Raw genomic sequence first — 56277 nt, 5'->3', positions numbered from 1 at the left:
GAGTGCGGCGGCACTGGCGAAGGGTTCTGGGCGGGCATCGTTTCTCCTGCTCGTCGTTACAGACGGTTCGATTTAGGCATGACGGCCATAACCGACCTCATCGGAGGCAGGCGACCGACGCACGTTGCAGACCTGGGCGATAAGAGCAGCGTAGAGGCCCGCAGTGGCGCTCGGAGATGCGAGGCGATCCGACTGCGGCTGCCGCGCGGCCATGAGAACGCGAGGTGACAACGTCAGCTGCCGGGAGCCACGGCCCAGGCATCCTTTCCCCCGCTGCCTCGTGACTGCAGGCCACTCAGCGATCAAGAGTCGACCGGCGGTCCGCGGTGTGCCGGCCGCGCAGTCCGTCAGCAGCGAGACAACACCGTGAGGGGCTTGAGCGTTAAGTTAGTCAGTGAGTCGAGTTGGCGATGTGTCGCGCCAACTCCTCGCCACCGATCGCGACGAGTTCGATTCCCATCTCGCCGTGGATGCGGCGCAATTCAGCGAGCACCTCACTCACCGGACGCCCGGCGTGCGACTGGCGTACCTCGTTGATCCGTTCTTCCAGTACGGCCATCGCGCCGATCTGCCGACCGAAATCACCATGGAACTGAGGATCGGGCGTGGACGGCACGGCTACCTCTCTACGTTCGTCGGTTGTGGCGGCGGATGCAGCCAACTAGTCAGACAGAACCGAACGTCGTCGCTGGATGGGCAGCGCCGGCTCACCAGGCAGTAGCCGCGATGCAACCTTTGGATGCTCCGCTGCCGTCGCCGCGCTTCTGGGGAGTCGGGCGATCACGTTCCTCGCGGCTGGTGGAGGGCTGCCTGCAACTGACCGCGGAAACGTTCTGTGACGGCTGAGGGCAGTTCCGTCATCGGTCTCGGGTCGCTCCAGGGAGGGCGGGTCGGGAGCGGCTCGCTCGCCGGGTTGCGGGGGATGACGTGGACATGAAGGTGCTGGTTGGCGTTACCGAGCACGCCGTAGTTGATGCGGGCGGCTCCGACGAGTGGACGCAGGATGCGCCCGACTGACGCGACGTCGGACCAGAGGTTCTGGAGGTCGGGGGCGTCGAGATCCTCAAGGTGTTCGGCGTGCCGGTTGAAGACCAGAATCGCGCGCCCAGGAAAGCGGGCGTCGCTGTAGAGCCCGAGCCTGGTGGCGCGGAGCGAGGGTGCGTCCACCGGCAAGTAGAGCCGAAAGCCGCAAGTGGGGCAGGACCAGTCGTCGGGCACAGGCTTTCCTCACGGCAGGCGTTGCGCTAGAAGGTCAGGTACTTCCGGGTCAGGGCCTGCAGTGTCACTTTGGACGGCCCGAGCGGCTCGGTGGACATGAACAGCTCCTCCAACGCGTTCTGCAGGTCCATCGTCCGGTCGCGGGCGGCGATGAACTCGTCCGGTAGATCAGCAGCGCCGGGGTTGTCGACGCCCTTGATCGCGCTGCGCCACGCCTTGTTCTCCTGCCAGCCTTGAAACTGGTCCGCGATCGCGAGGACGTCGCGGAGCGCGTCGGCGGTGGCGCCTTTGGGATTGACGTACTGGTGCAGTTGGGCGAGCCGCGCCAGGGGAGGCATCGCGAACTGCTTCATCAGGTACGCGCGGGTGGTGTTCTTCTGCTCGATGACCGGCATGAAAAGGGACATAATCGACCCGGCGAATGTCCACTTTCGGGACGTGCGCACTTTGACGTACCGCAGGCCCCACTTCTGGCCTTCGATCTCCTGCCAGCGCTTGGCCTGGTAATCCACGGCAATGGTGCGCCAGAACCGCACCATGTCGTTGAACAGGAAGCGGGGAACCCGGGGCTCATCGGCGCCGGCGTAGTCGTACAGGTAGCGGCTGAGGATGGAGGAGACGAGCGCTTCGTACCGGCTGTGCTTGTTCAGCCACTCGCTCTCCTGGAGCACCAGGATGCGCCGGGAGAGCGACTTGTTGGTGTCTTCGTCGAGTCCGATCTGGTTGACCATGTCTGGAGCGCCCACGACCACCCCGAACAGGTTGGAGGCGCCCGGCTCGGCCGCCGCGATCGTGTTCAACGCCGACCGTGCCGCCTTGCGGAAGGTCTGGATGATGCTCGGGTTGGGAACAATCTCGTTGGCCACCACGAGGTAGTCGAAGTCGCTACCGGGAGCCATCTCGTCGCGGGCCATCGACCCGAAGGCGACGATGTCCAGCCCCTGGCTCGTGGTGAAGCCTCCCAACTCCTCGTCGAGGTACCGGTCCACTTCGGCTCGTGCGTCCGCCAGAGTCTGTTGGGTCCTGGCGGCCGCGGATGCGAGGTTGGCCAGGTCCACGTCCAGACGCGTTTGGGCCTCGACGAGGACCGGGTGCATGTGGTCAGGCCACGTCGGACGTCAGGATTTCGGCGGCGTTGTCGTGTAGTGCTCCGAGGGCTTCGGCGACGCGCAGGGCCCGCTCGATCGACCAGTGGTCTTGCCACAGGAGAGCCTCGACCCCGGAGGGGGCAAGCCCCAACTTCTCGGCGATTTCTCTCCGGTCCCGCTGCTGGATGATTTCCTTGGCGCGCTTTTCCAGGCGCTCGGCGAGGTCACGCTCGATGTGGCCAGGCTCGGTGAGGAAAGCGGTCATCGTCTTCTCCTGGGGTAGCGGACGGGGCCTGTCTGCACTATCGGCGTGTCGTCTGCCGGTCATGACTGATCAGCAAGCTGGCGATCTCGTCCTTGATGGCTTCCCGCTGATCAGGCAGTAGGGGAGTGGCCGGCTGGGCGGTCTGCCACGGCGACAGCCCCGGCGCTGGGTCGAGGGTCCACCGCCGTGGGATGAGGTGGAAGTGCACGTGTGAGATCACGTTGCCCAGCACTGCGTAGTTGATCCGATCCGCTGCCACGGCGTCCTTGATGGCCAGTGCGGCCCGGCGTGCATCCGCGAGCGCGGCATTCGCCAATTCTTCGGGCATCGTGGCCAGGTCGTCGAAGTGCTCGTGCACGACCAGCAGGCAGCGCCCGGGGTACCTGGCGTCGTCGTAGAGGCCCAGCGTGGACACCTCTAGGTCAGCCACCGGATGCCACAGGGACATGCCGCACCGGCTGCAGGTGTAGGAGGGGCGCGGGGTCATGGGCTCATCAGACAGCCCAGGTACGACAGGTCCTGCGTGACGGGCCGCCTGGTGTCGCGATCGAGACAGACGCAACCTTGTGAGGCATCCGAGAAACCGCTACCTGGCTGTCGCTGCAGTCGGCACCCGCCCTGCGGACGGCGGAGTGTCGTGACCTCGCCAACGCCACTAGTGCACGAGGACCAGTCAGCGCCTGCGGCAGCTGTTTGATCACGGACGTTGCGGTCCGCGCACCTTATGAGGGAAGTGTCTGGGCCGCCCCTCGCGGCGGCCACCGGTCCGCACCAACCCCCGCCTCTCACCTGCGCCGTTGTAGCAGGTCCTAGCCAGCGAGGGGCAACCTGCCCCTTCGCTTGCCGCATTTCTCCTGGGAACCGACCGCGTCCAGTGCCGAACGTCACCGCAACCAGGGTGGGGCTGAGGTGCTCGACAAGAGACTCGCCTAGCCGAGGTTCACCAGCAGTGATGGCGCTGCGGAGCCGCCTGACCCGGTTCCCGGGCACCGGATTCGCGGTGATGATCGCCTCGGAGAAGGGGGCTGGTTGTCTCCAGCCCAGCCGTCGAAGTTCTTTCGCAGGGCGGTGGCGCTGGCCCGAGGCCAAGAGAAGCCCACCGCGCAGATCCCTTGGGACCCGACCTGGCAGAGAGACGCGCAGCGAGCCGCGGTCCTGCTCGACCAAGCCCGATGGTTGCTGCACCCCGGGTACCACGGCTGGCATCGAACTGCGATCAACGGCGCTATCGCGTCCCGCCGGCTCGGTGACAGCGCTGGAGCCGGCGGTCTGCTCCACGACGCGATCACCTAGTGCGAGGACACCTTCGGTCATTGTTCCTGCTCGACCTACGGCGTAGGCGTCGCTCTCCTCGGCACCTACGGGGACACCAGCGATCCGCATGACCACCTCCGCGGCCAATCCCATGACATCGCCGAGCAACTCGCCGCAGCCGGACAAGACTAGCCACCTCGCCCAGAACGGACGGAAGAATTTGTCGGGTCCGGCAAGGGACGTGAATATGGCACGGCGTCCACCCCCATTAGGCGCCTCACTTCTCCGGAGTCACTCTGGCGTCCTGCAGCAGCCTAGAGATGCGTTGGCGTGTGAGCCCGAAAAGAGCCCCGATTTCCTCTAGTGTCATTCCCTCGCCGCGCAGCGCGGCCGCCTTAGCTTGCCGGAAGCGAGTGCCGGAAGCCTCGAATCGAGCGGTTGCGTCTGTGAGGATCTGGACAATAAGGGGGCGACTCTCGCGGGTCACGATGTCCCGATAGGTCAGTCCTTGCGCGCGACATCCCCGAATGTCGGCGGCCTGTTCGCGAATCAGGGCCATCACTTCAACCATCTGCTCGGCGACGGCGACCAGGTCGGCGAGTGCTCGCAGTGGCGGGTCTTCCGGGAGGCCGACCGCCGGCACGTCTTGGCGTTGCGCGGATCCGTCGTCGGGTTCCACAGCCGCCCCTCTCTGCGTTGGGTCGTCGGCCGCTCGACTTCCCTAGTAGAGTCGACACGGGACCGCAACGATCGTTGACAGCTGGGTTCGTCCACGCAACGATCCGGTTCCGGCCGGTAGTGGAAGCAGCCCTCCCGGCGCCGACCTAACTGCAGTGTGCCGCGCGGCCTCCAGCCGCGCGGCACTGGGGCGTGTCCGCACGGAGGGGAGTGGCTTGACCATGCCGGAATCCCCGTCATCCGAAGGCTCATGGGTCCCACCGCAAATCGCCTTGCCTGCTGATTCCGGCGTCGAGGAAGCCATGACACTCGCCGCGGCGGACGATCGCGAGCAGCTGCTGCGCCGGGTGACCGAGGCGCTGGTAACGACCCTGGAGCCCGAGGAGGCCGCGGCTCGGTTGTGCGACCTGGTGGTCCCGACTCTGGCCGATTGGGCTGTGGTCACGCTGATGGACGAGGCGCCAAGGCCGGGCCAGCGCCGTCGGCTCTGGCACGCCGTCAGCCGCCATCGCGATCCCGCCCGGCAAGCCCTCGCGGCCGACTACGCCCGCACCCGGCTGGACGCCCTCACCGACGACGCCCTGCTGGTCAGGGTGATACGCACTGGTCGCCCGGAGTTGCTGCGCGGCAACGCGACGGACAAGCTGCAGGGGATGCTGCGGCCAGGGCTGGCGCACGACCTGCTGGCCGCCCTCGCTCCCGAGCACGTGCTGTGCTGCCGCTGCTCGGCCGAGACGGCGCAACCGGCCTGCTCAGCCTCTTCAACGGCGCCAAACGAGGCCCCTTCCCGGCCGGCGATCTCGCCGCAGCTGTCGACATCGCAGCTCGGGCGGGACTCGTCCTCGACAACGCCCGCCTCTACGACGCGCAGCGATCATTGGCCGAGGCACTGCAGCGATCCATGCTCACCGAGCCACCGACCATCGAGGGCCTAGAAATCGTGGTGCGCTACACGCCGGCGGCGCGGACGGCCGAGATCGGCGGCGACTGGTACGACTGCTTCATCCAGCACCGCGGGGTCAACTTCGTCATCGGCGACGTCGCCGGTCACGACATCAGTGCTGCTGCGGTCATGGGCCAAGTCCGCACTCTCCTGCGCGGCATCGCCATCGCGACCCAAGCCAGTCCCGGGCCGCTTCTCGACGCCGTCGATACCACCATGGCAGAGCTACAGCTGGGCACGCTCGTTACTGGCGTCGTCGCCCACCTCAGTTCAGTTGAGGGCCGCGCACAATCAGGGTGGCAGCTGCGCTGGGCCAATGCCGGCCACCCGCCGCCGCTGCTGGCCCACCCGGACGGTGAGGTCACCGTCCTCAATACTACGCCCGCCTTGCTCCTCGGCGCCGCGACCGGCGTCGTACGCAGCGAGGCCACGACACTGCTCAAGCCAGGCGACATCCTGCTGCTGTACACCGACGGGCTCATCGAGACCCGCGGCCGCTCCATCGACGACGGCATCGATCTGCTTCGTCGCACACTGTCCGAGCTCGTCGCTCCAGACGGCGCGCAATCGACACCCGTCAACCTCCAGGACCTCTGCGACGCACTCCTCGACCGCGTCCTGTCTTCCGATCCCGAGGACGATGTTGCGCTCCTCGCCGTTCGACCGGTCTCCTAACCGCGCCCGGCCGTGGACCCGCCGCCAAGGTGCGTGCGGGCAGTTCTGTCGATTGCCAAGGATGCATCAGAGGGTGCGCTCTCGTCGTGCGTTGCCTCGTAGAAGTCGAGTTCCGTTCGACGCATTCAGGTTGTCGGCCCCCGACCAGTAGCAGGTATGGCCGGCTTGCGGAGCCCGGGCGACCCTCTGGTGCCCCCCAGGGGAGATGAGGCGGCGTCGGACGAAAACGGCGAACCGGCGGAGCTTGCCTACAGCGCGCTGGCCCACGCGCAGATGAGGCAGTCAGGTCACATCCGTCCGGCGCCCGCCGAAGTTATCTTTGAGCGCCATCGATGCGCCTGTCCATGCGGGCTGGCACCGATGGAGAGGCCGAGCGCTCGCGACCGCTACTGACTGCTAATGCGGACCATACGTTCGCGCAGGCCGGAGTCGCTCCTGCATCCATGATTCGGCGGGACTTGACGGTGCAGCGCCGAGCCAGCGCACGAACGACAGTGCCTGCATCTCATTGAATCGGTCAGCCGCGGCCGAATCGAACTGAACAGTTCCCGATGCTGGACCGAGAGCGATAAGCACCTGCGGGCCGATGGGCATACAAATCTCCGAGGCGTCCCCCAACGCTACGCCCTGATGTGGTCCCAACCCTGACCCGTCAGCATTGCGCACAATGACCGGCGAATCGCCGATCACAAGAACCGGCTCATCAAAGTAGCCTACCTGCAGCGAGTGTCGACCCATAATCTGCCGAGCGGACCGAAAGTTCAGAATCAAGCGGTCGCTCCACCACTCCTCGGCGAGCTTTGGTTCGATCTCGTGCATCTGCTCGTTCATCCACTCAAGCTCACCGCGAGTCGCTGCGTGCAACCCGGTGCGCTGAGTGAATGCAAGACTCAGCAGGGCTTCCTGCGAGGCGAGTCTGCGCTTACTGCTGCTGACGACCGCAGCCTTCACCCGCTCATGTGCCATGCGCACAGCCGGACTCCGCACCCAATGCAAGGCCATCAGGTCGATCAGAGCGGAAACAGCATCGTCGTCGTCGAGGACAGTGCGACCGTCGACCCGGGCCAAGACCTCCGGCACCCGGGACTCAACCGCACCGGCTCTCTCCTCCGCACCCAGAGGATCATGCTGGTCGAAGTGCTCCACCCAGAAGGCGCCGCCGGGACCCTTTTGGGTGAGGACATCCTTCTGCCGGTCATACGCGGTGAGCGTCCCGCCCTTCGCGAACCTGCGTAGGAGCACCCGGGAGACGGTGTGCTGCTTTCGCGGTACCCGAACCAAGGACATGCGTCGATCCTTCTGCACAAGCGCGCCCGAAGTGGGCCTCTGCGGTCAATCGGGGTCGTGCGGTGGGCGGCACCGGCGTCCCTAGCTGCCACCTGCCGGTTCGGTGTAGGCCGCCACGAACACCCCGCCTGGGTGCTCTGGCCGGCCGTCGAGTGACGGCCGACCAGGTGCGCTCAGACCGGGATGCGAAGCACCTGACCGACACGGATCCTGTCCGGGTCGGCCAGGCTGTTGGCCAGGACGATGTTGTCGACCGTGGAGTTGTACTGCTCGGCGAGCCTGGTGAGGGTCTCTTCGGCCATGACCTGGTGAACCGGGTAGCCGGTGACCCCGGCTAGCACCACCACGGGGATTTCGACCAGGTCGGTCCCCTCGGACTCCCCGGACGGGTCGTCGCCGAAGACTCGCAGGACGGCACGCCCGGAGTAGTCGGTGGAGACATCGGCCTGGTGGACGAAGGACTCCAGTGAACCCATGGAACCGCCTTGGAAGTAGCCCTTGTCAACGGTGGTGTCGCCGTTGACGAGGTGCCAGCCGTAGCTGGCCTCGAAGGCGGTGCCGATGGCCGCGATCGTGATCTTGTTGCCGATGATGTCGCCGGGCAGAGGCTGTCGGAGCTGAATGCCGTACGGATTCACAAGGGTCTCCTCTTCGAAGTTCAGAGCCGTCAGCCGACTGGACTCACGGCAAGTGGTGCTGCGGCCCGGAGCATGCCCGCGCCCTCCGACATTTCGGGAACCACGTCGCGCAAGTGGGTCAGCAGGAGTCCTGCGATGCGACGGTGCTTCAAGACCTTCGGCACCACTCCCTTTATTCGGCGCCCTCCCTAGGACGTATCTATCTGGGCCACGGGGGCAAGAATCCGCACGTTGCAGGCCGATCGGCGGTCACCGCCGCCCCGTCTCACCTGCCGCAGGTGCGACAGGATGAGGGCGCGACCTGCGCAGAGTGGAGACCGATGACCGACCTCAGCGAACTGACCGAGTGTGCGAGGCGGTCAGGTTGGGCTGTTGGCTCGATGCGGCTAGGCAGCGTGCTCGTGCAGGCCGACGCCCGGGGTTGGGTCGAGGTGGCGACTCGAAAGGGCGACCCGGGCGTCAGCGTGCTCCGGCCTACGCCGTCCGAGGACGCTCATCCTCGCTCGTTGAGCGCAACGCATGGGCTAGGCGAACAGCCCCTCCACACTGACGGGGCCCACCTCCCTGTCCCGCCGGATTTTCTGGTGCTACACGCGTCCAGGCCGAATGGGACGCCTACGCGGGTGTGGAGCCTTCATGCGGCTGCGACCAATCCGGACTACCCGGTGATTCCGCAGCAGCCTGGGCTGCGCGCTGGCCTGTTCATGGTGAGCAGTGGGAAGGAGCGCTTTCTGGCCGCGGCACGCGATGCCGAGGGGTGGCGCTACGACCCCGGCTGCATGAGTCCTTGTGACCAGCGGGCACGAGAGGCAGTCGGCTACTTCGAGTCGGTCGCAGCCAACGCATATTCCCATCACTGGACGGAGCCCGATCAGGTGCTGGTGATCGACAACCGACGGGCTCTACATGCCCGTGCTGCCGTAAGCGCCGCCGACGGCGACAGGGCCCTCACGCGGGTCGCGTACCTCGTCAGGAGCAAGCGATGACGGCGCCGTACGCAGAAGAAGCGCTCTGGATGAAGGCTCGCTTGTTCATGAGTCGCGCGATGGACAGCGATCCGCCGAGGTCCTTCGACGAGCAGGCGCTCTGGGCGTCTCTCTCGCTCGAACTGCTGGCAAAGGCGGCGTTGGCGCGTGTCTCTCCGCTCTTGATCGCCACGCCGAACGAGGAGGGCACGAACCTCTTGATCGCGAGTGGCCTAGTTGAGGGGCAGGCGTCCTTCCATTCCGTTCCAGCCAAGACGGTGTTCACGCGGTGCGCCAGGGCGTTCCACCCCTTCAGCCTGAAGGAAGCAACCACCATCGCGGTGGGACGGAACGAGTACCTCCATGGTGGCGCGGCCACCCTCACTCCCCTTCCCGCTGAGGCTTGGTGGCCCCGGTTCTGGGCGCAGGCGATCATCCTGCTCACCGCCCAGGACAAGGAGATCGAGGACCTCGTCGGGTCGGACCGGGTGTCTGTCGTCGAAGACCACCTGGAGCGGAACCGCGAACACATCCAGGAGCGGCTCACTGCGCTGATCGAGCGGGCGAAGCAGCGCCTGACGCTTCATACCGCCGGACGCATGAACGCCCGCATGGAGGTCGAGTGGAATGCCTTCAACGCCGTTGCTGGCCTATCTCACTCAGGTGAGGCCAGATGTCCTGCCTGCGACGACGTCGGCAGGCTCGAAGGCGAGGACGTGACCTCCTACGAGATCACAGGGGAACGGGTCTCCTACGACGATTACGACGTCTGGGCCCGCCTGACGGTCTCCGCTGACTACTTCGCGTGCGAGAACTGCCACCTGATCTTGGACCGGTATGAACTCGTCGAAGCCTCTGGCTTGCCGACGGAGTTCGAGGACATCGGCGATCCGGCTGACTACTACGAGCGCGAGTACGGCAACGATTGACAGCCCTCGGTCCGCTACTCCGTCGTGGTGATCGTGTTCAGGGCGACCGCGATCGCGGCGGCGGCGTCCAGCGTCTCGGCGGGCACCTTCTTCGGCTCAGCCATGATGCGGTCGGAGAGGGCACGGGCGACCTTCCACTTCTCGAAGTCACCCTTCCCCTTGCGCGCGTACATGGCCGTGGCGCGATCGACGATGTTGGGGATCGCCTTCTCGTCGGCGTTGAACCGGTAGTCGCCGGAGCCGTAGGCGTCCTTGATCGCGGCGAGGTAGTAGTCGTCGGGGAAGAGGTCCTCGATCTCGCCGGTCGGGTTCTGGTCGTGGGTGTGGTCGGCCACGAAGATCGTCCGGTTCTCGAAGCCGAGGGCCCGCTCGACCTTGCCGCCCTCTCTGCGACCTGAGTCGTCGCCGTCGAGCAGTGCGGCGACGCGCACTTGGTGACCGACGAGCATGCTGGCCAGCGGGACCATCTTGGACGCCCCTCCTGCGGGAGTGAGGACGACGTCAGGGTCGAGCGCGGTCCGGCCGGTCATCGCGAGCGCCGTGTCGAGGGCCTTGAGAATCCAGTAGTCGGTCATGCCCTCGACCAGGACCTGGCGGCGGGAGATGAACAGGGACTGGGCGATCGTGTAGCCGAGAGCCGCCTGAAGCGGGAACAGGGCGTCCTTGTCCTTCGGCCAGACATCCTCGGAGACTTTGGTGGTGCCGGTCGTCGGGTCTTCCCAGACCGGGCGAATCTCTTCCAGGTGGTCGCCGTCGATCATGAACGGCGAGTGGGTGCTGTAGATGACCTGGTTGTCGGCGCTGATCTTCCGCAGGAACTCGATGATCTTCGCCTGAGCGGTGCCGTGGAGTGAGTTCCCCGGCTCGTCGAGCAGCAGGATGCTGTTGGCGTGCTGACCCTCGGCCTCTACGAGGAAGACCAGGAAGAACGAGAAGAAATACTGCATGCCCTGACTGCGCTGATCGAGTTCGATCGGGCTCGGGTCAAGGTCATCGGAGACCCAGACGCGGAAGAACTCACCGTCGAGGCGGTACTGGAAGCGGTGTCGGCGCTGGAGCCACCATTCGCTGAACCTGCGCGTCATTGCCTCGCCTGCGGATGACGTGAGGATTGCGCGCTCGTCGGCCCGCCGCTGGAGTTCCTCGTGCGCCGGAGGGTTGTGAGGCTGCGGGGCCGTCGGGATCAGGTCGTGCAGTTGCTTGGGGTCGAGGTTGACGTGCTGGAACAGGCACCTGGTCGTCCGGACCCGCGGCTGGTTGGGAGCGCTGCTCAACTGTGAGATGAACGTCGGGATGTGGATCGCACTGTCGAGGACGTCGTACCGGTCGAAGTAGATGAACTGCGGCATGTTGTTCACGACCCATGAGCGGGCCGTGGGCAGTCCTGCCCGGCTGCGGGCCTCGGCCAGCAGGGGTCGGAGCGCACCCGTCAGCGGCGCCAGGGCGGTCTGGTGCCACTGCTCGGTGATCTTGGAGGTGACGACCTTCAGCAGTCCCTCGATGCCGTCCGTCGTGGCCCAGCCGGTGGTCGGGAGTGACTGGATTCGGGTGGACAGGTCCTCGGTGAGCGACTCCTTGAGCGGGCCGAACTCCTCCCCCTTCCCGTCGGGCGCGAACGACTCGGAGAAGGCGTCGAGGGCGCCCACCGCGACAGTCCGGAATCGATGAGCCTCCACGGCACTCTGTCCCGGGTGTGGCGTGAAGCCCACCAGGTAGGTGTTGTCGTACTTGCGGGTGACCTCGACGCTCCTGACCTCGGCGAGCAGCGGTGACTGCTCAGCCAGGGCCTCTCGCTCGTCGTCGTCCAGGAGGAAACGGACGCTGCCCACCGGCGCGTCCTCGTCGTACTCGTCGCTGTACCGGCTGCGCGGGAACTCGCGGAGACCGTCGTACTTCTCCCCGTCCGACGGGTTGACCTTGGACAGGCCGCGCAGGATCGCGGACTTGCCTGCCTCGTTCTTGCCGACGAGGACGGTCAGGTCGCGAGCGCTTACCCATCCGGTGTCCGCGATGCGCTTGTAGTTCTGGACCCGGAACTCCTGGAGCCGCACGTCTCACCCTTCCGTCAGGACCCGCACCCACGGGCGTCCGCCGACGGTAGGCGAAGGGTCCGACATTGATGGGGCCGTGACGGCGCGAAGGTCAGGGTGAGTAGGTGGGACGCGCGTTCCGCGCACCGGTACCCGCGGGGCTACAGCGGCTTGAGGGCCTGGGTGACGCTCTCTTCGAGGTCTTCGACGTGGGTGGCGCGGAGGCTGTTGTCTTGCTTGAGGCTCCAGACGGTGTAGCCGGTCTGGTCGAGTTGTTCGACGTCCTTGTTCCAGTTTCCGGGGAGACGAAGCGGACCCAGAGACGACCGGCGTTGCCCTTGGGCGGGATGATGGAGAGTAACTTGCGGCCGGTCTTCTCCTTGAGCAGGTGGGGCGCTGTGGTGTCGAGTGCGTACACATCGCCGTCGAGCAAGACGAGGAAGTCTGGGTAGAACGTCTTCGTGGCTCCGAAGGTGATGAGGGGAATCCCGTAACCGCTGCGGCTGGGGTTGCGGCAACCAGTCGTAGTCGGTGGCGTCCAGCGCCTTGGCGAAGGCTCTCTCCAGATTATTGAGGTCGCTGTAGCCCTCGTGGAGGCTGTTCTGGAACGGCACCATGCTGTGCAGACGGTTCAGGACGTCGCCGACTTCGTAGGGATCGAGGCGCTTCTGCTTGAGCAGGACGCTGTCGATGGAGGTGTCGACGCCCTGGTGGGCCAGGTTCAGGACCTGGTGGTAGGCAGGGCTGTTGAACCCGATGAGAGCGTCGAACTTGGCTGCGTCTGTGGGGGCAACTCCCAGCGCTCCGGCGAAGCGGCGCATCACCTCTCACTGGAAAATCCAGCGCGCCGACACGCGGTTGGTGTGCTCGAACTCCTCCCAGACGAACTGCGTCTCGCCGCCCTGACCGATGTTGCGTTTTACGAGGGCTCGTCCGCCGGTGGCTTGGGTGTTGGTGCCGTTGTCGTGGCGCCAGTCGCTGAAGGTGTCGAGGAGCCCTCAGCAGCGTCTATTCAGCAACCGCATGGCTGTCGGCCAGGCGGCGCGGCCCTTCAGCCGTAGTCGGGTCGCGTATGTTGGATGAACGGGTTGCTGACCTGAGCAAACGGCTCCAGTCAGGCCGGGGGAAAGATCATTACAGTCTCGTTTGCGGTCTCGTTCACGTGAGTTTTCTCAGCTGATGACGGCTGTCACGAGTAGTGCGCAGCATTGTCACGAATAGTGCATGACGTTGTCAGCGATAGTGCACGGTGCTGTCATGAATAGTGCACGGCGCCTGCTGGCAGCAATGACGTAAGAAACCGAGGGGCGAAGTCCAAAGATGGACTTCGCCCCTCGGCGTTCTGCTCCCGTTCACGTACGGAAAGGGCACTCATGAGTAACGACAACCGGCGCCACGTCGTGCCGAGTAAGACCGGCGGTTGGGACGTCAAGAAGCCCGGGGCCGAGCGTTCAAGCGCGCACGCTGACACGCAGGCGCAGGCGATCGCGCGCGCCAAGGAGATCGTCGGTCGGGCCGGTGGTGGCGAAGTCCGCATCCACGGCCGCGACGGCGCCATTCGTGACTCCGACACCGTGGCGCCAGGCAACGACCCGTACCCACCCCGCGACAAGCGGTAGACGGGTCATGCAGCACCTCTACTACGACCTGGGGTAGCAGAAGAAGGGGGCGACCGCGGTCGTCACCCTGGACAAGCAGGCCAACGTCCAACTCATGACGTCGTCGGCTTACCAGTCCTACAAGTCCGGTAGGCAGTACCGCTACCACGGCGGACTAGCCAAGCAGTCTCCAGCCCGCATCCCGATCCCTAGCAGTGGGCGATGGGTGGTGGTGGTTGACCTCGGCGGCCACCGGGGCAGCGTCCGCGCTGGCGTTCAAGTCCAAGCGCCGCCGCGGGGAAATCTCCCCACGCTGCGGCAGCACGACAGCCCTGCTGCCGATGTGCTGGTTCGCGAACCCATCGAGCCGCAGGGTGATGTCCTTGGAGGCCAGACATGGGACGTCTTTTTGTCTCATGCCACTGAGGACAAGGCGTCGGTCGCGCTGCCGTTGCGGAATGCACTGACCGAGCGCGGGGTGACAGTCTGGCTCGATAAGACCGAAATCAAGATCGGCGACAGTCTTCGCCGCAAGATCGACGAGGGCATCAGGTCGAGCCGGTACGGCGTCGTCGTGTTGTCCCCGTCGTTCTTCGCGAAGGGTTGGACCAACCTGGAACTTGACGGTCTGGTGACCAGGACCGTCGCAGGGGAGCAGTCCATGCTGCCTATCTGGCACGAAGTCAGTGCTGAGCAAGTCCGCGGGTACAGCCCCTCGCTTGCCGACAAGCGAGCCCTGAGCACCGGCGAGTTCGACATCGAGGAGATGGCTGACCAGATCGCGGCGGCCGTGCTGGGCACCTCTGAAGAGGACGACTGAGGCGAGCCCCCCGGGCGAGCCTGCTGGTCGTTGATCACCGGCTGACGTCGAAGGCGTAGGCGGTGTCGGCGGTGAGTTGCACGCGGTCTCCGACGCCGGTCCTGACCGTGATGGCTCCGCGGTTCGCGAGCGCGCCGAGTTGCATCATGCGATCGGTGGAGGTGTCGGTCGCCGAGAGGGTGCCGCGGTAGGCGGCGTAGAGGACTCGTGCGGTGCCTTGGTGGAGCCCGTCGTCGGCGTCCTTGTACGAGTTCAGGCGGTTGACGGCGTGTGTGGCGCGCTTGTCATCGGCGCGGATGCAGACGCCCATGCTGTTGCGGTGTATGCGTAGGCCAATCGGGTTGAGGCGGGCATCGAGGCCGGTGATGGCAGAGCGGAGCCGATCAGCCTGCCAGCCGAGGGCTTGCGCGAGCCGGTCTTCCGGGTGCATCTGCCTCTGGCTGTTGAGGACCTGAGCGAGGACGGCGACATCGTCACTGGGGGTGTCGTCGGGTTCGTCGGTAGCAGTGGCGTCGAAGAGGTCCCCCATGGACATGCCTGCTTCGGTCGCGGCGCGGCGGATGTCGGCGATGCTGACGCTGCCGTTCACTTCGTCGCGGAGCAGCATGCCGCGGACGGCGCTGTCACCGAGGCCGGACCGGTTCGCGTAGGCGCGGTCGCTGAGTCCTGCGCTGAGTAGGCGCTCACGGAGCGCGGCACCGTTGACCGGGACGGTGGCGGTCATGCTGCCTCCCCGGTCTGTGAGTCGGTGGACGGAACTCCGGCCAGCCTGGTTCCCACGAGGGGGAGGAGTGCGACCCCGAGGCTGTCCTGCCAGCGGTCTGTCTTCCTCGCCTCCGAAGGGACATGGTTGCTAGGCGCGGGGAGGTTCAGTTCGGCGCCGAGGCGACGCAGGGCATAGGTCACGTACGCGCGCGACTCGGCTATCAGCAAATCGGAGGCCGTCGCGCCGGTGATCAGTCGGTAGTTGCGCTGTGCGCGGAGGTACACCTTGGCGTCGTCGAGCAGGGGGAGATGGTCGACGCCGGTGAGGTCCCCGTCTGGAGTTACTTGATCGAGGCGGACGGCGTGGATCTGTTGCTTGCTGAGGTTGGCGTCGTAGAGGACGGCGGCGGCGGAGCGCCAGGCGGTCCGGTAGGCGCGCAGCGAGCGGATCTCGGCGGGCGTCATGCGGCGGTGCTCGGCGGCGGAAGTGCCGTGGAGGAGCGTGTCGACACTGACCTTGAGTAACAGTCCGTGGGTGAAGAGGGCGGCCTGGGCCGCGCGAGCGATGGTCAGCGCTTGTCCAGGGGTGCGGTGTTGAGCGATGAGCGCTGTGAGCGTCGCCGCGGCTTCTTCCGGGGTCGCCGGTGGCTTGTTGGCGATGGCGTGGAAGGTGGCGCGGTACAGCCGGTCGACCAGACTGAACTGCTCCGGATCTAGGACGTCCCGTAGTCGGGCGCGGAAGGCATAGAAGTCTGTCCGCGGCAGGTACTGCGGGAAGTCAACGGGTGCGTCTGGCCGAACCTCGTCCGGGGTTCGTGCCGTCTTTGCGATCAGGCTCGTGAGCGCCGAGAGGTCGGTGACCGTGCCTCCGCGCGCGGCGACCCAGTCAGCGAGGTTCTCCCCGACGGTGTCGTCGCAGGTAAGTACGAGGCTGGCCCCGACGCTGGAGGAGAGATGCTCCAGGTCGTCGAGGGTCTCGCTGCTGGGGATGGTGTCGGCGTGCCGGATGATCACCAGGCGGACATCGTGGGCGGTCAGCCAAGCGCGGGCGTACTCCAGGTCTTCACCATGGCGACGACCGGACCCGTAGACGTCGTGGTTGATGCCGAGCGCGGCGAGCAGGTCTTGGCCGATCACCCAGGCGTGCTTGGTCGGGCGTGCAGTGAACGTGACGACACCCGTGCTCGGGTCGGTCGGCGGCAAAAGCGCACGACTGGATCGACTCGCTGGAAGCGGAACCAGGAACGGCATTCGAACTAGCCTCCTTCAGGACTCGGTCTCAGCAGTTTGGCGCGGCAACTTGCGGCGGATCTGCGCGAAGTCGTCGGCCGTGACCGCGCCAGAGACGTCGAATCGATTGAGCCAGCGGACGGTTTGGACCCAGCGGCGCAGGAGACCGGCGCACGCCGCTTCGTTGTGCTGTGCGAGCAGTCGAGTGGGGGTCGCGGCGAAGCGGACATCGAGGCGCTGCACCGCATCGATCAGTTCAGTGCCGCGCAGGGCCGCGAACGTGACCTCGCCCATGATCCGGCTGTGCAACTGGGGGTGCTTCTGGGTTGCAGCGAGGACGCCGGTTCCGACGACTCCGAGCCCGAATGCGTGGCTGCTCTCTTCGTAGAGCCAGACGAGTTCCTGCAACGCGTGCGGCTTCGTGTTCTGCAACTCATCGACGATGAGAATGCCTCCCCAGGCTGGAAAGAGCCGCAGAAGATCGTCCTGCATCTGTACGCGGGTGCCGGTGTGCTGAATCCCCGTGAGAGCCAGATGCGTGTACCGCAGCAGGTCCAGCGGCCGGGGGTTGCCGGGCATCGTGACGACAGCGCACGGACGGTCCGCGTTCTGGGCGACATACCGGGCGCAGGTGGTCTTCCCAGTGCCGGGTGGGCCGTCGAAGGCGACGATGTCGTTCCCGCTGAGGACCGCCTGCGCGGTCACGTACCCGTCGGCGAAGAACGGCGTCTGTACGAGTTCTGTCTCCAGGCCGAGCGCGACGGTCTGATGCCGAAGCACGCCTTGGGAGGCGATGGTCACTGGTGCTCCTCTTCGTCCTGGGTGAGTGCCTCGCTGGCGCCGCTGCTGTTGATTGGGCGAGCGCAAGCGTCGGTCGAGCGCTGCGTGTCGGCTGCCGTGAGCGCCTGGGGAGGCAGCGCGCTGCCGTACTTCGCTGCCAGCCGCGCGGTCGCCTGCCGCGCCGCGTCGTCCTCCTTCGCGGGAGACGTCGCCGGGACCCGTGGCGCCGGTGGCCTTCCGGTGCTCTTGCGGGGCGACCGCGCCCGCGGCTTCTTCGGTTCCGAAACCTCATCGGAGTCGGTCGGTTCCGCGAGGGCGATGGGCTCTACCGCCGTCGGCTCGGAGTCGTGGCGGTTCACGAACGCGGCGCGATCTTCGCTGCCGTCGTAGGAGGTGTCTTCGTGGCCGTAGGTCGCTCCGGCCTGGCTGCCTGCCGCGATCTGGTGGCGGTAGTGAATGACACCCTTCTCGATGGCCTGGAACTCGCGTTCCGTTTCGGCGCGTTCGGCCAAGAACGGCGCAACCTGCTCGCGAGTCATCAGGTCGGCCCTGGTCGCCCGGCAGACCCACTCATTGTCGAGGTCGAAGACTTCGATGAAGTCGCGGTTGGTCGGCAGGTAACGGATGAGGTAGCGGTGTCCATACTTCAGACCGGTGCCGAAGTACGAGTTGCCGTCGAAGTTGAGGCCGTTCTTCGTCCACACGTAGGTGAGGTCACCGCTGGTCATCAGGGACGTGCGGTACTCGACGAGATCGAGATGGCGCTGTTCGGTCGGGTCGGTGGCGAAAGCGTCGAGCCGGGTCCGGCCGTGCTTCTTCATCCGGATCGTCGTGTTGATCTCGTTGACGGTGTCCTGCAAGAGGTCAGCGAAAACCGACCAGCCGAAGACGTTCTCCGGCTTGGTGTCTTCGGGCAACTTGGCGGCATGCCGGGAGGCTCCGGTGCGGATCTTCCCGGCGTTGGTGGCGCCGGGTGCACGGTTCGCGAGCCGCTTGTTGAGCAGCCCGAGGGCGCGCTCGGCGATCCCGTTCTGCCAGGAGGAGTAGGCGGCGGTCGGTGCGAGAATCCAACCGAGCCGCTGAACGCCTTCCCGCATGCTCGGGCCGAAGTGCTGGGCGGCGTTGTCGCAGACGACCTGTTCGGGTTGGCCGCCGACGGTGACTCCGAGGTAGTCGCGTTCGGTGCCGAACTCGACCAGCGCTGCGGCGACCATGTCGCCGTTCACGTGTGTCTTCCACGGCACCGCGTGCAGCAGGCTGCTGTAGCCGTCCACCACGACGGTCACCTGTGGCCTGATCGGAGACCGGTGCTTGTGGGACGGCCACACCCACAAGTCCATGATCGTGTGGTCCAGGTGCCAGGTGTGATTGCGGTGCGGCGCAGTCCAGGACAGGTAGGCCCGGTTGTTGACCAGGCCCGGGTATCCGTCGAGCGCGGCAGCAAGCAGGGTCGGGTTCGTGCGCTCCCGCATGGCGCGGGCGAACGTCTCGTACGAGCAAGTGATCAGGCCCGCCTCCTCCAGCAGGCCGTGGGCGGAGTGCATGTCCTGTTCCTGCGCGACCACGGTCAGGTGCTCGACGGTCGGCTCGAACCGCTTCCGCTCGGGCTTGGGGGTGCCGTCGGCGAGCCGGGGGTCTTTGAGCCACGTGTAGACGGCACGCGGAGACACGCCCCACTTCTCTGCGACGGCCTTGACGTGAGCGCCGAGCGGGCGGCCCTCCGCGGTCAGGCGGCGCAGTTGCGCGACGGCGGCCTGCCGGTCCGACCAACTGGGCCGACGCCGTGTCGCCCGAGCCGACGCGCCCTCGCGGTGGGACCGCGCGGCGTCCAGGCGCCGGGAGCCGGTCATGCCGCAGCCTTAGTGCCGAACGCCACCGGAGCCAGCGGCGAGTTGTGCAGCGACTCCACCAACCCCTGCGGACTGACGTAGATGCAGGAGCGCAGGTGGCTCAGCGTGATCACACGAACCCCGGCGAACCGGTCGCCGTACGCGGCGATGCCCGCGTCGAGATAGCGGTGAACCTGTGTCCAGGTGTCCTCGTCGAGCGTCGCCTGCACGTGCCGCCAGGTCTTGATCTCGTCGAAGAAGACACCCATTTCCGGGTCGTCCCAGGCGAGGTCGACGCGCCCGCCTCCGGCTGCCAGTTCGGCGCCCAGGAACACCGCGGGGCTGGGCGGCATGAAGTGCGTCAGGTACTGCGTGGCCATACCGGTCACCCGGATCCGGGCCCTGTCCAACCGGCCGAGGGACCGGTCCTTGACCGTTGCGCCGACGGTCTCGGCGATCAGCACGCGAAGGGCGCGCCCGTCGAGAGTCTGTGCGCTGGAGGCCAGCCGCCCGGCGATCGTGTGGGTCAGGACACCGATCTTGCTGTCCCACGCCCGGCTGTCGTGAGTCTGGGTGGGCTTGTCGCTGTAGATGGGGACGGGCAGTCCGGCGCGGGCGTAGAGCGCCTGCATGGTCAGCCGCGGAACGGAGAGGGCGGGGGATTCTGAGTTGTTGCTATGGGGGGTCATGGGCGCTCCGCTCAAATAGACGGGTGGGCGCCCCTGACCTGACTGATCAGGCGAATGGGGAGGCGTCAGGGCAGGGGTATGAGCCCGCCCATGCGAATGTGAAACCAGCGCATGAATCCTGTTGATCGCATCGCCGTGCCCCCTTTCCGTCTCAAAAATGGCTTCGAACTGAGGCGCACCGTAAATGTCCTGGACGGCATGCGCCATGTCTCCGGAGGCAGGCTTCCCCCGGGCGAGGTAGACCCGCCGCGCCGCGTCGTCGTCGTGCCCCGAGTCCAGCGGCGTGCTGATGCTCGTAGTCATCAGGCGTCCTTCTCGGCGACAGAGGGGGTCAGCGCCATGCTCGGCGACGCCGCAGCCAGGCTCGGCACCTGAAGCGCCTGCAGCCGGATCAGCCCGCAGCACCACGGGTCGAAGTCGTGTCCGCTGTGCTCGTCGTTCGGATCCCCCGTCCTGGCCTGCCGGTACGAGGCGTTCAGCCGGTGGCCGACAACGGCCTGCCTGCTGAAGGTGTGCTCGAACTGGCTGTACGAGCGAAGTTCCTCCAGTGCGTGCTCGAACCAGTTGTCGAACGTCTCGGGGTCGGCATGCAGGTCGGGCCCACCCAGCAGCACCCCGATTGCCGCCTCGTGCACCGGGTGCAGTCGTGCATCGGGGCTGCGACGCACGACGCGGATCTCCTCACCCCAGGGCAGGGTGGCCAACTCGTCGTCGCTCAAGACCGAAGAATCCGGAATGCTGATCGTCAGCAGTTCCGTGTCTTCTCCGACGAAGTCGAGCAACTCCCAGACCGATCCGTCCTTCGGCGGGTAGGACATCGCGGGGTTGCTGACCATGGCGTCGATGAGCACGCCCAGGTGGATGTCCACCAGCGTGTACAGCCAATAGCGCGCGAGGTGGCTGCCGTGGGCGACCGGCATCTCGGTGCGGGCCAGTTCGAACGTGAACGGCAATCCGTCGCGGACCGTGAAGTGCTTGACCATCTGTGACTCCTGCGTATCTGTGAAGTCAGCGGGATCGCTGACGGCCAACAGGAAATCGCCCGGATCAGACACGTAACGGTGAAAGTGCCATCGAGTGCCACGTGGACCGTCCGAGCAGGTGGCACTCGACGGCACTCGACGAAACGAGCGCGCGCCCGGATGGAAGCCTGTCGATGGCAGTTATCCGCGAACGCGCAGGTCCGGTGGTCATTTAGGGGGAGAGGGGGCTGTGGACCGTCCAGCAATAAGCCGAAGTGGCACTCGACGGCACTTTCATGGCACTCGACGTGTCCGGACGGAACGACGAGAGGACTTGCGCAGTGACGATCAGGCAGGCCGGTGTGCCACTCGACGACTCGATACCGCTCGATTCGCGGCCTTCGCAGGGCGAACCGATCCGTTCGCTGGAGGAGATCGGGCGCCGTACCGTCCTCGCCCGCGTCGCCGCCGACAAGACCCGCTGGTGCCGGTGCTGCGACACCACCGCCGCCTCCGGTCCGACCTCCGCCTATTGCCCCGAGCACATCCGGCAGCGCAATCCGCTGCTGAAGCGGCTTCGCCGCCAGGCCGAGCGCGAAGCCGCCGAAGCAGCCTCCGCCGCAGCCCCGACCGCCCCGGTCGTCCCGAACGGCATGGTCCTGGTGCCTCGGGAGGCGCTACGGCAGATCGGCGTCCGAGCCGCCGCCATGGCCACGCACATAGCCCGCGCCTCCCGCCACTACCACGTGCTTCAGCAGGAAGGCCGCGATCCGGTCTGGCTCGACAACCTCATGTGGAGCGCCAAGGAACTGGACGCCGCCATCTCCAGCGGCATCCTCAACGGAGACGTTCTCCCGCCCCACGTCGCCCGGCCCCAGCCAGCCAGGCAGCAACCCCGGACCGCCTGACCGCGACGCTCACTCCGCGCGGTTTGTCGGTGACGCGGGATACCGTCCGGCCCGTCGGACCGGCGACGTCGGCTCGACCATGGGGCCGAAGGTGATGACAGCACCCTCGGACCCTGCGGGGGGCTCGGACCGGATGACCGACGGCCCGAACCTTCGAGCCAGCCTTCGTTGGCTCGAACCGCCGCGCTCGGCTCCGTTGGTCGGGGTCGCAGCGCGGCGCGCCCGCACTGCTCCACGCCCCCGCCGGAGTGGCGCAGGCAGGATGTGTCCCATTGGACCAGGCCGTGGACTGTCGTAGTCGACCTACATGATCAGGGACAGGAGCGGCCTGCGTCGGCCGATACTCCTGTACGGGGCGCCCGTGGAGGCGCTTGGCCTTCGAAGGGACGGCGGAACAGTGCAGCAGGCCACGGCGGGCGCGAGGACTTCGTGAGCACGATCCGCAACCAGCGCCTCAAGGGCCAACTCGAACTGACCTGGACCAACAAGGACCAGCGGCTGCTCTCGCACGGCGAGGACACCTACGAGTGGACGACGCCGGATGACTACCGTGTCAGCGAGGTCCGGCTGCTCCACGACATCGCCACGGTGGGTGAGACCCGCAAGGACGCCGAGCGTGCCAAGGACAACCTGCTCATCCGCGGTGACGCCCTCCATGCGCTGACTTCCTTGAAGGAGTTGCCGGAGTTCGCGGCCGAGTATCGCGGCAAGGTCCGACTCGCCTACATCGATCCGCCGTTCAACACCGGGCAGATGTTCGAGCACTACAACGATGCTGTCGAACACAGCGTCTGGCTCACTCAGATGCGCGACCGGCTTACGCAGATCCACGAACTGCTCGCTGACAACGGCAGCCTGTGGCTGCATCTCGACGACTCCGAAATGGCCTATTGCCGCGTCATCCTGGATGAGGTTTTCGGTCGCCAGAACTACGTCGGAACGGTCGTGTGGGAGACCGACGCGGGCCGCCGCAACGACACCGACATCAGCACCGTGCAGGACTACATCCTGGTTGTCGCCAAGGACAAGAGCATCTGGCGCAAGCAGCGCAACCTCCTGCCGCGCACGCCGGAGCAGGAGAAGCGCTACCGCAACCCCGACAACGACCCTCGGGGGCCGTGGCTCCAAGGGGCAGACAGCACGGCTCGCTCCGGGTCCGACGCACTGCGCTACGAGGTCACGCTGCCATCTGGCCGGACGGTGGTGCCGCCGAAGGGCGTCTTCTGGCGGTTCTCGCGGGAGAACTTCGACCGTGCACTGGCCGAGGACCGCGTGTACTTCGGCAAGGACGGCGACGGTATGCCGATCGTCAAGCGCTACCTGTCCGAGGTGCAGGGCGGGGTGGTTCCTCGCTCCCTGTGGCTCGCCTCCGAAGTGGGCAGCAACATGACCGCCAAGCGCGACCACCTGCGCAAGATGTTCCCCGACCTGCCCGCGTTCGCCACGCCCAAGCCCGAGGGCCTACTGGAGCGCGTCATCCACATCGCCACCGACCCCGGTGACATCGTTCTGGACTGCTTCGCCGGATCCGGAACCACTGCCGCGGTCGCCCACAAGATGGGCAGGCGATGGGTCACCTCAGAGTTGAGCGCCACGAACCTGGCGGACTACACGCGTCCTCGCCTGGAGAAGGTCGTCAACAACGAGGACCCCCGCGGCATCACCGCATCGATCGGATGGCAGGGCGGCGGCGGCTTCCGGGTCATGGAGGTCGGGCCGTCGATGTTCGAGGCCGACGAGGACGGCGGCATCCTGCTCGCCGAGTGGGCCACCAACGGTGCCTTCGCTGAGGCCGTCTGCGCACAGTTGGGCTACGAGCGGCTCGGCGCGGAGAGCCGCCCGTTCAGCGGACGGAAGGGCCGCATGCGGCTGGCCGTCGTAGACGGGGTCGCCGGGGACACCGAGGTCGACTTCCTGGTCTCCCACCTCGCCGAGGGCGAGCGCCTCACCCTGGTGGCGAAGGCCGCGACCGAAGACGCCCAGGACCGGCTCAGGACCCTGTCACCGGGCAGTCGCCTGCGCACCGCACCGCGAGACCTGCTCCGCGTGCGCTCTCACGGGAAGGCCGCCCGATGACCCTCCTCCCCATGGACACCGACCTCATCGAAGAGGTCGCAGCCCGGCTCCAGTTGCGTGCCCCCAACAAGGCCGCCCTGGAAGCCGTCGCCCGACGCCTGGATGAAGCCGACGAACCGCTCGACGGCGTCTGCGATCTGGCTACCGGCGTCGGCAAGACCTACATCGCGGCAGCCCTCGTGGACTACCTGTACGAGTCCGGGGTCCGGAACATCCTGATCGTCACCCCGGGGACAACCGTCTTCGGCAAGACCGTCAACAACTTCACCCCCGGCCACCCCAAGTACGTCACCGGCTTGGAGGCGAACCCGCTCGTGATCACGAGCGAGGACTTCGACCGTGGCGCGGTCGCGCACGCCCTGGCTGACGACACCCGCCTCAAGGTCTTCGTCTTCAACGTCCAGCAGTTGATCAAGCCCACGCAGAACACCTCCCGCAAGGTCCGCGAGCACGACGAGAACCTCGGCGGCAGCCTCTACGAGCACCTCCAGCAGGTGCCAGACCTCGTGGTGATTGCCGACGAGCACCACGTCTACTTCGGCAAGAACGCCAAGGCGTTCACCGCCGCGGTCAAGGACCTCAAGCCGCTCGCGCTCATCGGGCTCACGGCCACCCCGTCGGAGAACACCACCGACGAGCAGATCATCTACAACTACCCGCTTGCCGCGGCCATCGCCGACGGGTTTGTGAAGATCCCGGTCCTGGTGGCCCGAAAGGACGGGCAGGTCACGCTGCGCCGCCAGTTGGCCGACGGCCTCTTGCTCCTGGAGCGCAAGCGCGAGGCGCTGGTTGCGTACTGCGCCAAGCAGGACTGCGACCCGGTCAACCCGGTCATGTTCGTCGTCTGCGAGAGCATCGACGACGCCAATGAGGTCGCCTCCGAACTGCGCGGGCCGGACATGCTCGGCTCCGACGAGGCCGTCCTCGTCGTCACCAGTGAGTCGCCCGACGAGTCGCTCGCCGCTCTCGACAAGGTCGAAGACCCTGCCAGCCCGGTCCGGGCCATCGTCAGCGTGCAGATGCTCAAGGAGGGCTGGGACGTCAAGAACATCTACGTCATCTGTGCCCTCCGCGCACTGGAGTCCCAGGCGCTGTCCGAGCAGATCCTCGGCCGGGGCCTGCGCCTGCCGTTCGGCTCCCGTACCGGCGTCCCCATGCTCGACAGCGTCGAGGTCCTCTCACACCGGCGCTTCCACGACCTGCTCGCCAATGCCCGCGCGCTGCTGGAAGCGACGTTCAAGGAACGCGCGGAGAAGGTCGTCGCCGAGACCTCCACGGGCCAGGTCAGCGGCACCGCCAGCATCACCGGCGACGAGAACCTCGCGGCGCCGAGCGATGGCCAGGCCGCCGATCCCGTGACCCGCGTCGACGGGATCGTCGGCACCGGCCAGTTGACGATCGCAGGCATCGGCACCGCAGGAGGCAGTGCCGCCGACAGCGAGGGCAGCGTCGGTCTCGTCTTCCAGGAGTTCGAGGACCGCGCCCAGGAGGCTGAGGCTGCCGTCCTGCTGCTGCAACAGGACATGAGCCCGCGCTCCGACGCCCCCCGGATCCTCTTCCCGCGCCTGGACAAGCAGATCCAGCCGCAGCCGTTCACCCTCTCCGACGTCGCCGATGACGACGCCCGACTCCGTGGGCTGAACTACCGGTCCGAGATCGCCAGCCCGCTCGACCGCGTCGGTCTCGTCGCCGAGCGACGAGGTGAAGCGATCGACGTGACGCCGCGCAAGCAGGCCGAAGACATCGCCGCCAGCCAGGAGATGCTGCCGGTCATCGACCTCATCACCGAGATGACCGGCAAGGTCCTGAGCAGCGGTCTCGTCATCCCGGAGACGAAGGAGAAGAACGCTGTCCGACGCCTCATCCGGGCGTTCCTCGCGGGAGCCGGAGTCGACGATCCCGAGACGGCCGAGTGGTCACAGCGTCGAGTCCAGGCGGCCACTGACGCGTTCCTCCACCTGGTCCGGGAGAAGCACAAGAACCGGCCCAGCGGCATCGTCGAGAAGATCGAGCCGATCGGCTACCCGCCCAGCACCCTGCCGTCGATCACCGAGACCCTCGACCGGTACACCGTCCAGAACGCGGCCACCTTCGTCCCCGGCAAGCCCTACACCGGCTGGACCAAGAGCATCCTGCCCGCAGCCGCCTTCGACGCCTACAGCACCGAATACCGGCTCGCCGACCTCCTCGACTCCGCCCCCGAGATCACCTGGTGGGTCCGCGTCCTGCCCAACTACGGCGCCTACCTCAACTACGGCGCCAACCAGCGGTACATCCCGGACTTCATCGCCATCGACACAGACGGCGTCCACTGGCTCATCGAAGGCAAGGCCGACGTTCGTGCCAACGACAAGGACGTCCTCGCGAAGCGAGAAGCCGCCGAACGCTGGGTCCGTCACGTCAACGACAGCGGCGAAGTCGAAGCCGAATGGCGCTACCTATTCGCCACCGAGACCAACGTCAAGCACGCCGCCGGATCCTGGGTCGGACTCAAACAGGTGACCGGGTCATGACTCCCTGCCGAGGGGTCCACTGGCGTATCGAGAACCGCATGAGGGGAACGCAGGGAGCAAGATGAGTCAAGCAAGACCGACCACGGCAGGGCATGCGCTTCACGATTTGCTGATGCGGTTTCGGCAATCCAGCCAAGTCACGGTCCTCAACGGGTGGGTCGACGTGCTCGGTGCCCCCGAAGGAAGCGTCGAGTGGGCTCAGCGCCACGCAGAGGTTGTTGGCCTGTACCAAGGGCTGCTCCAACAGGTATCCAGCCTGCCCGAGGGTGACCCGAACCGGGACCGAGCCCTGCGCTATGCCCCGGCGTGGTACCGCGCCGTCGTCTGGCAGAACCTCTGGCAGAGCAGCCAACAGCGCCCCAGCCAGGTCCTGAGCGACGCTGCACTCGATCAACTCGGGTCGATCGCCGAGATCCTCTCCTACCGTCTCCCCGGAGCAGCCGCTAATCCGTCCGATGAGGCGGTCGCTCGACTCCGACAAGAACTGGAGGACTGGCTCGACCTACTCGCCGAATCAGCCGATGTCCCCCAATCGGCGCGGGAGGAGATTGCAGGCCAGATCCGGCACGTTCTCTGGCTGCTAGACAACATCGACACCTTCGGTGTCGCCCCGGTCGTTCGAGAGGCGCGCACCGTCGTCGGTCGAGTCACCGAAGCGTCGGCAACGCAGGGCTGGGCGAAGAAGTGGACCTCGCGCATCGGGACGCTCGTTGTCGCACTCGGTCTCCTGACCACGGGGTTGCAAGCGACAACGCTGGCATTAGAAGCCGCCCAGGAGACGGTGACCGTCGTCAGCGAGATTGTGAGAGGTGAATCCACGGGCGATGAGGAGCCAACCGACCGCCCAGCCCTGCCAAGCGGCTCCGGCGCCGATCCGGTCGACGCGGAGCAGACGATCACCCTGCATGACTGAGCGCCCGGAGGACCCGTCTACCGACGCGCCTCCGACCGCCCACCCGTAAGGGGTCGGCTGGGTCAAGGAGAACAGGAACCTCGCGGTATCGAGCATGGATGAGTACGGGCGGGGCTGCACGCCATGCACGGGCGCGGTTCGCCCCTCCCGCGAACAGGCAGGTCAAGCCGCTGTGCGCTCGGGATGCCCAGTTCTGTCGGTGCCCTGCTCTAGCGTCCCGACCGTCAGCGTCACACTGCCCGCAGGGCGGTACGGAGCAGAGGAGCACCCGCATGGCCCGATCGTCGTTCGTCAGTTTCCACTACCAGAACGACTACTGGCGGGTCCAGCAGATCCTGCAGATGGGCGCCATCGAAGGGCAGGAAATCCTGCCCGCCCAGAACTGGGAAGCCGTGAAGGCACGCGGCTCCCAGGCCGTCCAGGACTGGATCGACAAGGAGATGGCCTACAAGGGCGCCGTCGTCGTCCTCATCGGCTCCCAGACCGCGTCCCGCGAGTGGGTGAAGTACGAAATCAAGAAGGCATGGGCATCCCGGAAGCCGCTCCTCGGAATCAACATCCACGGACTCAAAGACAAGGACGGGCAGACCTCCACCGCCGGAGCGAACCCCTTCTCCCAGTTCGGCTTCAGCGACAGCAACCAGACCTACGCCGACTTCGTGCCCGTCTACAACCCGACGGGCTACGACAGCACCCAGGTCTACGCCAGCATCAAGAACAACATCGAGTCGTGGATCGCCAGCGGCTACAAGCGGCCCTGACGGTGACCAACGATCCGGACTGCCCGTTCTGCGAGATCGTCACCCACGAGGAACCAGCCCGCGAGGTCCTCCGGACGGACAAAGTCGTCGCGTTCTTCCCGCTCGAACCGGCCACCCTCGGGCACACCATGATCATCCCTCGCGAGCACATCCCCGACATCTGGTCACTCGACGACCAGACCGCCCGCGACCTGACCGACGCCACCCTGCGCGTCGCCCGCGCCATCCGAGCGGCGATCCCGATCGACGGTCTCAACATCATCCAGTCCAACGGCGAGGCAGCCACACAGAGCGTGTTCCACCTGCACGTCCACGTCGTACCCCGCCGTACCGACGACGCGATGGGTCCCATCTGGCCAGCAGAAACCCACTGGAGCGAGGACGACAAGAACGACGCCCAAGTCAGAATCCGTACCGCCCTTGTTCCAGGCGCAGAGGGACGGGACGGCACCCCATGAGCAGCAGCCCCGACGCTCAGGCTTACGACGCCGAGGACCGCAGGAAGCACCTGGACTTCGTCCAAGCGGTCATCGCCCGCCTCTCGCAGTCTTCAGCAACGGCCAAAGGCTGGAGCCTCACTATCGCCGGAGCCGCATTCGGGTTCTCCGCAGTCGTCGAGCGCTGGTACCTCGCCCTCCTGGGCCTGGCTATCATCATCTCTTTCTCGATCCTCGACATGTACTACCTCTACGAAGAACGACTGTTCCGCTGCCTCTACAGCGGCGTCGTCGCGGGAACGGTCCCGCCGTACTCCATGGACAAGAACGTGTTCAAGGACCAGGCGTCGAGGCTGGACACCTACACATCGTGGTCGGTCTTCGGCTTCTACGCCCCGCTTGCGCTCGCCGGTATCTCCGTCACCGGAATCGCAGTCCTGGCCGGATGACCGGATGACCGGAAGCCGCGATGATTCCTGACGCCTACACCCTCACGTTCCTGCTGGTCCTCGCAGAGTTCAACTCCGATGACGGCCATCACTGCATCATGTGGATGGACGAGGAAAGCGCCGACTACTGGGAAGCGCCCTACGCAGGCGCGTGCTGGCCGTGCAAGCGAGTCCGGGATGAGGCCGTCTATCAGGGCCGCCGGATCCCCGGACTCACCGTTCCCGAAGCCCACGCGATCGCCTTCTGGCGCCCCGTGCGGGACGGAGCCGACGCCGCCGCGTTCCTCCACGAGCACGAGGCGTGCGGTAGGACTCCGCTGGCACTCCGGTCACCTGTAACGCTTGATTCCTGAGGCAGGTCGATCGAGTCAGGGACACCCCCGCCCGATCGCTCCGGGGAGCCGCACAGGCGGAAAGCAGGGGCGGCTGGGTCCCGTCCACTACCGGGGCTGCTTTTCGCCGTCTTGCACGCACCCGCGAGGTGACCGCGACGAGTCCTCACGGTTCACCGGCCATCCAGGTCGTCAACGGCGCGGGACAGCCAGCAATGCCGCGAGGGCAGGACGCACGTCCCCGTGGACAGCCGCGAGAGCGGCCAAGCGCTCCGCGTCCCCCTGCCAGCCCGTGTGCCAGGCCACCTGACGAATCGCCTCGGCAGGCGTGCGCCCCCCGATCACGTGCACGCCCAGTGGGCACGAGCAAGACACTTCATCAGGGGAGTAGGTGCCCAGGTCGGCGCCGTTGAGGTGCCCCTGCACTGCTTCAGCGCTGGGCTCTGCCGCACACATGGCTCGATCATCCCGCACGACGGGGAGCGACTCCGTCAGTAGCCGTCCAGACGCAACTTCTTGCTCTGCGCAGGGCCGTGAGATTCGGAGTGACACTCGGATGAGATTCGTCAGCTGATGGCGAGGCCCGCCGGGATGTCCCGCGGATTCCCGCGGAATGTCCCGGCGGGCTCGCCGAAGTGTCAGCGGGTTCGACACCGACGGTCCGCCCACGGGCGGTAGTGATCGCCAACATGGCAACAGCCGTCCAGCCGCCCCGGCCCTCCACGGAGGGCTGGGGCGGCTCTGCATGTGACGTGCAGATCGACCCGCTCGTCACCCGGGAGCGCCGACCTGCGCAGCCTGACCGGGATGCTGCCGTGGGCTCGGTGGGAAGGGGCGGTGCACGGCCGCGTCGACCGATCGACCTTGCGATACCGGCCACGCGAAACGCCCGCTGCGCGATCGTCATGGCGCTCCTGCCGGTGGATCTGTCGGGACAGCCTGGCTGTCGTCACGGCGGAAGCGGATGATTCGGCCGTTCCAGCCGGACGGTCGGATGAGGAGTCATGGGGCGCCACGTGAAGATCCAGGAGCTGATGGGCATCGGCAAGCGCTACGACCTCGGCGTGCTGGGAGGTGGTCAACGGGTGTCTGTCGTCCTGCACAAGGACGGGCACCGGGAGCTGTACGCCTTCGAGAAGTCGGCCGAGGAGCCGAGCGCCGTGCTGGAACTGTCCGACGACGAGTCCCGCATGTTGGGGGCGGTACTGGCCGGCACCTACTTCGAGGACTGACGTGCTGCAGGCTGCGGCCGCCGGCGAGACCGCCGGCTTCGGTGAGAACGAGCTCGTCACCATCGGCGCCGTGCTGCTGCTGGCCGCCCTCCTGGCTCGCCTCGGGCAGCGGCTCAGTCTGCCGACCATCCCGTTCTTCATGGCCGCGGGCATCCTCCTCGGGCCCAGCGTGCCGGGGATCGTGCTGGTCGACGACCCGGTGGACCTCGAGCTGCTCGCCTCGCTCGGACTGATCCTGCTGTTGTTCCACCTCGGGGTCGAGTTCCCGGTGCAGCAGGTGGTCCGCAGCGGGCGCCGGCTGCTGTTGGTGGCCACGGTCTACATCGTGCTCAACGTCGGCGCCGGCATCCTGCTCGGGCTGGCCCTCGGATTCGGGGCGCAGGAGGCGCTCGTCATCGGCGGCGCCGTGGGCATCTCGTCGTCGGCGATCGTGACGAAGGTGCTGATCGAGCTGCGTCGGCTGGCCAATGCCGAGACGCCGGTCGTGCTCGGCATCATCGTGGTGGAGGACATCTTCCTGGCCGGTTACCTCGCGCTGCTCTCGCCCATCATCGGGGGAGCGGAGACCCCGCTGGCACTCCTCGGCGACATCGCACTCAGCTTCGGCTTCCTCCTCCTGCTCGTCGTCGTGGCCCGCTTCGCCGCCGGCGCGGTCGCGGCCGTGGTGCACAGCCGCGAGGACGAGCTGCTCGTCATCGGCGCCCTCGGCCTGGTGCTGCTCGTGGCAGGCACCTCCGAGGAGCTCGGTGTCTCTGACGCGATCGGAGCGCTGATGATCGGACTGGTCATCAGCCGGACGTCGTTGAGCGAGAGGGTCGAACGTCTGGTGCGGCCGCTGCGGGACGCCTTCGCCGCGGTCTTCTTCATCGCCTTCGGCGCCAGCATCGACCTCGGGGCCATCGGCTCCGTGCTGGTTCCGGCGCTGATCGCCGGCTGCCTCACCCTGGTGCTCAACCTGGCGGCAGGGGTCTTCGCCGCCCGCGTGTACGGCTACCACCAGCGTGCGGCCGCCAACCTGGGCCTCACGCTGCTCGGACGCGGGGAGTTCTCCCTGATCCTCGCGACCCTGGCCGTGAGCGCGGGGCTGGACGACCGGTTGGCCTCCTTCATCGCTGTCTACGTGCTGCTCCTGGCGGTGGTCAGCCCGCTGGCGGCGGCGAATGCGGCATGGGTGGCTCGCCGCCTGCCCGACCGCTTGTTCCGGGAGAACTTCACCTACGTCCGCGGCGAGACCATGGCCAGTTCCTGCACCCATCTCGACACCGTCCGGCAGGTCGAGCCGAAGACCCCGGAAGGCTGCGAGGAGTGCCTGGAGATCGGGGACACGTGGGTCCACCTCCGGTTGTGCCTGAACTGCGGACACGTCGGCTGCTGCGACGACTCCAAGAACAAGCACGCCGCGGCCCACTTCCGCGAGGAGGACCACCCGGTCATCCAGTCCCTGGAGCCGGAGGAGTCATGGCGTTGGTGCTTCGTCGACAAGATCCTGATCGACCCCGGAGCGACCGGGACGTCCGGAGAGCAGGCGCAGGGAACGCGGACCTGAGGGCGGTTCGGCGACCGGGCAGGCATCGAGCGGGCCGGCCCCGACCCGCGCCGGCGACCGGACAGGGACCGGCCCTGTCGTGCACGCCCCGGGGATCGCGCCGCGAGTCGGCGAACGGCCATCAGCCCGGGCAGTTCACGGGGACGTGGTCGAAGTGGTTCGCCGTCACGCTCCGGGCACGTCGCCGGCCACTCGATCCGCGGCGGCCTGAGTGCGGGCGAACCGCTCCCGCTGAATGGGCGATCACGGCGGTGGCGCGCGGTCCGTGCCGCCGCTGTTACGGTCCGCCGCATGACGGAGCTGGCGCGCACCGCCCGCCTGGACGTCCTGGTCGAGGGCCACGTGCGCATGCCGCACGTGGCGGGCACGGTCAGCCTGGTCCGGGACGCCGGCCGGGTCGTCGTCGTCGACCCCGGCATGGTCGCCGACCGGGACCTCATCCTGGCCCCGATGCGCGAGCTCGGCGTCCGCCCCGAGGACGTCACCGACGTCGTCGTCAGCCACCACCACCTCGACCACACGCTCAACGTCGCCCTGTTCCCGGTGGTCCCGGTACACGACTTCCAGTCCGTCATCGAGGGCGACACCTTCACCCGCCGGGCCGCCGAGGGCACGCAGCTGACGCCGGCCATCCGGCTGCTGGCCACGCCCGGGCACACCCCGCAGGACATCACAACCCTCGTCGGCACCCCCGACGACGTCGTCGCCCTGACCCACCTGTGGTGGACCGAGGAGGGCCCGGCCGACGACCCCTACAGCCACGACCGCGACGAGCTGCGCCGGCAGCGGGAGCGCGTGCTCGACCTCGCCACCCTCGTGGTCTGCGCCCACGGCGCGCCCTTCCGCCCCGGCCCGGCCACCGTCCGGTGACCGACCGCCGGCCAGGCGCCGGCAGACACGCGCGGGCCGCGCAGACGCCAGCGGGCCGCGGGAACGACCTAGCCTCCGCCCGGTGAAGCAGCTGCTGCGGTTCGCCTGGATCGAGGCGCAGTGCTGCCTCTTCGCCGTCCTCTTCTTCGTCGGCCTGGCGCTGGTCCGGGTGGTGCCGCTGCCGATCGACGCCGCCGACGCGCTGCTGCTGTGGTCCCTCGGCGTGACGCTGGCGCTGTGGCTGCTCCGCTGGGAGACCGGCCGCGAGGTCGCCGTCATCTTCGGCTTCCACCTCGTCGGCCTGGTGCTCGAGCTGTTCAAGGTCGCCCAGGGGTCGTGGTCCTACCCGGACACCGGTCTGGCCACGGTCGGCGGGGTCCCGCTCTACAGCGGCTTCATGTACGCCGCGGTCGGCAGCTACGTCTGCCAGGCCTGGCGCCGGTTCGACCTCCGGATCGGCACCTACCGCGCGCGCAGCACCGCCGTCGTCGCGGCGCTGGTCTACCTCAACTTCTTCACCCACCACGTCACCTGGGACGTCCGGCTGCCGCTGGCCCTCCTGCTGCTCGCCGTCACCTGGCGGACCGGGGTGCACTTCACGGTCGGCCGGCGGCGCTACGTGATGCCGCTCGCGCTCTCGTTCGTGCTCATCGGCTCTTCCTCTGGGTCGCCGAGAACGCCGCCACCCTGCTGCGCGCCTGGCAGTACCCGTCGCAGGAGTCGGTGTGGACGCTCGTCCACGCCGCCAAGCTGGGGTCGTGGTCGCTGCTGGTGGTGGTCAGCATCGTGCTGGTCGCGGCGGTGAAGGCCCGGGAGGGGCAGCTGTACGGCCGGCCCGGTGACCGGACGGTCTTCCGGGCCTACGAGGCGCCCGAGGTGCCCCCGCTCCCCGCGCCGCTCGCCGACCGGGTGCCCGCCGCCGGTGCCTAGCTAGCTCCAGAGCCCCGGCGACGGTGCCGGCCCGCCGGTCATCGAGGCGCGTCGGCGGCGGAACTCCTCGACCTGCCGGTAGGTGACGCCGCCCAGCCGCAGCGACACGACCCGGCCACCGGCGTCCCGCTCCAGCGGCACGAGCTCGCCGGCCGGCCCGAACCCCGGTTGCGGGGCGACCCGCAGCGTGCCGGCGTCGACCACCTGCAGCTCCTCGACGCCGGGCAGGGGGTCGGGCCAGGTCGGCCGTACGAGCACCAGCCGCCCGGCGAGCTCGGCGACGTCGACCACGCCCCAGAGCCCGGCGAACCGGCCGGTGGACGACGACGGTGGTGGGCTCCCGGGGGGCGCGGCCGGCACCTCGGTGCGCGGGTGCAGCGCGACGTCGACCAGCTTCACCAGCCCGGTCGCCAGCTCCTCGGCGGGGCCGTCGATCGCGTTGGTGAGCACGCTGACGACCAGCCCGTCGGCCGGGTCCACGAAGGTGACGGTGATCTGCCCGGGCCACCCACCGCTGTGCCCGACCAGCTGCCGCTCGCCCACGGTGGTCAACGCCAGCCCCAGCCCGTACCGGCCGACCTCGGTGCCGTAGGCGGTCACCACCGACTCCAGCCGCTGCATCACCCGCTTGGCGTCGTCGCCGAGCAGTCGGTCGTCCCCGAGCACGTGGGCCGAGCCGTAGAGGGCGAGGTCCTCGGCGGTGGAGAAGAAGCCGGTCGCCGCGGCGAAGGCGCCGGTGCCCCCGGAGCCGAGGGGCTCGCGGGTCTCCTCGCCCAGCAGCAGCCCGGTGTGCCCGCTGACGTGCTCGTCGGCGCGGGCGGGCTCGTGGTCGGCGCCGGTGCGGGTGAGGCCGAGCGGCTCGAGGATCCCGCGGCGGACCGCCTGGGCGTAGGGCACGCCGGTGACGGCCTCGATCGCCAGCCCGACCAGCGCGTAGCCGACGTTGGAGTACTTGAAGTGCTCGTTGCGGCGCAGCACCGGGCCCGCCCGCAGCGCCGCCGCGATCACCCCCGCCCGGTCGGGGAAGGGCTGCTCCAGCTGCCAGAAGTCGGCGTCGGCGCCGTCCCGGGTGACGCCGGCCTGGTGCCCGAGCAGCTCCCGGACGGTCACCCGGGCCACCGGCGAGGCGCCCGCCTCGAGCTCCGGTACGTGGACCCCGATCGGGTCGTCGAGCCGCATCCGCCCCGCTTCGACGAGCTGCAGCACCAGGGTCGCGGTGAACGTCTTGGAGTGCGAGGCGACGCGGAACAGGTGCTCGGGGGTCAGCGGGGCCCCGGTCGAGACGTCGGCAACCCCGAACGCGGCCGACAGCACCAGTTCGCCGCCGTGGCGGACGGCGACCTGCACGCCGGGGACGCGGCGGTGCCGCACCTGGGCGTCCAGCCACGACCGCAGGTAGCCGCCGGCGGCGCGGATCGTCTCGGTGCGGGTCGTCACGGCCGCCCAGCCTACGAGCGTGCGGCAGACGTCACAGAGCGCAATCGGAAGATCACGTTCCGGTCACGGATGGATGACGCCGATGACGTCCCCGGTCACCGCCGGCCCAGCCGCTCACCGCCGAGCGCCCCGCACCCCGTTCCCGGTGACCGCTCCTCGCACCGACTCCGAACGGATCCCCGCTCCACCATGTCCGCCGCTCTCGGCATCCTCGCGGCCACCCTCAGCATCTCCGTCGTCTGGCCCCAGGTCTGGCGGTCCTGCCGGCACCGCCGCACCCTCGGCCTCTCACCCACCAGCGCCTGGCTCGCCGTCGCGCTCAACCTCTGCTGGCTCGCCTTCGGCCTGCTCTCCGGCGATCCCGTGCAGATCGTCACCAACGCCGTCGTCGGCACGGGCAACGCCGCCGTCCTCGTGGCGCTGCTGCTCACCCAGCCCCGGTTGCGCGCCCCGCACGTGCTGCTGCGCACCGCACCGGGCGCCGCCGTCCTCGCCGCGCTGGCCGCCGGGGGGCTCGCCGGCACCAGGTTGCTCGGCACCGACCCGGCGGCGGCCGCGGCGCTGCTGGGCGGGATCGCGTCCGTGGTCGGCGCGGCGGCCGCGCTGCCGCAGCCGGTCAGCCTGCTGCGCGACCGCACGCAGGACCTCTCCGGGCTCTCGCCGGCGCGGTGGTGGCTCGGCTCCGGCGCCTGCGCCGCCTGGACCGGTTACGGCTGGTGCCTCGACCAGGCCGCGGTGTGGCTGTCGGCCGGCGTCGGGCTGTGCTGCTCGCTGGTCGTCTGCGGGATGCTCCGCGCCCGGCGGGCCATCGGTTCAGCCTCCGCAGCGGGGGACGTCGCCGGCGTCGAGGGCCCACTCCGGCAGGTCGGCGCGGAAGGCGTCGCGCACCGGCGTGGACCCGGTCGCGCGCCAGTCCACCCGGCCGCCGACCTCCGGCTCCTCCTTGGCCCACTCGAACCAGTTGATCATCGCCAGGCGGGGCAGCCGCTCGGCCAGCCCCGGGTCGAACAGCTGCCGCCACCAGGTCTGCTTCACGGCCAGCTCGCCGTCGCCACCGCCGTCGGGGGCGAAGAACGCCGCGGTCTCCGGGATGGCCACCGGCTTGCCGTACCGCTCGCCGTACTCGGCGTAGAAGTCCGGTAGCCCCCGGTCGTCCCCGCCCCGCCCGGCGTAGGTGCCGGTCAGCTGGGCGAGGAACTTGCCCGGCTCGGGCACCTCGTTCTCCCCCCACGGGTGGGCGTCGCCCCAGTGGTAGAGCGACATCCCGACCCAGTCGACGGCGTCCTCGCCCGGCCAGTACGGGGCGTAGGGGTCGTCGGCCGCCGAGACCACGCCGTCGCCGTCGGTGTCCAGCGCGGCGACGTCGGCCGAGGCGCTCGCCGCGTGGACGCCGCCGGTGAACGGGTACCCGCCGCCGTAGTTGGGCGCCCACATGACCGCCGAGCCCGGCGCCCCCGCGTGGACGGCGGCGGCGATCCGCCGGAACGCCTCGACGTAGGCGCCCGGCTGCTGCCCCCACGGGTACCAGGAGCCGTTCATCTCGTGGGCGAAGCGCACGACCACCGGCACGCCCCGCTCGTTGTAGCCGGCCAGCCGCCCGGCCAGGGCTGCGGACGCGTCGTCGGTGACGGCGGCCAGCCCGTCGTGCGGCTCCAGGGTGAGCAGCAGCAGGCCCCCCTCGCCCCGCACCTGCTCGACGGCGGCGTCGAGGTTGCGCTCGTCGGCGGGGGAGAAGGGGAAGCCGGTGAAGGAGACGGCGACGGCGGGGCGGGAGCCCAGCGCGGCGGAGTGCTCGGTCAGCGTGCGGTCGCCCCAGTCCAGGTTCACCCCGAGGTAGACCCCGTCGGCTGCACCCGGCCGCGTCAGCTCGGCCGCCGGGCACACCGGCCCGGTCGCCCCGCTGGTACCGGCGCCCGGCGTCCCGCACCCGGACAGCAGGGCGGTGGTGGTCACGGCGGAGAGGGTCAGGGCCGGCAGTCGTCGCACACCGTCCCATCGGACGACGGGCGCCGCGGCTGAAGCGGGGCGCACCGGTGGGATCCTGGGGCCGTGGAGGTGGTCATCCTCCCCGGGCCCGACGAGGTCGCCCGGGTCGCGGCGCGGCGGATCGCCGAGGCGGTCCGCCGGCGCCCGGACGCCGTGGTCGGTCTCGCCACCGGCTCCTCGCCGCTGGGCCTCTACGCCGAGCTGGCCCGGCAGGTCGCCGCCGGGTGGCTGGACGTCTCCGGCATCCGCGGCTTCGGGCTCGACGAGTACGTCGGGCTCCCGCCGGGGCACCCGCAGAGCTACGCCTCGGTCCTGCGGCGCACCGTCGTCCAGCCGCTGGGGCTCGACCCCGCCCGGGTGCACGTCCCCGACGGCGGCGCGGCCGACCTGGACGCGGCGGCGGCCGGCTTCGAGCGGAGGATCGAGGCGGCCGGTGGCATCGACGTGCAGATCCTCGGCATCGGCGCCAACGGGCACATCGGTTTCAACGAGCCGACGTCGTCCCTGTCCTCGCGCACCCGCGTCAAGACCCTCGCCCCCCGGACGCGGGCGGACAACGCGCGCTTCTTCGGCTCCCCGGAGGACGTCCCGGTGCACTGCCTGACCCAGGGGCTGGGCACGATCCTGGAGGCGCGGGAGCTGGTGCTCGTCGCGCAGGGGAGGGCCAAGGCCGACGCCGTGGCGGCCGCGGTGGAGGGCCCGCTCAGCAGCATGTGCCCCGCCTCGGTGCTGCAGCTGCACCCCCGGGCCGGGGTCTACCTGGACGAGGCGGCGGCCGCACGGCTGCGGCTGGCCGACTACTACCGCCACACCTGGGCCCACCGGCCGGGCGGGGGTTGATGCCGGCGGGCCGCACCCGCTCGCGGGCGGAGGGGGTGGCGACGCCGACGGCGATCGATCCGCCGCGGGGGTCAGACCCGGTCGTCGCGCTTCAGCCGGCCGTACGCGGCGGTGGCGAGGAGCAGCAGCACGCCCACGAGCAGCAGCCAGATCAGGCCCTCGACCACTGCGAGCACCGCGCCGACCACCGAGAGCACCAGCCACGCGACCAGCAGGAACCCGAGCACGCGCAGCAGCACAGGAACCTCCAGGGGCCGGGTGGACGCGTCCACCCTGGGCGGCGGACCTCCCCGGGGGCGGTGCGGCGCGTGCGGCGGCGGTGCCGCAGGATCGGCGCATGGCCTACTCCGCAGCCGACGACCGCTACGACTCCATGACCTACCGCCGCACCGGGCGGAGCGGGCTGGACCTGCCCCTGCTCAGCCTGGGCCTGTGGCACAACTTCGGCGACGACGTGCCGTTCGACCGCCAGCGGGACATCCTGCGGCGGGCCTTCGACCTGGGCATCACCCACTTCGACCTGGCCAACAACTACGGCCCGCCCTACGGCAGCGCCGAGACCAACTTCGGGCGGCACCTGGCCGACGACTTCCGGCCCTACCGGGACGAGCTGGTCATCTCCACCAAGGCGGGCTACGACATGTGGCCCGGGCCGTACGGGCAGGGCGGGGGCTCGCGCAAGTACCTGCTGAGCAGCCTGGACCAGTCGCTGGCGCGGATGGGGCTGGAGTACGTCGACATCTTCTACAGCCACCGGCCCGATCCCGCGACGCCGCTCGAGGAGACGATGGGGGCACTGGACACCGCCGTCCGCTCCGGGAAGGCCCTCTACGCCGGCATCTCGTCGTACTCGCCCGAGCAGACCCGGCGGGCCGCCGCCATCCTCGCCGACCTCGGCACGCCGCTGCTGATCCACCAGCCCTCGTACTCGATGCTCAACCGCTGGATCGAGCGGGAGCACCTGCTGGACGCGCTCGCCGACGTCGGGGCCGGCTGCATCGCCTTCTCGCCGCTGGCCCAGGGCATGCTCACCGACAAGTACCTCGGGGGGGTGCCGGAGGGGTCGCGGGCCAGCCAGGGCAAGTCGCTCTCGCCCGACCTGCTCACCGAGCAGGCGCTCACCCACGTCCGCGCCCTGGACGGCCTGGCCCGTGAGCGCGGGCAGTCGCTGGCCCAGATGGCGCTGGCCTGGGCGCTGCGCGACCCGCGGATGACCACCGTGCTGATCGGGGCCAGCAGCGTGGGCCAGCTGGAGCAGAACGTCGGGGCGCTGGGGAACCTCGCGTTCACCGACGACGAGCTCGCGGCGATCGACCAGCACGCCGTCGACGCCGGCATCGACCTGTGGGAGGGCCCCCGCACCGCCTGACCCGCCTGTGGACGACGGGTCCGGGGCAGGGTCGTTCCTGCCTAGGGTCCGCGGCGTGGGTGATGGCCTCGAGGTGGAGACGGCGGTCCTGCGCGATGCGGGGCGGGCCCTGCTGGTCGTGCACGGTGAGTTCGACCGCGCGCGGGACACCGCCGACGTCGGCGGTGACGTCATCGCGCACGACCGGCTGCGGGAGCGGCTGCGGGAGTTCGGCACCGGCTGGGACCGCCGGCGGACCGAGATGGCCGAGCTCATCGCGGGGCTCGGCCAGGCCGCGCAGGACGCCGCGGAGCTCTACGAGCGGATCGAGACCGAACTCGTCGCCGCCCTGGCCGGTGAGCGGTGAGCCGCCCGCGGGACTGGTCGCCGCTGCGCCCGTCGGACCCCGTGGGCGGCGACGCGGGAGCGGTCGCCCGGCTCGCGCGGCAGTACGCCGGCACGGCCGCGGCGATCACCACGGCGGCGACGGCGCTCCGCGAGATCCACGGCAGCGCGACCGTGTGGGACTCCGGCGCCGGCCGGGCGTTCCGGGAGCGCACCGCAGAGGTGGCCGGCACGATCGAGCAGGCGCTCGCCCGGTACGAGGGGACGGCGGCGGCCCTGGCCGGCTACGCGCGCGCCCTGGAGGACGTCCAGGCCCGTGCCGACGTCGTCCTGGCCCGCGCCCGGGAGGCCGAGGAGGCCCGGGACGCCGCCTGGCGGGCCCGTGAACGGGCCGCCGCGCAGCCGGAACCCGACCCGGTCGCCGAGCGCCGGGCGCACGACGACGCCGCGGCGGCCACCGGGGGCATCCGGGCGGCCGGCGAGGAACTGGCGTCCCTGGAGGCCGAGTGGCGGGCGGCGGGGGAGACCGCCGCCGACGCCGTCGACGACGTCCTGGGCGCCGACGACCTCGCGGACGGCTTCTGGGACGACGTCCTGGACGTGATCGCCGTCGTCACCGGCTGGGCCGGGAAGGTGGCGGGGGCCCTCGGCCTCGCGGCGTTCCTCCTCGGCGCGATCCCGGGTCTGCAGCCCTTCGCCGCACCGTTCGCCGCGCTGGCCCTCGCCGCCGGTGCCGTCTCCCTGGTGGGCAACACGGTGCTGCTGGCGAGCGGCCGGGCGGGGCTCGACGCCGTGCTCTGGGACGTCGCGGGCGTGCTGACCTTCGGGGCCGGTCGCGCCTTCGCGCTGGCCGGCCGGGCGGTGGCCACGGGCACCCGCGGGCTGGCCCGCCCGTCCCTCGTCACGCACCTGCGGGGTTCGGGGATGACCCGCCGGGAGGCGCGGGCGGCCTCGCGCGTCGCCGCGTCCCCGGGACCGGCGGCCGGCGCGCTCACCTCCCGGGCCCGCGACCCGCGCGGCTGGCTGCCCACCCGCGGGGAGTGGGCCGAGGCCTACCGCCGGTCGGGGTTGTGGCGTGATCCCGTCGCCGGCCCGCCCACCTTCCTCCCCACGGCCGCGACGGCCGCCCCCCAGGTGCAGACCGGCCTCTCCCGCGTCGCCCGGGCCGAGGGCGCGTGCCTGCTCGCGAACGCCGCCGGCACCGTTCCCGCCGCCAACGCCTTCGCCGGCAGCGGCGGCCCGGCTCCGGCCCGGGCGGCCAGGTGACCGCCGGGGTGCCGGGGGCCGTCGGGGTGCGGCCGCGCGACTTCACCTTCGCGGTGCCCGGCGACTGGGTGCGGATCCGCGTCCTGGACGACGCGGAGCGGGACGCCGACATCCGCCGCACCGCCCGGGCGGTCATCCGGGGCCGCCCCGACCGGGACCGGCTGATGCCCCAGGTGGCCCGCGTGCTGCACGACGCGGTCGCCGCGCGGGTGGACAGCCGCACGGTCGAGGTGCACCTGCCGGTGCTCCAGGAGGGCGCCCCACCGCTCGCCTGCGCCCTGGCGGTGGGGGTGGTCCCCCCGGCGGCCGGCGACCGGCCCGGCGCACACGAGGCCGCATTCCTGGCCGCGGCCGGTCCCGGGGGGTCGGCCGACGTGGTGGAGCTGCCCTGCGGGCCGGTGGCTCGCCTGCGCCGCCGGGTGCTCGCGCCCGCTCCCGGTGGCCGCCCCGTCCAGACGGCGGTCGCGCAGTACCACCACCCGGTGCCCGGCGGCGGCTTCGTGCTGCTGAGCTTCTCCACGCCGCTGCTGGAGCTGCTCGACCCGCTCACCGCGCTCTTCGACGCCGTCGCGGGCTCGTTCCGGTGGCTCCCGTGACGGGCTGGGAGTACTCCGTCGAGCCGTCCGACGTGGGCTGGGTGTGGCTGCCCCGGTCCGGTGCCGTGGCCGGGTGGGCGCGGGAGGTCTGCGCCGACCTGGGTGCCCACGGGCAGGGCGCGGCGCGGCTGGGTGCGCAGCTGCGGTCGCTGGGCGCAGCGCTCCGCCAGGGCCCGCCCGACCTGGCCGCGCTCTGGGTGCCCGACCCGGTCCACGGCGTCCTGGCCAGCCTCCGTGCGGACCGGTACCGGCTGACCACCGGGCTGGCGGAGCTCGCCGAGCAGGAGCGGGCCGCCGCCGGGCGGGGCCTCGCGCCGCCCGCCGTGGACCTGGTCCCGCTCCCGGCCGGCCCGGCGCTGCGCGTCCGGCGGGTGGCGCGGCAGGTGGCGGGCCAGGGCGAGGGCCTCCTGGTCGAGAGCGTCAGCCACCTCGTCGCACCGCCGGGGGCGGTCGAGGCCGACGGCGTGCCGACGGGTGTGGAGCTCGTCATGGCCTGGACGCTGCTGCACGAGGGGGAGCAGTTCGCGGACATGGCCGACCGGACGGCCGAGGGGCTCCGCGGCAGCGGCTGACCGCGGGCCCGGGCCTCACCCCTCGGGGGGATGTGCCCGGCCGGTGCGCGTGTCGATGCCTGCTGCGTGAGCACGGACCGGGCGGCGCTGGACCGCCCCAGCGGGACGCGGGACGCCGTCCCGGCGCCGGAGAGCGCCGCGCGGCTGCTCGTGGTGCGCGCGGTGGCCGTCACCGCCGTCGTGGCCACCGCCGCCTACCTGACCTGGCGGCTGCTGGCGACCCTGCCCGAGGGCCCGGCGCTCTGGCTGGGCGTCCCCTTCCTCGCGCTGGAGCTCTACGGCGGGCTCGCCCTCGTGCTGTTCGTGATGACGACCTGGGACGTCTCACCGGCGACCGTGCCGACGCCGCGTCCCGGGCCGGCGCCGTCGGTCACCGTGCTGGTCGCGACCTACGACGAGCACCTGGACGTGCTGCTGCCCACCGTCGCCGCCTGCCTGGCCATGGAGGGCGAGCACGAGACCTGGGTGCTGGACGACGGTGACCGGCTCGAGGTCGAGGAGATGGTGACCGCGCTGGGCGCCCGCTACGTCAGCCGCACCGAGCACGACCACGCCAAGGCGGGCAACCTCAACCACGCGCTGGCACTGGTGGGCACCGACCTCGTCGCGGTGTTCGACGCCGACCACGTGCCCGACCCGGAGTTCCTCACCCGGACGCTGCCCTACTTCGCGGACGACCGGCTCGCGCTGGTGCAGACGCCGCAGCACTTCTACAACACGAGCTCCTTCGAGCACCTGCGCCCGGGCGTCGACCTGCACGAGGAGTCGCTGTTCTACCGGGTGATCCAGGCCGGCAAGCACCACGCGGGTGCGGCCTTCTGGTGCGGGACCAACGCCGTGCTGCGCACCGAGGCGCTGCGCCAGGTCGGCGGGGTGGCCACCGAGTCGCTCACCGAGGACTTCCACACCACCATGAAGCTGCATCGCGCGGGCTGGCGGAGCGCCTACCACAACGAGGTGCTCGCCCGGGGTCTGGCCGCGGGCAGCCCGGCTGCCTTCTACGCGCAGCGCCGGCGCTGGGGCCGGGGCGCGATGCAGGTGCTGCGGCACGACAACCCGCTGACCGCTCCGGGGCTCGCACCCAGGCAGCGGCTGGGGTATCTCTACTCGCTGTCGGCGTGGTTCGACTCGTGGCGGACGCTGGGCCTCGCCCTCGTGCCGGTGACCGTGCTGCTCACCGGGGTGTTCCCGGTGGACGCGCCGCCCGTGCTCTTCGCGGTGATGGCCGGCGTCCCGTTCCTGCTGCAGCAGGTCGCGCTGACCCTCCTGTCGCGCGGCTTCGCCCCGGCGCGGTTCTCCCTGCTCTTCGAGGTGGTCCGGCTGCCCTCCAACCTGGCCGCCACGCTCTCGCTCGTGCTGCGCGGCACCGGCCGGTTCGCGGTCACCGCGAAGGGCCGCACGGGGGCGGAGCGGACCCGCGCGCGGGTGCCGGCGGTGCTGCTCGTGCTGGCCGCCGTGCTCGCCGGGAGCCTGCTCTTCACGGCCGCGAGCGTGGCCGGCTGGACGCCGATCCGGCACGGCCTGGGCGGCACCACGCTGGTGCCGGTCTTCTGGGTGGTGAGCACGCTGGGCTTCGTCGTCGCCGGCATCCGCCGCATCCGCGACCCGCGCTTCTCCGCCGAGCGGCGCGACGGGCACCGGTTCCCGGCCGCGCTGCCCGCCGTCGTCGACGGCGTCCCGGCCCGGCTCGTCGACGTCTCGCTCGGGGGCGCGCAGGTGCGCGTCCGCGGGGTCGGCGCCTCGGTCGGGGCCGAGGTGGAGCTGGGCATCCGCGTGCCCGACCGCGCCGCGCACGTCGTCTTCCGCGCGGTGGTCCGGTCCCGCGTCGACGACGTCCACCGCCTGCAGTTCACCGGCCGGCAGTGGCGCGAGCTGGCGGCGCTGTCCGCGACGGCGTTCGGCGCCGGTGCGGCCCGCTGGGCGGCCACCGAGATCACGCCTGTCGCCCTCGAGGCACCCGCCGCCGGTCGCCGCGTGCCGGCCGCCTCGGTCAACCCGGGCGCGGTGGCCGCCGCGGTGCGCAGCCCGTTCGTCTCGCCGCTCCCGCGCCCGCCGGTCGACGAGGACACCCGGCCCATCCCGCGGCTGACCCCGGAGCTGGAGCGCACCCTCGCCGCGGCCGGCGGTGGTGGCGCCGGCCGGTGAGACCGCCCCGCCCGGGCCGTCCGGCTCGACGCCACCGGGCCGGCGGGGCAGGCTGGCGGGCGACCGACGCGATCACCGGGAGGACGGGCGATCCATGGCTGCCGCGCGCTACGAGTACAAGGTCGAGGAGATCCGCGAGGGCCTCATCGGCGGCACGATGTCCGGCGGGAAGCCGGAGAAGGTGCGGGGCGACCACGCCCGGAACGGCTGGCAGCCCACGGCGATCACCGCGGTCGAGGTCAAGGGCCGGATCGGCCCCGGTGGCGTCGACGGCGTGCTGGCGACCTTCGAGCGCCCGGTGGGATGACGCGGGAGTCCCTCGGCACCGACCAGTGGCCGGCGCAGGCCGCCCGGGGCATCCCCAGGGACGAGGCCCTCGCGATGTTCGACCTCGCGCAACCGGTGGCGGTCGAGGAGATGTTCGGCCGGTGGCGGGGGAGCGGGGTGCCCACCGGGTCGCCGCTGGACGGCCTGCTGGAGCGCTACGGCTGGTGGGGCAAGGAGTTCCGTGACGCCGAGACGGCGCACCCGCTGCTGTTCGCCACGCGCTCCGGGCCGCGGCCGGTGAACCCGGCGCCGGTCCCGCTGGGCGTGCTGCGCAGGTTGCCCGCACTGGCGCACCGCACGCCCGCCCGCCTCGCCTTCACCGCCGTCCGGCCCCTGCTGACCACCCGCCGCCCGAAGGCCCGGCTGCGCGCCGTCGAGCACCGCGGGGTCGTCACCGCGGCGATGGTCTACGACCGGCTGCCGATCGTCGACGTCTTCAAGCGGGTGGGCAGCCGGACCGTGCTCGGCCTGATGGACCTGCGGGGCCTGCCCGACCCCTTCTTCTTCCTCCTCGCGCGCGAGGCCTGACCACCGCGCAACCCGGCCCTCCTCGGGTGCCGGCCACCCCGGAACGGGGTCCGGTACCGCGCGGGAGCGCCCCGCTCGCCGCCGTGCGACGACGGCAGCCCCCGGCTGCGGCGTCTGCCCGCGGCCGCCTCCGGCGTGCCGCGACGCGTCCGACAACTTCGGCCGACGTCCTTGCCGACGCATCGGATGATGCGGCAGGCTGCGCTTCGCGAACAGAAGTTCGCAGAGTGCACGCGGCCGAGCACCGTTCGGCAGGCCCGGCCGGGCGAGCGAGGAGATGACATGTCAGGACCACGACGGCGGGTGGGCTTCGCGGCACTCTGTGCCGGAGCACTCGCACTGACGGCTTGCGGCGGCGACGCGGAGGGCACCGGCGCGACCGCCGGGGACCTCCCCGAGACGCTCGTGGTGGACAAGGCGTTCGACCTGAAGACGGCCGACCCGGGCCGCCAGTTCGAGGTCGCCGGCACGATCGTCGGCAGGGCGCTCTACGAGACGCTGGTGACCTTCGAGGACGGCGACCTGTCCGAGGTGGCCCCGGCGCTGGCGACGGAGTGGACGGTCAACGATGACGCGACGGAGTACACCTTCACCCTCGAGGAGGGCGTCACCTTCGCCGACGGGTCACCGCTGGACTCCGACGACGTGGTCTTCTCCATCAACCGCGTCAAGAACCTGAAGGGCAACGGCTCCTTCCTCGTGGAGGGGATCACCGCCGAGGCCGACGGCCCGGGCACCGTGGTCCTCCGCAGCGAGCAGCCCAACCCCCAGCTGCTGCGCATCCTGCCCCGCCCGAGCCTGGGCATCCTCAACGCCGACGCCGTCCGCGAGAACGGTGGCACCGACGCTCCCGACGCGGCGGAGACCGACACGGCGGAGGAGTTCCTGAACTCCCAGTCGGTCGGCACCGGGCCCTACGTCCTGGACCAGTTCAGCACCTCCACCGAGACGGTGCTGGCGGCCAACCCGGACTACCGCGGTGAGGCGCCGCCCTTCCAGCGCATCGTGCTGCGCAACGTCGAGGGCCCGACGCAGGCGATGAACGTCCAGAGCGGCCAGAGCCACATCGCGCTCGACCTGGCGTCCGAGCAGCTGGCCGGCCTGCGGGGGGACCCCAACCTCCTGATCGACGAGGTCGCCTCGCCGAACATCTGGTTCACCTTCGCCAACGCCGACCCCGCGGTCTCGGAGATCACCTCCTCCCCGGACTTCCGCGAGGCGGTGCGCTACGGCATCGACTACGACGGGCTGCTGGAGATCGCCGGTGACGGCGCCGTGCGGGTCCCCGGCATCATCCCGAACGTCTTCTTCGGCGCGCTGGACCAGGACCAGGCACCCCAGCGCGACGTGGAGCGCGCGAAGGCCGCCGTGGAGCGGCTGGGCGGCCCGGTGACCGTGGAGCTGGAGTACCCGAGCGACTTCTCGGCCAACGGGCTGAGCTTCGGGCCGGTGGCCGAGCGCCTGCAGGCCGGCCTCGCCGAGGTGGGCGTGAACCTGGAGCTCAAGCCGGGCCCCATCGCCACCACCCTGGAGACCTACCGCAACGGCCAGGAGCAGATGGGGCTGTGGCTGTGGGCGCCGGACTACCCGGACCCGGCCGACTACCTGGCCTTCGGCCCCGGTGAGCTCGTCGGCAAGCGGGCCGGCTGGCAGGCGGGTGCCGCGCCGGAGATCGAGCGCGTGATGGCCGAGGTCGCCGGTGAGTCCGACGACGAGCGTCGCGCGGTGCTCTTCGAGGAGTTCCAGCAGCTCATGAACGAGGAGGGGGTCATGTTCCCCGTCTTCCAGCCGACCGCCGCGGTCGTCGCCTCCGCCGACATCGGCGCGGTGCCCTTCCACCCGGCGTGGACGCTGGACCTCACCGCGATCGGGCGCTGAGGGAGGACCGGCCGTGCTGCTGAGGTTCCTCTCCCGGCGGGTGGTGGCGACCGTCGTGCTCGCCTTCGGGGTCGTCCTGGCGTCGTTCGTGCTGACGAACGTGGTCCCGGGCGACCCGGCGGCGGCGAACCTCGGGCAGCAGGCGCTCGAGGACCCCGAGGTGGTGGCCGCCTGGCGCGCGGCCAACGGGCTGGACCAGCCGCTGGTCGTCCAGTTCGGCAACTACCTGGTGAACCTCGTCCAGGGCGACCTCGGCGTCTCGCAGCAGAGCCGCCGGCCCGTGCTCACCGATCTCGGTGAGTTCGGGCCGGCCTCGGCGGAGCTCGCGCTGGTCGCGGTGGTGGTCAGCCTCGTCGTCGGCATCGGCTGCGGTACGTGGGCGGCGTTGCGCCGCGACCGACCCGTCGACCAGCTGTTCCGGGTGCTCAGCCTGGGGGGCGTCTCCGTGCCGCTCTTCTGGCTGGCGCTGATCGCGGTCTACGTCTTCAGCTTCCAGCTGGGCTGGTTCCCCAGCGCGGGCCGGCTCGACCCCGGCGAGGCGCCACCGCCGAAGGTGACCGGGATGTACACCGTCGACGCGCTGCTCGCCGGTGACCTGGCAACCTTCGGCTCGGCGCTGGAGCACGTGATCCTGCCGGCGCTGGTCCTCGCCGCGTTCACGGTCGGCCTGCTCACGCGCTTCGTGCGCAGTTCGGTGCTCGAGGTGCTGGGCAACGACTACGTCCGGGCGGCGCACGCCAAGGGGCTGCCCCTGTCGCTGATCGTCCGGCGGCACGTCATGCGCGGTGCGCTGATCCCGATCATCACGGTCGTCGGCACCGCGTTCGCCTCGCTGCTCGCGGGGACCGTGCTCGTGGAGCGGATCTTCTCCTGGCCCGGGATCGGGTCCTACGCCTTCCGCAGCGCGACCACCCTCGACCTGCCCGCCATCATGGGAGTCAGCCTCTTCGTGGCCTTCGTCTACATCCTGGTCAACCTCGTCGTCGACGTCCTCTACGGCTTCATCGACCCGAGGATCCGGACCGCATGAGCGCCGTCACCGCACCCGCCGCACCGGTTCCCGCGCGCCGTCTGCGCATCGGTCCCGCGTGGCGCCGGCCGCTGGCGCTCGTGGGGGTGACCGTCGCCCTGGGCTGGGTCGTGCTCGCCGCGTTCGCCCCGTGGATCGCACCGGCCGATCCCCTGGCACAGGAGGCGGCTCGCTTCCTGCCGCCGTCGGCGGAGCACCTGATGGGCACCGACGGCCTCGGCCGGGACGTGCTGTCGCGGGTCGTCCACGGTGCGCGGATCAGCATCCCGCTGGCCTTCATGCTGGTGGCCCTGTCGTTGGTCTTCGGTGCGGTCGTGGGCGCCGTCTCCGGCTACGTCGGCGGCAAGCTCGACGAGGTCCTCATGCGCGTCGTGGACCTCTTCTTCGCCTTCCCCGCGATCATCCTGTCGATGGCGGTCGTGGCGGCGCTGGGGCCCAACCTGCGCAACGCCGTGCTGGCCATCGTCGTGGTCTCCTGGCCGGTGTACGCCCGGGTGACGCGCAGCCTCGTGCTGAGCCTGCGCAACAGCGAGTTCGTCGCCTCCAGCCGGTTGCTGGGGATCTCCTCGATCCGGGCGCTCGTCCGCGAGATCCTGCCCAACGTGGCCGGCCCCGTGCTGGTGCTCGCCACGCTGGAGCTCGGCAACGCGGTCCTGCTGCTCTCGGGGCTGTCCTTCCTCGGCCTGGGTGCGGTGCCGCCGACCCCCGAGTGGGGTGCCATGGTGTCCGAGGGCGCGCGAACCTTCGGCTTCTGGTGGGTCGGGGTCTTCCCGGGCCTGGCGATCCTGTCGATCGTGCTGGCCTTCAACTTCCTGGGGGACAGCCTGCGCGACGCCCTGGACCCCCGGACCGCCCGCGCGACGAGAGGGACGTCGGCATGAGCCTGTTGGAGATCGACGGGCTGTCCATCCGGCTCCCGGGGCGCGACGGCGGGAAGGCGCTGGTCGAGGACGTGAGCCTGCACGTCGCGGCCGGAGAGGTCGTCGGCCTGGCCGGCGAGAGCGGCAGCGGCAAGACGCTCACCGCGCTCTCGGTGCTCGGCATGGTGCCGCACGGAGCGCGGACCGGGGGAGAGGTGCGTTTCGACGGGCGCGACGTCCTGGCGCTGCGGCCCCGGGACCTCCGCGAGCTGCGCGGTGCCCAGGTCGCGATGGTCTTCCAGGACCCGACCACCGCGCTGCACCCGATGCTCGACGTCGGCACCCAGATCACCGAGCACCTCCGCGTCCACCGCGGGATCTCGAAGAGGGCGGCCGCCGCCCGGGCGCTCGAGCTCCTGGAGCAGGTGCGCATCCCCAACCCGGCGGAGGCCGTGCGCGCCTACCCGCACCGGTTCTCCGGTGGGATGAAGCAGCGCATCGCCATCGCCGTCGCGCTGGCCTGCGAGCCGCGGCTGCTGATCGCCGACGAACCGACGACGGCGCTCGACGTCACCGTGCAGGCCGGTGTCCTGCGGCTGCTGGACGACCTCCGGGCCCAGACCGGGATGGCGGTCCTGCTCATCACCCACGACCTGGGTGTCATGAACGTGACCAGCGACCGGCTCTACGTCATGAAGGCGGGCCGCGTGGTGGAGGAGGGCCGGACCCGGGAGGTGCTGGCCGCCCCCGGCCACCCGTACACCGCCTCGCTGCTCGACGCCCTGTCCGACCCGGGCACCGCCCCGGAGGGCGGTCCCGACCACCGTTCCCCCGGCGTGGCGGCGACCGGGCTGGGAGGCTGACGTGACGACGCAGACGCTGCTGGAGGTCCGCGACCTCTCGGTGGACTACGTGCGGGACCGGCAGCTGGTCACCGCCGTCGCGGGTGTGGACCTCGACGTGCGGGCCGGTGAGGTGGTCGGCCTGGTCGGCGAGTCCGGTTGCGGGAAGTCGACGCTCGCGCGGGCCGTCGTCGGGCTGCTGCCGCGGGCCGGTGGCACGGTGACCCTCGACGGCCGCCCCGCCCGCGAGGTCGGCCGCTCCGCACGGCCCGTCCACGACCGGCGGCTCCAGATGATCTTCCAGGACCCCTACGCGTCCCTGAACCCGCGGCGGAGGGTGGGCCGGCAGATCGCCGACGGCCTCCCGCACTCGCTCACCGGTCCGGCCGCCCGGTCGGCCCGGGTCGGGGACCTGCTCGTCGCCGTCGGGCTGGACCCCGAGGTGGCCGGGCGGTACCCCCACGAGTTCTCGGGCGGGCAGCGGCAGCGCATCGCGATCGCCCGGACGCTGGCCGCCGAGCCGTCGGTGATCGTCGCCGACGAGGCGGTCTCCGCGCTCGACGCCTCCACGCAGGCGCAGGTGGCCGACCTGCTGCTCGACCTCGTGCGCTCCCTCGGCATGGGGCTGCTGTTCATCTCGCACGACCTGTCGGTGGTCCGGCGGATCGCCGACCGCGTGGCGGTCATGTACCTGGGCCGGATCGTCGAGTCCGGCCCCACGGCCCAGGTGTGGGACCGTCCGCAGCACCCGTACACGTCGGCCCTCATGGCCGCCGTGCCCCGGCTGGGCCGGGACGCCGAGCTGCCGCGGGCCCTGACGGGCGAGGTGCCCGACCCGGCCAGCCCGCCGGAGGGCTGCCGGTTCTCGACCCGCTGCCCGCGCGTCGCGGCCCCCTGCCACGTCGACGACCCGGTGCTCCTGCCGGTGGGCACCGGTCACCTGGCCGCCTGCCTGCTGGCCGGGGCCACCGGTGCGGGCCCCGACGACGGGCGCCCGCTGTCCCTCACCCCTCGCACGCTGCCGGCGGACGACCGGCACCCGACCCGGAAGAGCTGATGACCGCCGAGACCGCCGTACGTGACCTGGGTGCCGAGATCTGGGAGTGGCGCCTGGCCACCGCCCTGCGGACCTCCGACGACATCCCGCGCGTGGACCACCCCGCGGGCTGGCTGCCGCAGTTCTCCGCGGCGGCGGTCGAGGAGAAGCGCCGGCGGGCCGCGGAGTTCCGCGCCAGGTGGGAGGGGCTGGACGTCTCCTCGGCGCCCGTACCGGTGCAGGTGGACCACCGGCTGCTCGGCTCCGCGCTCGCCCGGGTGACCTGGGACCTCGACGTCCTGCGCAACTGGGAGCGGGACGCCGTGCTGCTCGTGGGGCAGGTCCTGGGCCCCTACTTCGACCTGCTCCTGCGCCCCCCGCCGTTCGACGCCGCGACCCGCGGCAGCCTGCAGGCGGTCCTCGACGCCGTGCCCGCACAGGTGGCCGTGGCCCGCGAGAACCTGGCGCGGGCGGGGGCCGGGCCGCTCGCCCGCGCCGCCGCACGCCTGCTCGGCGACATCGAGGAGGCGCTCCCGACGTCGGTCGCCGGGCTGCGCGAGCACCTGGACGCCGGCCAGTTCGACGCCCTGGCGAGGGCGGCCGGGACCGCGGTGCGGTCGCTCGTGGAGCTGCGGGAGTGGCTCTGGTCGGCGGCCCCGGGCATGACGACGACGGTCGGGGTCGGGCGGGAGGCGTTCGTCTGGTTCCTGCGGCACGTCGCGCTCACCCCCGCCGAACCGGAGGCGCTCGTGGCCGCGGCCCAGCAGGAGTACGACCGCGCCGTCGTCTGGGAGACGCTGGAGCGCAACCGCAACCGGGAGGTGCCGCTGCCCGCGCTGCCGGTCACGGCCGAGGAGCAGGTGGCCCGCCAGGCGCGGGACGCCCGCCAGGTCCGGGACTTCTACGAGCGCGAGGGGCTGCTCTCCCAGCCGCCGACGCTGCGCGACTACCTCACCGCACCGCTGCCGGCCTACCTCCGGCCGATCCAGTGGCTCGGCGTCACGGACGACCTGACCTTCGAGGGCCGGCTGCACGAGGACGGCGTCTCCTACACGCCCGACCCGGGACCGGCGCTGCCGTACTTCTACGCGGCCAACGCGCGGGACCCGCGGCTGGGCATCGTCCACGAGGGCGCCCACTACCAGCAGCTGGCGTTGTCCTGGGCCCACCCCGACCCCCTCCGCCGTCGCTACTACGACTCGATCCCCAACGAGGGCATCGCCTTCTACAACGAGGAGCTGATGCTGCAGGCCGGGTTGTTCGACGACGCGCCGCACTCCCGGCAGGTCGTGCACAACTTCAACCGGCTCCGGGCCCTGCGGGTCATCGTCGACGTCAACCTGGCGACCGGCGCGTGGGGCGTCGACGAAGCGGTCGCGGCGTTCGTGGACCGGGTGCCCATGGACGAGGAGACCGCCTTCGAGGAGACCGCGTCCTACGCGGCGAACCCCGGGCACGCGATGACCTACCTCGTCGGCAAGCGCGAGATCCTCCGGATGCTCGCCGACGCGGTCGCCCGCCTGGGCGACTCCTTCTCCCTGCGCGCCTTCCACGACCACGTCTGGCTGAACGGCAATGTGCCGTTCTCCCTGCAGCGCTGGGAGCTGCTCGGCGACCGCAGCGACGTCGACGCGCTCGACGCAGCCGGCCGGTGGTGACGCGGAGGGCCGAGCAGCCGGTGCGGACGGTGCTCTGGCCCACGCGCCGCCAGCTGCGCGCCCGGCTGCCGCGGCTCGTCGTCGGGCTGGTGGTCATCGCGCTCGGCATCGCGCTGATGGCCCGGGCCGGAACGGGGCTGCCGCCCTACGAGGTGCTGCACCAGGGCATCGCCCGCCGGACCCCGCTCACGCTGGGGCAGGCCTCGATCCTGCTGGGGCTGCTCGTGCTCGTGCTGTGGATCCCGCTCCGCCAGGTCCCCGGCCTGGGCACGGTGCTCAACGTCGTGGGGGTAGGCCTGGCCACGGACGCGTTCCTCGCCGTGCTCCCCGAGGCCGACGGCGTGCTCGAGCGGACCGTCTTCACCGTGGTCGGGGTGACCGTCATCGGGATCGGCATCGGCCTCTACATCGGCGCCGGGCTGGGCCCGGGGCCACGGGACGGTCTGATGACCGGCCTGGCGGCCCGCGGCATGCCGGTGTGGGCGGCCCGCCTGGGCCTGGAGAGCAGCGCGCTGGTCGGCGGGCTGCTGCTCGGGGGCACGGTCGGGCTGGGCACCGTGCTGTTCGCCGTGGCGGTGCCCTTCCTAGCGCATGGCACGCTGCGCGTCTTCACCGTCTCGGAGCCTGCACCCGCCCCGGGCCGCGCGGTGACCGGCACCGGGCGCTGATCCGGCACCGGTCAGCCGCGGACGACGTCCTCGTGGTTGTGCGCCATGCGCCAGCCCTGGGGGTGGCGCCGCCAGACACCGGTGTTGCGGATCGTCTGCGACGGAGCGGCGCCGTCGGCGAAGTGGACGTGGAACACGTGGCGGCACAGCGCCACGTCCTCCCACACGTCGATGACGGGCTCCTCGACGTCGATGGCGCACACCCGAGGCGCACCGGGACCGGTGGGCCGACGGTCGCGGAGCGCCTCCAGGCCGGCGGTGCCGTGCACGAGGGGCTCCTCCTCGGAATCCCAGATGGTCATGTCCTCGTGCAGGTACCGGGCGCTGGGGGCGCGGTCGCCGGCGATGTGGGCGGCGTACATCTCCTGCACGGCGTCCCAGATGAGCGTGCGGACGGCGTCCGGGTGCTGCGTCGCGTCGATCGTCACGGCATGTTCGTATCACGAACAATCATTCGATGGACGAACTCTTGCCGTCCCGGTGCCGTGAGACGGAGGGGCGGTCGCGACCGGCCGGCGACCCGCCGCGCCCACGGGGGGTGCTTGTTCGCATCAAGAACCGTAGTGCAATATGCGAACGGCAGACCGGTCCGGCGGACGGGGCGCCGGGCGGTGGAGCCCGCCCCCGCCGCCGGCGGCAGCATCGGGCGCCGGCCGCCCGCCACACCGAGGGAGGAGGTTCCCGCCGATGGATCTTGCCCGTGCCGTGCGGGAGATCGGCGACCGGCAGGCCGTGGCCGACCTGGTGCACGCCTACTGCGCCTTCTTCGACGAGAACCGGCCCGACGACGTGGCCGCCCTCTTCACCCCCGATGCGGTCGTCGACTACGGACCCGAGAGCCCCACCATCGTCGGGGCCGGTGCCATCGCGCGGACCATCGCGATCGGGCTCGCCGGGACCTTCGCGGCGACCAGCCACCACGTGTCCAACCTGCAGGTGGTCCTGGACGGCGACGACTCCGCCCGCAGCACCTGCTACCTCTACGCGTGGCACCGCTACGTGGACGGTTCGCCGGACGGGGAGCTGTGGGGGCGGTACCACCACCGCTTCGTGCGCACACCGGGGAGCGGGTGGCGCATCGCCGGGCTCCGCCTGGAGGCGGCCGGCTCCGTCGACTTCCACCGGGCGGCCATGCACCCCATCGGGCGCCGCCCGGTGGCATGACCGGGCGCCGCGCGGCGGCGCCCCGACACGGACGGCGCGCCGTCCGCCCACCACCGCACCCACCAGGAGGAACCGTGAAGACCACCCCTGCCGTCGAGCGCGACCGCGGGGTCATCGTCAACGTGACGCTGACCGTGCTGAGCCTGGTCGTCTCGCTCTACGCGATGTACGCCGTCGACAACGCCCAGGAGGAGCTCGAGAAGGTCGAGCTGCGCCTGGTGTGCCTGGAGATCCCCGGCCCGAACGACTGCGGCGCCGACGGTCGCTGACCGGCACCGCCGGCCGTCACGAGAAGCTTACGTTCGCATAACGAACAAGTGATCGCTTGACGAACAGGCGGGGTGCGCGGTTGGCTGCGCTGGAAGCAACCCCGAGACAGCGAGAAGGCGGGAAATGAACCAGAAGAGGATCCTCGTCACGGCCGCGGTCGCCGCGTTGGTGCTGAGCGCCTGCGGCGACGACTCGGGTGGGACGGAAGCCGACGGCAGCAGCGAGCCGCGCACCGGCGGCACCCTGAAGCTCGCCGGGAACGCCGATGTGCTCCACCTGGACCCCTCGTCGGCCTACAGCGTCGGCGAGTACCAGATCCACCGCGCCACCACGCGCAACCTGTTCTCGCAGGTCATCGACCCCGACAACGAGGGCGGCCCGGCGATCCCGGCCGCGGACCTCGCCCTGGAGATCCCGACCGTGGAGAACGGCGGCATCTCCGAGGACGGCCTGACCTACACCATCGAGATGCAGGAGGGCATCGAGTTCGACGCCCCCGACGGCCCGCGTGAGATCGTGGCCGAGGACGTCGTCCGGGCGATGGAGCGGCTGTGCAACCCGGTCGAGCCCTCCGCGGTGGCCAGCTACTTCACCGAGACGATCGCCGGGCTCGAGGAGTACTGCACCGGTTTCGCCGAGGTCGACGGCACGGTCGAGGCCATCCGGGCCTACATCGAGGACAACGACATCAGCGGCGTCCAGGCCACCGGCGAGCACACGGTCCAGTTCACGCTCAAGCAGCCGGCGGCGGACTTCCTCAACATCCTCTCGCTGGGCGTCTTCACCTCGCCGCAGCCGGTCGAGTACCTCGACTACCTGCCCGACTCCCCGGAGCTGCGGCAGAACATGATCGCCTCGGGCCCGTACCGCATCGCGTCCTACGAGCCGGACCAGAGCTTCGTCCTCGAGCGCAACCCCGTCTGGGATGCCGACTCCGACCCGATCCGCGAGGCCTACGTCGACCGGATCGAGGTCGCCGTCGGGCAGGACGCCGCCGCGGTGCAGCAGCAGATCGAGGCCGGCACCGTCGACATGCAGTTCTCCGACGCCGTCGTCCCGGCGGCGCAGGTCCCGGCGCTCTACCGCGCCCAGGACGAGCGGCTGGTCATCGGTGGTGACGGCGGGATCAAGCCCTACATCGTCATCAACACGCTGAGCCCGAACGCCGACGGCGCCTTCGCCAAGACCGAGGTGCGCCAGGCGCTCAACTTCGCGGTCGACAAGCAGGCCATCCAGCAGGTGCTCGGCGGCGAGGCGGTCGCCACCATCGCCAACCAGGTCCTGCCCCCCGTCGTCCCGGGGCACGAGGAGATCAACCCGCTCGACGTCCCGCCGTCCGGTGACCAGGAGCGGGCCCGGGAGATGCTGGCCGAGGCCGGCTACCCCGACGGGGTGCCGGTCAAGCTGCTCTACCGCGAGACCGAGCCCTACCGCACGATCGCCACGATCATGCAGCAGGACCTGGAGGAGGCCGGCTTCCAGGTCGAGCTCCTGGTGACCACGCAGAACGCCTTCTACGGCGAGTACCTGCAGAACGAGGACGCCACGCGGGCGGGCGTCTGGGACATCGCCCCGGCCGCCTGGGGGGCGGACTACTTCGGCGCCCGGGCCTACCTGGTGCCGATGCTCGACGGCCGCACCTACAGCGCCGGCTCGCCGAACTTCGGTGGCTGGAACAACGAGGAGTTCAACGCGGCCATCGACGAGGCGCTCGCCGCCACCGACGAGGAGACGGCGAACGCGGCCTGGGCCGAGGCGGACCGGATCGCGGCCGAGGACGCCGCCTGGGTCCCCGTCGCCTTCACCCAGACGCCGACCATGCACTCCGAGCGCCTCGGCGGCTTCGAGTTCCTGAGCTGGACGCGCAACGGCGACGTCGCCAACGTCTGGATCGAGGAGTGACCCGCTAGCCCACCTCCCGCCCCCCTGGC

General features: G+C 70.2%; 58 protein-coding genes and 3 pseudogenes (1 of these 61 only partly in view). 39 read left to right on the top strand and 22 right to left on the bottom strand.

Translation table 11 applies throughout. From position 1 onward, the window contains the following. The 8 genes from E9549_RS05535 to E9549_RS05500 form a co-directional block, all read right to left on the bottom strand. Positions 1-38 carry the start of a hypothetical protein gene (locus tag E9549_RS05535; protein ID WP_236825544.1) on the bottom strand. The gene continues 241 nt to the left of window position 1, outside the view, so the window shows 38 of its 279 coding nt (coding positions 1-38); its start codon is at positions 36-38; its stop codon lies off the left edge, out of view. Between the two features lie 353 nt (positions 39-391). Next, positions 392-616, bottom strand: a complete 225-nt coding sequence (locus E9549_RS05530) for a hypothetical protein (protein ID WP_236825543.1) — start codon at positions 614-616, stop codon at positions 392-394. 164 nt (positions 617-780) lie between these two features. After that, complete coding sequence (locus tag E9549_RS05525) at positions 781-1218, bottom strand: HIT family protein (protein ID WP_236825542.1); 438 nt, start codon at positions 1216-1218, stop codon at positions 781-783. A 26-nt stretch (positions 1219-1244) separates the two neighbouring features. Beyond that, a complete protein-coding gene (locus E9549_RS05520; RefSeq protein WP_236825541.1) occupies positions 1245-2315 on the bottom strand; it encodes a nucleotidyltransferase domain-containing protein in 1071 nt (356 codons plus the stop codon). A gap of 4 nt (positions 2316-2319) precedes the next feature. After that, the gene (locus E9549_RS05515) at positions 2320-2571 is read right to left on the bottom strand and encodes a hypothetical protein (protein WP_236825540.1); all 252 of its coding nucleotides are present in this window, start codon (positions 2569-2571) and stop codon (positions 2320-2322) included. Positions 2572-2608: 37 nt separating this feature from the next. Next, complete coding sequence (locus tag E9549_RS05510; protein WP_236825539.1) at positions 2609-3058, bottom strand: HIT family protein; 450 nt, start codon at positions 3056-3058, stop codon at positions 2609-2611. 1044 nt (positions 3059-4102) lie between these two features. Beyond that, the gene (locus E9549_RS24035) at positions 4103-4504 is read right to left on the bottom strand and encodes a sigma factor-like helix-turn-helix DNA-binding protein (RefSeq protein WP_236825538.1); all 402 of its coding nucleotides are present in this window, start codon (positions 4502-4504) and stop codon (positions 4103-4105) included. Positions 4505-4751: 247 nt separating this feature from the next. Further along, positions 4752-5210: a hypothetical protein gene (locus E9549_RS05500; RefSeq protein WP_236825537.1), complete on the bottom strand. Its 459-nt coding sequence runs from the start codon at positions 5208-5210 to the stop codon at positions 4752-4754. 5 nt (positions 5211-5215) lie between these two features. Between E9549_RS05500 and E9549_RS05495 the strand changes: the two genes are divergently transcribed. After that, positions 5216-6121 (top strand): PP2C family protein-serine/threonine phosphatase, encoded by a 906-nt coding sequence (locus tag E9549_RS05495; RefSeq protein WP_236825536.1) that lies wholly within the window; start codon positions 5216-5218, stop codon positions 6119-6121. A 396-nt stretch (positions 6122-6517) separates the two neighbouring features. Here the strand turns inward: E9549_RS05495 and E9549_RS05490 are convergent, their stop codons facing one another. Further along, complete coding sequence (locus E9549_RS05490; protein ID WP_236825535.1) at positions 6518-7408, bottom strand: DUF4238 domain-containing protein; 891 nt, start codon at positions 7406-7408, stop codon at positions 6518-6520. Positions 7409-7581: 173 nt separating this feature from the next. Beyond that, complete coding sequence (locus tag E9549_RS05485; protein WP_236825534.1) at positions 7582-8046, bottom strand: LysM peptidoglycan-binding domain-containing protein; 465 nt, start codon at positions 8044-8046, stop codon at positions 7582-7584. Between the two features lie 665 nt (positions 8047-8711). On the opposite strand from E9549_RS05485, the gene E9549_RS24030 reads away from it, so the two are divergent. Next, positions 8712-9032, top strand: a complete 321-nt coding sequence (locus tag E9549_RS24030) for a TauD/TfdA family dioxygenase (RefSeq protein ID WP_236825533.1) — start codon at positions 8712-8714, stop codon at positions 9030-9032. After that, the gene (locus tag E9549_RS05475; protein ID WP_236825532.1) at positions 9029-9940 is read left to right on the top strand and encodes a hypothetical protein; all 912 of its coding nucleotides are present in this window, start codon (positions 9029-9031) and stop codon (positions 9938-9940) included. The genes E9549_RS24030 and E9549_RS05475 overlap by 4 nt, the downstream gene beginning before the upstream one ends. A gap of 14 nt (positions 9941-9954) precedes the next feature. Here the strand turns inward: E9549_RS05475 and E9549_RS24025 are convergent, their stop codons facing one another. Next, positions 9955-11991: an AAA family ATPase gene (locus E9549_RS24025; protein WP_236825531.1), complete on the bottom strand. Its 2037-nt coding sequence runs from the start codon at positions 11989-11991 to the stop codon at positions 9955-9957. A 140-nt stretch (positions 11992-12131) separates the two neighbouring features. Beyond that, positions 12132-12791 carry a hypothetical protein gene (locus E9549_RS05465; RefSeq protein WP_236825530.1) on the bottom strand — a complete coding sequence of 220 codons (660 nt, stop codon included), beginning with the start codon at positions 12789-12791 and terminating at the stop codon, positions 12132-12134. A gap of 552 nt (positions 12792-13343) precedes the next feature. On the opposite strand from E9549_RS05465, the gene E9549_RS05460 reads away from it, so the two are divergent. From E9549_RS05460 to E9549_RS23190, 3 genes and pseudogenes are all read left to right on the top strand, one after another. After that, on the top strand, positions 13344-13589 hold the full coding sequence (locus E9549_RS05460) for a DUF2188 domain-containing protein (protein WP_236825529.1): 246 nt from the start codon (positions 13344-13346) through the stop codon (positions 13587-13589). Between the two features lie 55 nt (positions 13590-13644). Further along, positions 13645-13848, top strand: a pseudogene (locus E9549_RS23195) (DUF1883 domain-containing protein); the annotation flags it as partial. A gap of 63 nt (positions 13849-13911) precedes the next feature. After that, entirely contained in the window at positions 13912-14388 is a 477-nt protein-coding gene (locus E9549_RS23190) for a toll/interleukin-1 receptor domain-containing protein (protein WP_308113087.1), read from the top strand. 34 nt (positions 14389-14422) lie between these two features. Here E9549_RS23190 and E9549_RS05450 read toward each other — a convergent pair whose 3' ends face one another. From E9549_RS05450 to E9549_RS05425, 6 genes are read right to left on the bottom strand one after another with little or no spacing between them, the layout of a single operon-like run. Beyond that, a complete protein-coding gene (locus E9549_RS05450; protein WP_236825527.1) occupies positions 14423-15112 on the bottom strand; it encodes a hypothetical protein in 690 nt (229 codons plus the stop codon). Continuing rightward, a complete protein-coding gene (locus E9549_RS05445) occupies positions 15109-16344 on the bottom strand; it encodes a hypothetical protein (RefSeq protein WP_236825526.1) in 1236 nt (411 codons plus the stop codon). The genes E9549_RS05450 and E9549_RS05445 overlap by 4 nt, the downstream gene beginning before the upstream one ends. A gap of 15 nt (positions 16345-16359) precedes the next feature. Next, positions 16360-17124, bottom strand: a complete 765-nt coding sequence (locus E9549_RS05440) for an ATP-binding protein (RefSeq protein ID WP_236825525.1) — start codon at positions 17122-17124, stop codon at positions 16360-16362. Continuing rightward, positions 17121-18953: a DDE-type integrase/transposase/recombinase gene (locus tag E9549_RS05435; protein WP_236825524.1), complete on the bottom strand. Its 1833-nt coding sequence runs from the start codon at positions 18951-18953 to the stop codon at positions 17121-17123. Before E9549_RS05435 ends, E9549_RS05440 begins: the two co-directional genes overlap by 4 nt. Further along, positions 18950-19924, bottom strand: a complete 975-nt coding sequence (locus tag E9549_RS05430; RefSeq protein WP_236825523.1) for a hypothetical protein — start codon at positions 19922-19924, stop codon at positions 18950-18952. Before E9549_RS05430 ends, E9549_RS05435 begins: the two co-directional genes overlap by 4 nt. After that, positions 19924-20604, bottom strand: coding sequence for a hypothetical protein (locus E9549_RS05425; protein ID WP_236825522.1), 681 nt, complete (start codon positions 20602-20604; stop codon positions 19924-19926). The genes E9549_RS05430 and E9549_RS05425 overlap by 1 nt, the downstream gene beginning before the upstream one ends. Before the next feature lie 320 nt (positions 20605-20924). Here E9549_RS05425 and E9549_RS05420 point away from each other — a divergent pair, with 320 nt between their 5' ends. From E9549_RS05420 to E9549_RS24020, 13 genes and pseudogenes are all read left to right on the top strand, one after another. Beyond that, the gene (locus E9549_RS05420) at positions 20925-21491 is read left to right on the top strand and encodes a hypothetical protein (protein WP_236825521.1); all 567 of its coding nucleotides are present in this window, start codon (positions 20925-20927) and stop codon (positions 21489-21491) included. Between the two features lie 429 nt (positions 21492-21920). Beyond that, positions 21921-23567, top strand: a complete 1647-nt coding sequence (locus E9549_RS05415) for a site-specific DNA-methyltransferase (RefSeq protein WP_236825520.1) — start codon at positions 21921-21923, stop codon at positions 23565-23567. Positions 23568-23578: 11 nt separating this feature from the next. Continuing rightward, positions 23579-26080: a DEAD/DEAH box helicase gene (locus E9549_RS05410; protein ID WP_236825519.1), complete on the top strand. Its 2502-nt coding sequence runs from the start codon at positions 23579-23581 to the stop codon at positions 26078-26080. A 112-nt stretch (positions 26081-26192) separates the two neighbouring features. After that, a complete protein-coding gene (locus tag E9549_RS05405; RefSeq protein ID WP_236825518.1) occupies positions 26193-26993 on the top strand; it encodes a hypothetical protein in 801 nt (266 codons plus the stop codon). Between the two features lie 272 nt (positions 26994-27265). Further along, complete coding sequence (locus tag E9549_RS05400) at positions 27266-27754, top strand: TIR domain-containing protein (protein ID WP_236825517.1); 489 nt, start codon at positions 27266-27268, stop codon at positions 27752-27754. Then, entirely contained in the window at positions 27724-28212 is a 489-nt protein-coding gene (locus tag E9549_RS05395) for an HIT family protein (protein WP_236825516.1), read from the top strand. The genes E9549_RS05400 and E9549_RS05395 overlap by 31 nt, the downstream gene beginning before the upstream one ends. After that, a complete protein-coding gene (locus tag E9549_RS05390; RefSeq protein WP_236825515.1) occupies positions 28209-28640 on the top strand; it encodes a hypothetical protein in 432 nt (143 codons plus the stop codon). Before E9549_RS05395 ends, E9549_RS05390 begins: the two co-directional genes overlap by 4 nt. A gap of 20 nt (positions 28641-28660) precedes the next feature. Then, entirely contained in the window at positions 28661-28993 is a 333-nt protein-coding gene (locus E9549_RS05385; protein ID WP_236825514.1) for a hypothetical protein, read from the top strand. A gap of 983 nt (positions 28994-29976) precedes the next feature. Beyond that, the gene (locus E9549_RS05380; protein ID WP_236825513.1) at positions 29977-30204 is read left to right on the top strand and encodes a hypothetical protein; all 228 of its coding nucleotides are present in this window, start codon (positions 29977-29979) and stop codon (positions 30202-30204) included. A gap of 1 nt (position 30205) precedes the next feature. Then, entirely contained in the window at positions 30206-31750 is a 1545-nt protein-coding gene (locus tag E9549_RS05375) for a cation:proton antiporter (protein ID WP_236825512.1), read from the top strand. A 291-nt stretch (positions 31751-32041) separates the two neighbouring features. Next, positions 32042-32620: an MBL fold metallo-hydrolase gene (locus tag E9549_RS05370; protein WP_236825511.1), complete on the top strand. Its 579-nt coding sequence runs from the start codon at positions 32042-32044 to the stop codon at positions 32618-32620. An 82-nt stretch (positions 32621-32702) separates the two neighbouring features. Then, positions 32703-33346, top strand: a pseudogene (locus E9549_RS05365) (DUF817 domain-containing protein); the annotation flags it as partial. Between the two features lie 45 nt (positions 33347-33391). Further along, positions 33392-33550 carry a hypothetical protein gene (locus E9549_RS24020; RefSeq protein ID WP_236825559.1) on the top strand — a complete coding sequence of 53 codons (159 nt, stop codon included), beginning with the start codon at positions 33392-33394 and terminating at the stop codon, positions 33548-33550. On the opposite strand, the gene E9549_RS05355 is transcribed toward E9549_RS24020, so the two are convergent. Beyond that, the gene (locus E9549_RS05355) at positions 33551-34987 is read right to left on the bottom strand and encodes a serine hydrolase (protein WP_236825510.1); all 1437 of its coding nucleotides are present in this window, start codon (positions 34985-34987) and stop codon (positions 33551-33553) included. A gap of 69 nt (positions 34988-35056) precedes the next feature. Between E9549_RS05355 and E9549_RS24445 the strand changes: the two are divergent. Next, positions 35057-35767 (top strand): annotated as a pseudogene (locus E9549_RS24445) (SemiSWEET transporter); the annotation flags it as partial. Between the two features lie 33 nt (positions 35768-35800). On the opposite strand, the gene E9549_RS05350 reads toward E9549_RS24445, so the two are convergent. Next, complete coding sequence (locus tag E9549_RS05350; protein WP_236825509.1) at positions 35801-36940, bottom strand: glycosyl hydrolase; 1140 nt, start codon at positions 36938-36940, stop codon at positions 35801-35803. 96 nt (positions 36941-37036) lie between these two features. Between E9549_RS05350 and nagB the strand changes: the two genes are divergently transcribed. Beyond that, positions 37037-37813, top strand: a complete 777-nt coding sequence (gene nagB, locus E9549_RS05345) for a glucosamine-6-phosphate deaminase (protein WP_236825508.1) — start codon at positions 37037-37039, stop codon at positions 37811-37813. Positions 37814-37884: 71 nt separating this feature from the next. On the opposite strand, the gene E9549_RS05340 is transcribed toward nagB, so the two are convergent. Continuing rightward, a complete protein-coding gene (locus E9549_RS05340) occupies positions 37885-38085 on the bottom strand; it encodes a hypothetical protein (protein WP_236825507.1) in 201 nt (66 codons plus the stop codon). 65 nt (positions 38086-38150) lie between these two features. Between E9549_RS05340 and mgrA the strand changes: the two genes are divergently transcribed. The 15 genes from mgrA (at position 38151) to E9549_RS05265 (ending at position 52912) form a co-directional block, all read left to right on the top strand. Further along, entirely contained in the window at positions 38151-39182 is a 1032-nt protein-coding gene (mgrA, locus tag E9549_RS05335; RefSeq protein ID WP_236825506.1) for an L-glyceraldehyde 3-phosphate reductase, read from the top strand. A gap of 55 nt (positions 39183-39237) precedes the next feature. Further along, entirely contained in the window at positions 39238-39528 is a 291-nt protein-coding gene (locus tag E9549_RS05330; RefSeq protein ID WP_236825505.1) for a hypothetical protein, read from the top strand. Next, positions 39525-40772 carry a hypothetical protein gene (locus E9549_RS05325; protein WP_236825504.1) on the top strand — a complete coding sequence of 416 codons (1248 nt, stop codon included), beginning with the start codon at positions 39525-39527 and terminating at the stop codon, positions 40770-40772. The genes E9549_RS05330 and E9549_RS05325 overlap by 4 nt, the downstream gene beginning before the upstream one ends. An 8-nt stretch (positions 40773-40780) precedes the next feature. Further along, on the top strand, positions 40781-41368 hold the full coding sequence (locus tag E9549_RS05320) for a hypothetical protein (RefSeq protein WP_236825503.1): 588 nt from the start codon (positions 40781-40783) through the stop codon (positions 41366-41368). Next, a complete protein-coding gene (locus tag E9549_RS23750) occupies positions 41365-41940 on the top strand; it encodes a hypothetical protein (protein WP_304505722.1) in 576 nt (191 codons plus the stop codon). The genes E9549_RS05320 and E9549_RS23750 overlap by 4 nt, the downstream gene beginning before the upstream one ends. A 66-nt stretch (positions 41941-42006) precedes the next feature. Further along, positions 42007-44085, top strand: a complete 2079-nt coding sequence (locus E9549_RS05310) for a glycosyltransferase (protein WP_236825502.1) — start codon at positions 42007-42009, stop codon at positions 44083-44085. A 94-nt stretch (positions 44086-44179) separates the two neighbouring features. Beyond that, complete coding sequence (locus E9549_RS05305; RefSeq protein WP_236825501.1) at positions 44180-44392, top strand: DUF4177 domain-containing protein; 213 nt, start codon at positions 44180-44182, stop codon at positions 44390-44392. Then, positions 44389-44940 carry a DUF4334 domain-containing protein gene (locus E9549_RS05300; RefSeq protein ID WP_236825500.1) on the top strand — a complete coding sequence of 184 codons (552 nt, stop codon included), beginning with the start codon at positions 44389-44391 and terminating at the stop codon, positions 44938-44940. The genes E9549_RS05305 and E9549_RS05300 overlap by 4 nt, the downstream gene beginning before the upstream one ends. Before the next feature lie 282 nt (positions 44941-45222). After that, positions 45223-46818: an ABC transporter substrate-binding protein gene (locus E9549_RS05295; RefSeq protein WP_236825499.1), complete on the top strand. Its 1596-nt coding sequence runs from the start codon at positions 45223-45225 to the stop codon at positions 46816-46818. Between the two features lie 13 nt (positions 46819-46831). Further along, the gene (locus tag E9549_RS05290) at positions 46832-47848 is read left to right on the top strand and encodes an ABC transporter permease (protein WP_236825498.1); all 1017 of its coding nucleotides are present in this window, start codon (positions 46832-46834) and stop codon (positions 47846-47848) included. Beyond that, positions 47845-48729, top strand: coding sequence for an ABC transporter permease (locus E9549_RS05285; RefSeq protein ID WP_236825497.1), 885 nt, complete (start codon positions 47845-47847; stop codon positions 48727-48729). Before E9549_RS05290 ends, E9549_RS05285 begins: the two co-directional genes overlap by 4 nt. After that, positions 48726-49571: an ABC transporter ATP-binding protein gene (locus E9549_RS05280; protein ID WP_236825496.1), complete on the top strand. Its 846-nt coding sequence runs from the start codon at positions 48726-48728 to the stop codon at positions 49569-49571. The genes E9549_RS05285 and E9549_RS05280 overlap by 4 nt, the downstream gene beginning before the upstream one ends. A gap of 1 nt (position 49572) precedes the next feature. Beyond that, complete coding sequence (locus E9549_RS05275; protein ID WP_236825495.1) at positions 49573-50607, top strand: ABC transporter ATP-binding protein; 1035 nt, start codon at positions 49573-49575, stop codon at positions 50605-50607. Further along, complete coding sequence (locus E9549_RS05270) at positions 50607-52244, top strand: DUF885 family protein (RefSeq protein ID WP_236825494.1); 1638 nt, start codon at positions 50607-50609, stop codon at positions 52242-52244. Before E9549_RS05275 ends, E9549_RS05270 begins: the two co-directional genes overlap by 1 nt. After that, positions 52238-52912 carry a YitT family protein gene (locus tag E9549_RS05265; RefSeq protein WP_236825493.1) on the top strand — a complete coding sequence of 225 codons (675 nt, stop codon included), beginning with the start codon at positions 52238-52240 and terminating at the stop codon, positions 52910-52912. The genes E9549_RS05270 and E9549_RS05265 overlap by 7 nt, the downstream gene beginning before the upstream one ends. Positions 52913-52923: 11 nt before the next feature. Here the strand turns inward: E9549_RS05265 and E9549_RS05260 are convergent, their stop codons facing one another. After that, positions 52924-53340, bottom strand: a complete 417-nt coding sequence (locus E9549_RS05260; protein ID WP_236825492.1) for a DUF4440 domain-containing protein — start codon at positions 53338-53340, stop codon at positions 52924-52926. 259 nt (positions 53341-53599) lie between these two features. Between E9549_RS05260 and E9549_RS05255 the strand changes: the two genes are divergently transcribed. The 3 genes from E9549_RS05255 to E9549_RS05245 all read left to right on the top strand — a co-directional run bounded on the left by E9549_RS05255 (position 53600) and on the right by E9549_RS05245 (position 56248). Then, positions 53600-54076, top strand: coding sequence for a nuclear transport factor 2 family protein (locus tag E9549_RS05255; protein ID WP_236825491.1), 477 nt, complete (start codon positions 53600-53602; stop codon positions 54074-54076). Between the two features lie 74 nt (positions 54077-54150). Then, complete coding sequence (locus tag E9549_RS05250; RefSeq protein ID WP_236825490.1) at positions 54151-54345, top strand: hypothetical protein; 195 nt, start codon at positions 54151-54153, stop codon at positions 54343-54345. Positions 54346-54469: 124 nt separating this feature from the next. Further along, the gene (locus E9549_RS05245; protein ID WP_236825489.1) at positions 54470-56248 is read left to right on the top strand and encodes an ABC transporter substrate-binding protein; all 1779 of its coding nucleotides are present in this window, start codon (positions 54470-54472) and stop codon (positions 56246-56248) included. The last annotated feature ends 29 nt before the right edge of the window (positions 56249-56277 follow it).

This window comes from Blastococcus sp. MG754426 (assembly GCF_021699055.1).
Taxonomy (GTDB): Bacteria; Actinomycetota; Actinomycetes; order Mycobacteriales; family Geodermatophilaceae; genus Blastococcus.
Note: the sequence above shows the minus strand (reverse complement) of the source record. Positions and strands in the feature narration are given on the sequence as shown.

What these genes read in the sequence shown, in the direction of transcription:
- E9549_RS05410 (WP_236825519.1), top strand. Translation starts at nt 23,579, where the DNA reads ATGGACACCGACCTCATCGAAGAGGTCGCAGCCCGGCTCCAGTTGCGT.
- E9549_RS05475 (WP_236825532.1), top strand. Translation starts at nt 9,029, where the DNA reads ATGACGGCGCCGTACGCAGAAGAAGCGCTCTGGATGAAGGCTCGCTTG.
- E9549_RS05280 (WP_236825496.1), top strand. Translation starts at nt 48,726, where the DNA reads ATGAGCCTGTTGGAGATCGACGGGCTGTCCATCCGGCTCCCGGGGCGC.
- E9549_RS05435 (WP_236825524.1), bottom strand. Translation starts at nt 18,953, where the DNA reads ATGACCGGCTCCCGGCGCCTGGACGCCGCGCGGTCCCACCGCGAGGGC.
- E9549_RS05305 (WP_236825501.1), top strand. Translation starts at nt 44,180, where the DNA reads ATGGCTGCCGCGCGCTACGAGTACAAGGTCGAGGAGATCCGCGAGGGC.
- E9549_RS05285 (WP_236825497.1), top strand. Translation starts at nt 47,845, where the DNA reads ATGAGCGCCGTCACCGCACCCGCCGCACCGGTTCCCGCGCGCCGTCTG.
- E9549_RS05380 (WP_236825513.1), top strand. Translation starts at nt 29,977, where the DNA reads ATGGGGCGCCACGTGAAGATCCAGGAGCTGATGGGCATCGGCAAGCGC.
- E9549_RS05465 (WP_236825530.1), bottom strand. Translation starts at nt 12,791, where the DNA reads ATGCGCCGCTTCGCCGGAGCGCTGGGAGTTGCCCCCACAGACGCAGCC.
- E9549_RS05425 (WP_236825522.1), bottom strand. Translation starts at nt 20,604, where the DNA reads ATGGTCAAGCACTTCACGGTCCGCGACGGATTGCCGTTCACGTTCGAA.
- E9549_RS05245 (WP_236825489.1), top strand. Translation starts at nt 54,470, where the DNA reads ATGAACCAGAAGAGGATCCTCGTCACGGCCGCGGTCGCCGCGTTGGTG.
- E9549_RS05430 (WP_236825523.1), bottom strand. Translation starts at nt 19,924, where the DNA reads ATGACTACGAGCATCAGCACGCCGCTGGACTCGGGGCACGACGACGAC.
- E9549_RS05405 (WP_236825518.1), top strand. Translation starts at nt 26,193, where the DNA reads ATGCGGTTTCGGCAATCCAGCCAAGTCACGGTCCTCAACGGGTGGGTC.
- mgrA (WP_236825506.1), top strand. Translation starts at nt 38,151, where the DNA reads ATGGCCTACTCCGCAGCCGACGACCGCTACGACTCCATGACCTACCGC.
- E9549_RS05385 (WP_236825514.1), top strand. Translation starts at nt 28,661, where the DNA reads ATGATTCCTGACGCCTACACCCTCACGTTCCTGCTGGTCCTCGCAGAG.
- E9549_RS05510 (WP_236825539.1), bottom strand. Translation starts at nt 3,058, where the DNA reads ATGACCCCGCGCCCCTCCTACACCTGCAGCCGGTGCGGCATGTCCCTG.
- E9549_RS05515 (WP_236825540.1), bottom strand. Translation starts at nt 2,571, where the DNA reads ATGACCGCTTTCCTCACCGAGCCTGGCCACATCGAGCGTGACCTCGCC.
- E9549_RS05255 (WP_236825491.1), top strand. Translation starts at nt 53,600, where the DNA reads ATGGATCTTGCCCGTGCCGTGCGGGAGATCGGCGACCGGCAGGCCGTG.
- E9549_RS05295 (WP_236825499.1), top strand. Translation starts at nt 45,223, where the DNA reads ATGTCAGGACCACGACGGCGGGTGGGCTTCGCGGCACTCTGTGCCGGA.
- E9549_RS05370 (WP_236825511.1), top strand. Translation starts at nt 32,042, where the DNA reads ATGACGGAGCTGGCGCGCACCGCCCGCCTGGACGTCCTGGTCGAGGGC.
- E9549_RS05520 (WP_236825541.1), bottom strand. Translation starts at nt 2,315, where the DNA reads ATGCACCCGGTCCTCGTCGAGGCCCAAACGCGTCTGGACGTGGACCTG.
- E9549_RS05270 (WP_236825494.1), top strand. Translation starts at nt 50,607, where the DNA reads ATGACCGCCGAGACCGCCGTACGTGACCTGGGTGCCGAGATCTGGGAG.
- E9549_RS05445 (WP_236825526.1), bottom strand. Translation starts at nt 16,344, where the DNA reads ATGCCGTTCCTGGTTCCGCTTCCAGCGAGTCGATCCAGTCGTGCGCTT.
- E9549_RS05450 (WP_236825527.1), bottom strand. Translation starts at nt 15,112, where the DNA reads ATGACCGCCACCGTCCCGGTCAACGGTGCCGCGCTCCGTGAGCGCCTA.
- E9549_RS05400 (WP_236825517.1), top strand. Translation starts at nt 27,266, where the DNA reads ATGGCCCGATCGTCGTTCGTCAGTTTCCACTACCAGAACGACTACTGG.
- E9549_RS05390 (WP_236825515.1), top strand. Translation starts at nt 28,209, where the DNA reads ATGAGCAGCAGCCCCGACGCTCAGGCTTACGACGCCGAGGACCGCAGG.
- E9549_RS05300 (WP_236825500.1), top strand. Translation starts at nt 44,389, where the DNA reads ATGACGCGGGAGTCCCTCGGCACCGACCAGTGGCCGGCGCAGGCCGCC.
- E9549_RS05460 (WP_236825529.1), top strand. Translation starts at nt 13,344, where the DNA reads ATGAGTAACGACAACCGGCGCCACGTCGTGCCGAGTAAGACCGGCGGT.
- E9549_RS05490 (WP_236825535.1), bottom strand. Translation starts at nt 7,408, where the DNA reads ATGTCCTTGGTTCGGGTACCGCGAAAGCAGCACACCGTCTCCCGGGTG.